At 44.7% G+C, this 57671-nt stretch carries 51 protein-coding genes (2 of these 51 cut by a window edge); 40 read left to right on the forward strand and 11 right to left on the reverse strand.

Annotation, left to right across the window (positions count from 1 at the left end; genetic code table 11):
• The 18 genes from allD to ACLROL_RS01795 form a co-directional block, all read left to right on the forward strand.
• On the forward strand, window positions 1-71 hold the 3' portion of the coding sequence (allD, locus tag ACLROL_RS01710; RefSeq protein ID WP_413067258.1) for an ureidoglycolate dehydrogenase. 982 nt of this gene lie to the left of the window's left edge; only the last 71 of its 1053 coding nucleotides appear in the window; its start codon lies beyond the left edge, outside the window; it ends in the stop codon at window positions 69-71.
• 18 nt (window positions 72-89) lie between these two features.
• A complete protein-coding gene (gene fdrA / locus ACLROL_RS01715) occupies window positions 90-3095 on the forward strand; it encodes an acyl-CoA synthetase FdrA (protein ID WP_413067227.1) in 3006 nt (1001 codons plus the stop codon).
• Between the two features lie 27 nt (window positions 3096-3122).
• A complete protein-coding gene (arcC, locus tag ACLROL_RS01720) occupies window positions 3123-4058 on the forward strand; it encodes a carbamate kinase (protein ID WP_087202788.1) in 936 nt (311 codons plus the stop codon).
• Window positions 4059-4100: 42 nt separating this feature from the next.
• Complete coding sequence (locus ACLROL_RS01725) at window positions 4101-5711, forward strand: L-lactate permease (protein WP_087202719.1); 1611 nt, start codon at window positions 4101-4103, stop codon at window positions 5709-5711.
• Window positions 5711-5938, forward strand: coding sequence for a hypothetical protein (locus tag ACLROL_RS01730; protein WP_246599221.1), 228 nt, complete (start codon window positions 5711-5713; stop codon window positions 5936-5938). Before ACLROL_RS01725 ends, ACLROL_RS01730 begins: the two co-directional genes overlap by 1 nt.
• Before the next feature lie 42 nt (window positions 5939-5980).
• Entirely contained in the window at window positions 5981-7225 is a 1245-nt protein-coding gene (locus ACLROL_RS01735; RefSeq protein ID WP_087202717.1) for a M20 family metallo-hydrolase, read from the forward strand.
• Window positions 7226-7327: 102 nt separating this feature from the next.
• Window positions 7328-8992 (forward strand): PucR family transcriptional regulator, encoded by a 1665-nt coding sequence (locus ACLROL_RS01740; protein WP_087202715.1) that lies wholly within the window; start codon window positions 7328-7330, stop codon window positions 8990-8992.
• Between the two features lie 147 nt (window positions 8993-9139).
• On the forward strand, window positions 9140-10390 hold the full coding sequence (locus tag ACLROL_RS01745; protein WP_087202713.1) for a Zn-dependent hydrolase: 1251 nt from the start codon (window positions 9140-9142) through the stop codon (window positions 10388-10390).
• Between the two features lie 33 nt (window positions 10391-10423).
• Window positions 10424-11584, forward strand: coding sequence for an NAD(P)/FAD-dependent oxidoreductase (locus tag ACLROL_RS01750; protein WP_087202711.1), 1161 nt, complete (start codon window positions 10424-10426; stop codon window positions 11582-11584).
• A gap of 28 nt (window positions 11585-11612) precedes the next feature.
• Window positions 11613-12407, forward strand: coding sequence for an electron transfer flavoprotein subunit beta/FixA family protein (locus ACLROL_RS01755; RefSeq protein WP_087202709.1), 795 nt, complete (start codon window positions 11613-11615; stop codon window positions 12405-12407).
• Window positions 12407-13390, forward strand: coding sequence for an electron transfer flavoprotein subunit alpha/FixB family protein (locus ACLROL_RS01760; RefSeq protein WP_087211496.1), 984 nt, complete (start codon window positions 12407-12409; stop codon window positions 13388-13390). Before ACLROL_RS01755 ends, ACLROL_RS01760 begins: the two co-directional genes overlap by 1 nt.
• 38 nt (window positions 13391-13428) lie before the next feature.
• On the forward strand, window positions 13429-13953 hold the full coding sequence (locus ACLROL_RS01765) for a nitroreductase family protein (protein WP_087211499.1): 525 nt from the start codon (window positions 13429-13431) through the stop codon (window positions 13951-13953).
• 248 nt (window positions 13954-14201) lie between these two features.
• A complete protein-coding gene (locus ACLROL_RS01770) occupies window positions 14202-14795 on the forward strand; it encodes a hypothetical protein (protein ID WP_413067228.1) in 594 nt (197 codons plus the stop codon).
• Window positions 14773-15501: a LytR/AlgR family response regulator transcription factor gene (locus ACLROL_RS01775; protein ID WP_413067229.1), complete on the forward strand. Its 729-nt coding sequence runs from the start codon at window positions 14773-14775 to the stop codon at window positions 15499-15501. Before ACLROL_RS01770 ends, ACLROL_RS01775 begins: the two co-directional genes overlap by 23 nt.
• Window positions 15498-16823, forward strand: coding sequence for a sensor histidine kinase (locus ACLROL_RS01780; protein ID WP_413067230.1), 1326 nt, complete (start codon window positions 15498-15500; stop codon window positions 16821-16823). The genes ACLROL_RS01775 and ACLROL_RS01780 overlap by 4 nt, the downstream gene beginning before the upstream one ends.
• Before the next feature lie 126 nt (window positions 16824-16949).
• Window positions 16950-17156 (forward strand): hypothetical protein, encoded by a 207-nt coding sequence (locus ACLROL_RS01785; protein ID WP_413067231.1) that lies wholly within the window; start codon window positions 16950-16952, stop codon window positions 17154-17156.
• Between the two features lie 322 nt (window positions 17157-17478).
• Window positions 17479-18285, forward strand: coding sequence for a sensor histidine kinase (locus ACLROL_RS01790; protein ID WP_413067232.1), 807 nt, complete (start codon window positions 17479-17481; stop codon window positions 18283-18285).
• Between the two features lie 366 nt (window positions 18286-18651).
• Window positions 18652-19608, forward strand: a complete 957-nt coding sequence (locus ACLROL_RS01795) for a CPBP family intramembrane glutamic endopeptidase (protein ID WP_413067233.1) — start codon at window positions 18652-18654, stop codon at window positions 19606-19608.
• A 312-nt stretch (window positions 19609-19920) separates the two neighbouring features.
• Here ACLROL_RS01795 and ACLROL_RS01800 read toward each other — a convergent pair whose 3' ends face one another.
• On the reverse strand, window positions 19921-20262 hold the full coding sequence (locus ACLROL_RS01800; protein ID WP_405121544.1) for an ATP-binding protein: 342 nt from the start codon (window positions 20260-20262) through the stop codon (window positions 19921-19923).
• On the opposite strand from ACLROL_RS01800, the gene ACLROL_RS01805 reads away from it, so the two are divergent.
• From ACLROL_RS01805 to ACLROL_RS01865, 13 genes are all read left to right on the forward strand, one after another.
• Window positions 20256-20624, forward strand: coding sequence for a lanthionine synthetase LanC family protein (locus tag ACLROL_RS01805; protein ID WP_413067234.1), 369 nt, complete (start codon window positions 20256-20258; stop codon window positions 20622-20624). The genes ACLROL_RS01800 and ACLROL_RS01805 overlap by 7 nt on opposite strands.
• A gap of 190 nt (window positions 20625-20814) precedes the next feature.
• Complete coding sequence (locus tag ACLROL_RS01810; RefSeq protein WP_413067235.1) at window positions 20815-21417, forward strand: hypothetical protein; 603 nt, start codon at window positions 20815-20817, stop codon at window positions 21415-21417.
• 749 nt (window positions 21418-22166) lie between these two features.
• The gene (locus tag ACLROL_RS01815; protein ID WP_221919973.1) at window positions 22167-23132 is read left to right on the forward strand and encodes an ATP-binding cassette domain-containing protein; all 966 of its coding nucleotides are present in this window, start codon (window positions 22167-22169) and stop codon (window positions 23130-23132) included.
• Window positions 23132-23932 carry an ABC transporter permease gene (locus ACLROL_RS01820; protein ID WP_413067236.1) on the forward strand — a complete coding sequence of 267 codons (801 nt, stop codon included), beginning with the start codon at window positions 23132-23134 and terminating at the stop codon, window positions 23930-23932. The genes ACLROL_RS01815 and ACLROL_RS01820 overlap by 1 nt, the downstream gene beginning before the upstream one ends.
• 1 nt (window position 23933) lies before the next feature.
• Entirely contained in the window at window positions 23934-24731 is a 798-nt protein-coding gene (locus ACLROL_RS01825; RefSeq protein ID WP_287449973.1) for an ABC transporter permease, read from the forward strand.
• Entirely contained in the window at window positions 24731-26752 is a 2022-nt protein-coding gene (locus ACLROL_RS01830) for an FtsX-like permease family protein (protein ID WP_413067237.1), read from the forward strand. Before ACLROL_RS01825 ends, ACLROL_RS01830 begins: the two co-directional genes overlap by 1 nt.
• 194 nt (window positions 26753-26946) lie before the next feature.
• Window positions 26947-27435, forward strand: coding sequence for a hypothetical protein (locus ACLROL_RS01835; RefSeq protein ID WP_413067238.1), 489 nt, complete (start codon window positions 26947-26949; stop codon window positions 27433-27435).
• A gap of 8 nt (window positions 27436-27443) precedes the next feature.
• Window positions 27444-27713 (forward strand): helix-turn-helix domain-containing protein, encoded by a 270-nt coding sequence (locus ACLROL_RS01840; RefSeq protein ID WP_246599186.1) that lies wholly within the window; start codon window positions 27444-27446, stop codon window positions 27711-27713.
• A 44-nt stretch (window positions 27714-27757) separates the two neighbouring features.
• Entirely contained in the window at window positions 27758-30379 is a 2622-nt protein-coding gene (locus ACLROL_RS01845; protein ID WP_413067239.1) for an FtsX-like permease family protein, read from the forward strand.
• Window positions 30352-31149, forward strand: a complete 798-nt coding sequence (locus ACLROL_RS01850) for an ABC transporter ATP-binding protein (RefSeq protein ID WP_413067240.1) — start codon at window positions 30352-30354, stop codon at window positions 31147-31149. The genes ACLROL_RS01845 and ACLROL_RS01850 overlap by 28 nt, the downstream gene beginning before the upstream one ends.
• 157 nt (window positions 31150-31306) lie before the next feature.
• Entirely contained in the window at window positions 31307-31723 is a 417-nt protein-coding gene (locus ACLROL_RS01855) for a hypothetical protein (RefSeq protein ID WP_413067241.1), read from the forward strand.
• Window positions 31724-31749: 26 nt separating this feature from the next.
• Window positions 31750-33054, forward strand: coding sequence for a TrkH family potassium uptake protein (locus tag ACLROL_RS01860; protein ID WP_087203182.1), 1305 nt, complete (start codon window positions 31750-31752; stop codon window positions 33052-33054).
• 24 nt (window positions 33055-33078) lie between these two features.
• The gene (locus tag ACLROL_RS01865; RefSeq protein ID WP_413067242.1) at window positions 33079-33753 is read left to right on the forward strand and encodes a potassium channel family protein; all 675 of its coding nucleotides are present in this window, start codon (window positions 33079-33081) and stop codon (window positions 33751-33753) included.
• Between the two features lie 68 nt (window positions 33754-33821).
• On the opposite strand, the gene ACLROL_RS01870 is transcribed toward ACLROL_RS01865, so the two are convergent.
• Window positions 33822-34970 carry an alanine:cation symporter family protein gene (locus ACLROL_RS01870; RefSeq protein WP_087203183.1) on the reverse strand — a complete coding sequence of 383 codons (1149 nt, stop codon included), beginning with the start codon at window positions 34968-34970 and terminating at the stop codon, window positions 33822-33824.
• A 794-nt stretch (window positions 34971-35764) separates the two neighbouring features.
• Window positions 35765-37522 (reverse strand): ABC transporter ATP-binding protein, encoded by a 1758-nt coding sequence (locus ACLROL_RS01875; RefSeq protein WP_087203185.1) that lies wholly within the window; start codon window positions 37520-37522, stop codon window positions 35765-35767.
• 167 nt (window positions 37523-37689) lie between these two features.
• Here ACLROL_RS01875 and ACLROL_RS01880 point away from each other — a divergent pair, with 167 nt between their 5' ends.
• Window positions 37690-38388, forward strand: coding sequence for a response regulator transcription factor (locus tag ACLROL_RS01880; RefSeq protein WP_087203186.1), 699 nt, complete (start codon window positions 37690-37692; stop codon window positions 38386-38388).
• 13 nt (window positions 38389-38401) lie between these two features.
• Window positions 38402-41008, forward strand: coding sequence for a sensor histidine kinase (locus ACLROL_RS01885; RefSeq protein WP_413067243.1), 2607 nt, complete (start codon window positions 38402-38404; stop codon window positions 41006-41008).
• A 75-nt stretch (window positions 41009-41083) separates the two neighbouring features.
• Here the strand turns inward: ACLROL_RS01885 and ACLROL_RS01890 are convergent, their stop codons facing one another.
• From ACLROL_RS01890 to ACLROL_RS01905, 4 genes are all read right to left on the reverse strand, one after another.
• Window positions 41084-41317 carry a thioredoxin family protein gene (locus ACLROL_RS01890; protein WP_413067244.1) on the reverse strand — a complete coding sequence of 78 codons (234 nt, stop codon included), beginning with the start codon at window positions 41315-41317 and terminating at the stop codon, window positions 41084-41086.
• 10 nt (window positions 41318-41327) lie between these two features.
• Window positions 41328-42269 (reverse strand): CobW family GTP-binding protein, encoded by a 942-nt coding sequence (locus ACLROL_RS01895; protein ID WP_413067245.1) that lies wholly within the window; start codon window positions 42267-42269, stop codon window positions 41328-41330.
• Window positions 42259-42612 (reverse strand): ArsR/SmtB family transcription factor, encoded by a 354-nt coding sequence (locus tag ACLROL_RS01900; RefSeq protein WP_087203190.1) that lies wholly within the window; start codon window positions 42610-42612, stop codon window positions 42259-42261. The genes ACLROL_RS01895 and ACLROL_RS01900 overlap by 11 nt, the downstream gene beginning before the upstream one ends.
• A gap of 104 nt (window positions 42613-42716) precedes the next feature.
• A complete protein-coding gene (locus tag ACLROL_RS01905; RefSeq protein WP_413067246.1) occupies window positions 42717-43730 on the reverse strand; it encodes a permease in 1014 nt (337 codons plus the stop codon).
• A 178-nt stretch (window positions 43731-43908) separates the two neighbouring features.
• On the opposite strand from ACLROL_RS01905, the gene ACLROL_RS01910 reads away from it, so the two are divergent.
• Both ACLROL_RS01910 and ACLROL_RS01915 read left to right on the forward strand, forming a co-directional pair.
• Window positions 43909-45045 (forward strand): class I SAM-dependent methyltransferase, encoded by a 1137-nt coding sequence (locus tag ACLROL_RS01910; RefSeq protein ID WP_087203192.1) that lies wholly within the window; start codon window positions 43909-43911, stop codon window positions 45043-45045.
• Between the two features lie 20 nt (window positions 45046-45065).
• On the forward strand, window positions 45066-47570 hold the full coding sequence (locus ACLROL_RS01915) for a hypothetical protein (RefSeq protein WP_413067247.1): 2505 nt from the start codon (window positions 45066-45068) through the stop codon (window positions 47568-47570).
• Between the two features lie 4 nt (window positions 47571-47574).
• On the opposite strand, the gene ACLROL_RS01920 is transcribed toward ACLROL_RS01915, so the two are convergent.
• The gene (locus ACLROL_RS01920; RefSeq protein WP_413067248.1) at window positions 47575-48672 is read right to left on the reverse strand and encodes an SLC13 family permease; all 1098 of its coding nucleotides are present in this window, start codon (window positions 48670-48672) and stop codon (window positions 47575-47577) included.
• A 167-nt stretch (window positions 48673-48839) separates the two neighbouring features.
• Here ACLROL_RS01920 and asnS point away from each other — a divergent pair, with 167 nt between their 5' ends.
• From asnS to ACLROL_RS01945, 5 genes are read left to right on the forward strand one after another with little or no spacing between them, the layout of a single operon-like run.
• Entirely contained in the window at window positions 48840-50231 is a 1392-nt protein-coding gene (asnS, locus tag ACLROL_RS01925) for an asparagine--tRNA ligase (protein WP_087202909.1), read from the forward strand.
• Between the two features lie 31 nt (window positions 50232-50262).
• A complete protein-coding gene (gene vanR, locus ACLROL_RS01930; protein ID WP_087202908.1) occupies window positions 50263-50955 on the forward strand; it encodes a VanR-ABDEGLN family response regulator transcription factor in 693 nt (230 codons plus the stop codon).
• 40 nt (window positions 50956-50995) lie between these two features.
• Window positions 50996-52102, forward strand: a complete 1107-nt coding sequence (locus ACLROL_RS01935; RefSeq protein ID WP_413067249.1) for a sensor histidine kinase — start codon at window positions 50996-50998, stop codon at window positions 52100-52102.
• A 1-nt stretch (window position 52103) separates the two neighbouring features.
• Window positions 52104-53162, forward strand: a complete 1059-nt coding sequence (locus tag ACLROL_RS01940; protein ID WP_087202907.1) for a metallophosphoesterase family protein — start codon at window positions 52104-52106, stop codon at window positions 53160-53162.
• Window positions 53163-53175: 13 nt separating this feature from the next.
• Window positions 53176-54663, forward strand: coding sequence for an ATP-binding protein (locus ACLROL_RS01945; RefSeq protein WP_087202906.1), 1488 nt, complete (start codon window positions 53176-53178; stop codon window positions 54661-54663).
• Here ACLROL_RS01945 and ACLROL_RS01950 read toward each other — a convergent pair.
• The 3 genes in view from ACLROL_RS01950 to ACLROL_RS01960 are tightly spaced (at most 20 nt apart) and all read right to left on the reverse strand, a layout consistent with a single transcriptional unit that may run on beyond the window.
• Window positions 54660-55844 (reverse strand): ribose-phosphate pyrophosphokinase, encoded by a 1185-nt coding sequence (locus ACLROL_RS01950; protein WP_087202905.1) that lies wholly within the window; start codon window positions 55842-55844, stop codon window positions 54660-54662. The two genes, ACLROL_RS01945 and ACLROL_RS01950, sit on opposite strands and share 4 nt — an antisense overlap.
• 20 nt (window positions 55845-55864) lie before the next feature.
• The gene (locus ACLROL_RS01955) at window positions 55865-56848 is read right to left on the reverse strand and encodes an ATP-binding protein (RefSeq protein ID WP_413067250.1); all 984 of its coding nucleotides are present in this window, start codon (window positions 56846-56848) and stop codon (window positions 55865-55867) included.
• 16 nt (window positions 56849-56864) lie between these two features.
• Window positions 56865-57671, reverse strand: partial view of a DnaD domain protein gene (locus ACLROL_RS01960; RefSeq protein ID WP_087212997.1) — the 3' portion only. Its footprint extends 318 nt past the window's final position; 807 of the gene's 1125 nt are visible here — the last part of the coding sequence; its start codon lies off the right edge, out of view; the stop codon is at window positions 56865-56867.

The raw sequence follows: 57671 nt of genomic DNA on the forward strand, positions 1-57671 counted from the left end.
TTTACGAGTATCTCATCAGCGACGATATCCATTACAACAGATATGACCACAAAAACAGATTTGCCGAATAGTGAAGGAGAGAATAAAAGATGTTAAAAACAGTAGTAAAAAAAGGCAGTTATCATGATTCTGTCGTGCTTATGCTTTTGACGAATCAGATTTCTACGATAGAAGGAGTAAAGAAAGTATCTATCATGATGGCGACGCCGGCCAACAAAGATATTTTCAAACAGAGCGGCCTGGATACGGAAGAATTGATGGCGTCCACAGCAAACGATATGGTAGTTGTTGCGGACATTGACGATGACAGCCTTCTGGATACGATCATGAAGGAGATAGACGAATTCTTTAAAAAGCAGTCCGCATCCAGCGAAGGGAAAAAAGGGGCCGAAAGTGTGAAATCATGGGATAAGGCTCTGAAGAAACTTCCGGATGCCAATCTGGCTGTGATCTCTATCCCGGGAGCCTATGCAGCTCTGGAAGCAGACCGGGCGCTGGACGAAGGAATGAATGTCTTCATGTTCAGCGATAATGTGACGATTGAAGATGAGAAGAAGTTAAAAGAAAAAGCACATGAGAAGGGTCTTGCTGTCATGGGACCGGACTGCGGTACAGGCATCATCCAGGGAGTGCCGGTGGCATTCACAAACAGTGTGACACCGGGGGCGATCGGGATCATCGGAGCTTCCGGAACCGGAATTCAGGAGCTTACTACGATCATTGACCGTCTCGGAGAAGGAGTTAAAAACGCCATCGGTACAGGCGGAAGAGATCTGTCCACAGAGGTAGGAGGCATTACCATGATGGATATGATCGACGCGATGGAAGATGACGACACTGTCAAAGTACTGATCGTGATTTCCAAACCACCGGCAAAAGAAGTGAGGGAAAAAATCTCTGCAAGACTGAGCGTCTGCAAAAAACCGGTTATCACTCTTTTCCTGGGAGAAAAGCCGGAATATCATGAAGAAAACTTCTATCATACATATACGCTCGACGAGGCGGCACGTCTGGCAGTAAGCCTTGTGCGAGGCACAAAAGCGGAAGAAGGGGAAGTCCATACAGACAGATCCGAATTTTATCCGGCTGATGCCAAGAAGACGATCAAGGCATACTATTCCGGAGGAACACTTGCTGGGGAAGCTGCAATGCTCATCAAGGACGCGTTAAAGCTTGCTATTCCGCCGGAAAAAGCGGAAGGATTCATGCTGAAGACAGACGGGCACATTGTGGTAGATCTTGGAGATGACGTGTATACACAGGGCAAACCGCATCCAATGATCGATCCTGCAAAACGGATCGAATGTATGCAGGAGGCGGTAGATGATGAATCTACAGGTGTGATCCTTTTCGATATCATGCTTGGATACGGTTCCCACGAAGATATGGCAGGAGCACTTCTCCCGACGATCAAAGATCTCCAGAAAAAGGCAGAAGCAGAGGGAAGGAAAGTATTCTTCGTCTCCACAGTATGCGGGACAAGAAGAGATTATCAGGGATATGACGAGGCGGTAAACAAGCTGAAAGAAGCCGGTGTTATCGTCTGCGAGACAAATAAACTTGCTGTTCGCACGGCGATCCAGGCGATCGGACTTGACTTTGACGAACCGGAAAAGGAGATCCGTCCAAGACAGACATCCGATGTCGTTCCGCAAAAGGCATCCGAAAAGCTGCTCCAGATGCTGTCCGAGAAGCCGAAGATCATCAATCTCGGACTGAAAAGCTTTGCAGAAGTGGCAGAACAGTTTGGCTGCGAAGTCGTGCAGTATGACTGGATGCCGCCGGCAGGAGGAAATGTGGAACTTATCAAGATCCTGAATTTCCTCAGACACTACGATGGTCTGGACATCGATGAAGCAAACCGTGAAGTCATCGCAAAAGTGGTGGCAAGCCAGCCGGTCATCAAGGATAACGTGCGGGCAAAAGAAGTGATTCCGGAGATGCGGGAAGGAAAAGTGATCCTTCATGCAGGTCCGCCGGTAGCTTACGAAAACATGCCGGATCCGATGCAGGGTTCCTGTGTGGGAGCAGTTCTTTTTGAAGAATGGGCAGATAATGAAGCAGATGCACGCAAGCTTCTGGAGTCCGGAGAGATCCGGTTCATTCCGTGTCATCATGTGAAAGCAGTCGGACCGATGGGAGGAATCACATCTCCGAACATGGCAGTATTTGTTGTGGAAAATACAACGGACGGAAATGAAGCGTACTGTACGATGAATGAAGGAATCGGAAAGGTACTTCGTTTCGGGGCATATTCCGAAGAGGTTGTGGAAAGGCTTCGCTGGATGAGAGATGTTCTTGGTCCAACTCTTGGAAGAGCCATCCGGGAACTTGGAGGCATCGATGTAAATCCGCTTATCGCAAAGGCTATCGCTATGGGCGATGAATTCCATCAGAGAAATATCGCGGCTTCTCTTGCATTCTTAAAAGAGGTAGCTCCGACTATCACAAAAATGGATATGGATGACAAGGATCGCTATGATGTCATCAAATTCCTTTCCGATACGGATCAGTTCTTCCTGAATATCATGATGGCGACAGGAAAAGCCGTTATGGATGCAGCAAGGACAATAGAAAGAGGTACGATCGTAACTGCGATGTGCAGAAACGGATACGAATTCGGTATCCGGATCGCCGGCATGGGAGACGAATGGTTTACAGGTCCGGTCAATACGCCGCAGGGACTTTACTTTACAGGATATGACGGAGAAGATGCGTGTCCGGATATGGGAGACAGCGCCATTACAGAAACGGTAGGAGTCGGCGGTATGGCAATGATCGCAGCCCCGGCTGTGACAAGATTTGTCGGCGCAGGCGGATATGAGGATGCTCTGCGCACAAGCACAGAGATGACGGAGATTACCATCGACCGCAATCCAAATTTTATCATCCCGAACTGGAATTTCCAGGGAGCCTGCCTTGGAATCGATGCGAGACTTGTAGTAGAGAAAGGCATCACTCCGGTAATCAATACGGGAATCGCGCATAAGATCGCCGGATACGGACAGATCGGCGCAGGAACTGTGCATCCGCCGATCGAGTGCTTCGAAAAAGCGATCGCTGCGTATGCCAAAAAACTCGGCTTTACTTCATAGACGAAGAAAGCAGAAAGGAAGATGGCTGTGGAGAAGAAGAAAATTGTGATAGCCCTGGGCGGAAACGCCCTGGGCAAAGATATAGAAGAGCAAAAAGAGGCTGTCGCAAAGACAGCAAAAGTGATCGTAGATTTGGCGCAGGAAGGATACAGCCTTATCGTGACCCATGGAAACGGGCCGCAAGTGGGCATGATCCAGGACGCCATGGACAGTCTGCGGGCGGAAAATAAAAACTATAAAAAGGTCCCGCTCCCGACTTGTGTTGCCATGAGCCAGGGATATATCGGGATCGATCTGCAAAATGCCATCAAATACGAATTGTTTAAGCGCGAGATAGACGGGAAGGTCTCCACCATCCTTTCCCAGGTCGAGGTAGATGAAAATGATGAAGCATTTGAAAACCCGACCAAACCTATCGGCGGCTTTCTCACGAAAGAAGAGGCGCTGGAACTGGAAGAGACAGGGGTGCACTGCATGGAAGACGCGGGAAGAGGATACCGTGTCGTGGTGCCTTCCCCGATGCCAAAGAGGATCCGGGAATTAAAGACTATCGAGACATTGCTGGAAGCAGGACATATTGTCATCACATGCGGAGGCGGCGGGATTCCGGTCATCAACAAGGGCGGGAAATTAACCGGGGTCAATGCGGTTATAGATAAAGACAATGTGAGCAGTCTTCTGGCAGCTCAGATCGGGGCAGATTTCCTTGTCATTCTTACAGCGGTAGAGAAAGTGGCCATCAATTTCGGAAAAGAAAATCAGGAATGGCTGTCTGACATCACGGTGGAACAGGCAGAAGAATACATTCGGCAGGATCAGTTTGCAAAAGGATCCATGCTCCCGAAGATCGAAGCGGCTCTTCGCTTCGCAAGATCCGGGCAGGGAAGAAAGACACTTATTACCCTTCTGGATAAAGCGGCGGACGGAATCGCGGGAAAGACCGGGACTGTGATCCATGAATAGAAATCCGGCAGCGTCCTGTCAATACGACTTAGGAGAGAGAATATGAACATACCAATTAATTTTTTCATGTGGGGACTGGCATGTCTGCCCATTATCGTACTGCTCGTACTGATGATCAAATTCCAGTGGGGAGCTACAGAAGCAGCTCCGGTGGGACTTGTCATCACAGTGATAACAGGACTTGTATTTTACAAGGCAGATATCCGCCTGATCGTATCGGAGGGGGCAAAAGGCATATGGAATGCCCTTACGATCCTTCTGATCGTTTGGACAGCGGTCCTGATGTATCAGGTGGGAAGCGAAGCGAAAGCATTTTCCGTTATCCGGGATGGCATGAGGAAACTGCTTCCAAACGAACTTCTGCTTGTACTGACCATGGGATGGATATTCGAAAGCTTTCTTCAGGGTATTACAGGGTTTGGAGTGCCGGTGGCGGTAGGAGCGCCGCTTCTGATCGGTATCGGAGTCAAACCGATGTGGGCGGTTATCATCCCGCTTCTCGGGCAGTCCTGGGGAAATACGTTCGGGACGCTTGGTGCAGCGTGGGACGCCCTGGCTATGAGCGCAGGACTCACGGTAGGAAGCAAGGAATACCTGGCTACCGCCTTTTGTACAGCGGCCTTTATCTGGTTCTGGAATATCATAGATGGGATGGTCATCTGCTGGTTTTACGGCAAAGGGAAAGCCATCAAAAAAGGAATTCTGCCGGTTATGTTTATCTCTTTGATCCAGGGAGGAGGAGAACTTCTCCTAACTCAGGTCAACACGACGATCGCATGTTTTGTTCCGGCATGTATTTCCCTTGTGGCAGTCCTTCTTCTTGGCCAGCTGAAACCTTATAAAAAAGATTGGTGCGTGGAGGAAAGCCAGATCATGGATCGGACATTTGCCGGGCAGAGCGCAGATGATAAGCCGGAGGGAATGACCCTCATCCATGCATTTGTACCGTATTTTCTTTTGTCGGCCATTACGCTTATTGTTCTGGTCGTAAAACCGGTCAATACATTTTTGTCCCAGTTCCAGATCGGACTTGCCTTTCCGGAGACGCAGACAGGATACGGATATGTCAATGAGGCCACAGAATGCTTCTCGCCTCTGTCGCCGTTTACGCACGCCAGCATGTTCCTTTTGCTGTCTTCTCTTATCGGACTTGTCTATTACAAAAAGAAAGGCTGGATCAAAAATGGCGGAGTAAAGGGTGTATTTGTCCGCTCGGTATCTATGACGATGCCGTCGGGTATCGCCGTGATCGGACTTGTCATCATGTCAAAAGTTATGGCGGGAACCGGACAGACGGTAGTGCTGGCAAATGGGATCGCCAATGTACTTGGAAAAGTCTACGTGGTACTTTCCCCGTTCGTGGGACTTCTCGGATCTTTTATGACCGGAAGCAATATGAGTTCCAACATCCTCTTTGGAGGATTCCAGACGACGACGGCAGGTCTGCTGGAGGTAGATCCTTCTGTGATACTGGGAGCACAGTCTTCCGGAGGATCCATAGGAAGTGCAGTCAGCCCGAGTAATATCATCCTCGGAACGACGACGGCAGACATTCTCGGAAACGAAGGAAAGGTACTCAAGAAGATCATTGTGATCACAGTGCCGGTTGCTATCGCTATTGGAGTGCTGGCGTTTGCGGCAGTCAGCCTATAATGACAGAGAGAGAGGGAGTTTCAGTGGAAGAAAAGAGTTTTTTTCAGACCCGGGCAGGAGGACTTACCATCGCATTTCTTGTGATCATGGCAGCATTTGCCGTGATCATGGCAGGGCTTTCCGGAGGAAATGACGGGTTGTGTACGGCAGGTTTTATCATGATCGGAGCAGCGATGCTGTATTCTCCGGTCAAGGTGCATCTTTACGACCGATTGAAAAAGAAATAAAAATATTCATATACACAATAAAAAGGAAAGTGAGGACAAAAAATGGGTATTGAAGAAGTAACAGGCAGAATTGCGCAGGATCTGGAACATTTGAAACAGTTCACAGCAACTCCGGGAGAAGGATGTACAAGACTTCCGTTTACAAAGGAAGCAAGAGAAGCCGTCGATTTCCTGAGAAAGACAATGGAAGAGGCGGGATTGGAAGTACATGAGGATGCAGCGGGAAACGTCTTCGGGACAATGAAAGGCGAAAATCCGGATCTTCCGTGCGTCATGATGGGATCCCACTATGATTCCGTAGTAAACGGCGGAAACTATGACGGGATCGCCGGAGTCGTATGCGCCATCGAGGTGGCAAGACTTCTGAAAGAAAAAGGAATCGTTCCGAAACGTAACTTTGTAGTTGTAGGTTTCTGCGACGAAGAAGGAATGAGATTCGGAACAGGATATTTTGGATCCGGGGCAATGCTTGGAAACAGGGATCCGGAATACTGCAAAAAATTCACAGATAAAAACGGTGTATCCATCTATGAGGCCATGAAAGAGTACAATCTGGATCCGGAAAAAGTGCAGGATGCAAAATGGCCGGACGGATCCATCGGATATTTCCTGGAAGCACATATTGAACAGGGACCAGTCCTGGACGCAGAAAATATTGAAATCGGACTTGTGGACTGCATCGTCGGTATCCAGAGATATATGATCACGGTAAACGGAAGATCCGACCATGCAGGTACGACACCGATGGATATGAGAATGGATGCAGTAGATGCAGCTACAAAAGTCATTTCCAAGATCGCAGACTGGGCGAGAGAAAAAGCGGACGGAAGCGTTTCCACAGTCGGATATATCAACACGATCCCAGGCGGAATGAATATCGTTGCAGAAAAATGTGAATTTACGGTAGATATCCGTTCTAAGAACAATGACAACATCAACGATATCGCAAACCGTATCCGCGCAGCTCTCGACAGAGAAGTGAAAGCTATGGGCGGAAGCTACGACATCCAGAATAAGCTGACCATCACGCCGGTCAACCTGTCCATGGATATGCTCCGGGAAATGGAAGAAAGCTGTAAAGAACACGGATACAGCTACAAGTATCTTCCAAGCGGAGCCGGACACGACTCCCTTGAGATCGGACAGGTCATCCCGACAGCGATGCTGTTTGTTCCGAGCAAAGACGGAAGAAGCCATTGTCCGGTAGAGTTCACAAAATACAGCGATTTTGCAAAGGCATCTGTTATCATGGCAGAACTTGCGGAAAAGCTCATTACATCCTGTTAATAAACGGTTCGAAAAGCGCCGCAGGAAAAATCCTGTGGCGTTTTTTTGCAATCGTGTGTTATACTGTTTATATGCGGAAAATATAGCGATGAAGGTGAAAATATGGGGTTTACAGTTGCAGAATTGCTGCGCACAGAAAATCTGGCAAAGATGAAGCTGTTGTGTGGGAAAAAAGGGATACAAAAAGAAATCAAAGGTGTGACCATTATTGAAGCACCTGATATCGTGAAATTTATCAACGGCGGAGAACTGCTTTTGACAGGGCTTTATGCATTCAAATACTGCAGCACCGCCGAGTTTGCCGAGTATATCGAGGAAATCCAGAAAAAGCAGATCAGCGGACTGATCATCAAACGAGGACGTAAGGTAGAGGAAGCGGAAAAGAAGATAGGGCTTTTGCAGGAGTTTGCGGACCGATATGATATCCCGCTTGTGGAAGTGCCTTTTGAGATTTCTTTCCAAAAGATCATGTGTTTTGTCATGGAGAATATTTTCAATGAGGAAGTCACGAAACTCAAATATTTCAAGACAACGCATGATAATTTTACAGCATTGTCCCTGTCCCAGGGCCACAAAAAAAATCCGGTAGGGGATATTCTGGATATGCTGAATAAACTGATCCGCAATCCGGTGGCTCTTTACAACCAGAACATGACATGTTACGCTGCGGCAAACGATCAGATAATTGATTTCCAGTTGTCGGAAGATGCCAAGGAATATGATCCTGGCACGATCACGAACTACCGGTATATGAGACAGGAAGGAGAGAACGTCCAGTATATCGTGCAGATCCGGCTCAATGTCGGAGTACAGATGTATCTTGTCATCACAGAGAGAGATTCCATTTTTAATATGATGGACTGCATTGCCGTGGAAAATGCGATCGTAGCTTTCCAGTACGAATTCTCAAGAAAGTTTGCGGTGTCGGAGCTGGAAAAGAAATATCAGAATGACATCCTCAATAATCTTTTGAACGGAAAGGTAACATCTTCCGGGGAGCTGAAAAAAAGTACGGCTCTGCTTGGCATGGATCCGGACGGTTTTTACAGGGTCATCGTGTTCGGTGTGGCAAATGAGGGAAGAAAGCAGAAAAATATAAATGAAAAACTGTATCATTTAAACTACCTGGAAGAGGCGGTAAAGCAGCACATGACAGGGGCAAAGATCCACAGGGATATGGAGAAGCTCGTCGTGATCATGACGGCTGATCCGGATCAGGCACAGGTAGAATGCAGGAAGGAATTAAAAGAAATCCGAAATCTTATACAGGACGCAGTCACGCGGCAGAATAAAAAACTGAAAGTAAAGGCCGGCGTGGGAAAGATGGTGGAAGGAATCATTCATCTGCAGGAATCTTATAAGGAGGCGGACGATGCGTTCTCATTTATTGATATCGCGGGAGATATTTCTGAGGAAGGAACATCATATCTGATGATGTTTTCTGATCTTGGGATCTTCAAACTTTTGTGTCAGCTGAACGATCCGGCGCTCCTCCTCGAGTACGTGCCGGAATCGCTGCAGAAACTTTACAATTATAAAAAACCACAGCAGGAAGATCTTGTGGCCACGTTAAAGACGTATCTCAATTACAACCAGAATCTTTCCAAGACAGCACAGGATCTGTATGTTCACTATAAGACGGCGGCATACCGGATCGAAAAGATTGCCAAGATCACAGGAATGGACTTCAACAATGCAAACGAGATGCTGGCGGTCCGTATCGGTCTTGTAGTCTATAAAATGATCGAGGATTACAATAAAAAATAGAGAAAAAATAAACAAAGCAACAGAACGGCAGTTTATCTAATTTGGATAAACTGCCGAATTATTTTTATCTGGATGCACCGATGTAAGCTGTTAAAAAATTATCTATACTATGAAATATGAAATGACAACGAAGCGAGGAGGGATAAGGTGGAAGTCGATGCAAAGAAAGTAACGGAACGTCTGGAAGAGCTGTACGCCTGCGGTGCGCAGGAAGACGGTACCCACACAAGGATGGCGTATTCCGACGAAGACGTAAAAGCCCGTGAAATATTCCAGGGTTACTTCAGAGAAATCGGTATCCCGGTACGGATGGACGAGGCGGGAAACCTGATCGCACGTCTGGAGGGGGAAGAACCTGATCTTCCGGCTATCATGATGGGATCCCATCTTGACACAGTGCCGGACGGAGGAAAATACGATGGTGTGGTAGGCTGTATGGCAGGACTTGGAGTCTGCGAAGCCCTTGTCAAAGCAGGGAAGAGGCTTAGACATCCGCTGGAAGTCATCGTATTTACTGATGAGGAAGGTTTCCGTTTTGGAAGCGGACTTCTGGGAAGCGGTGCGATCTGCGGGGAAGATCTGGGGATCTCAGAAAATGACCTGGATATGTATGGACAAACGAGAAAAAAAGTATTCAAAAATTATGGAATCACGGTAGAAAATGTGGCGAAAGCCAAGATCGATCCGGCATCTGTCCATTGTTTTATCGAACTCCACGTGGAGCAGGGAGGAACACTTTACAAAAACCGGATACCGGTTGGGATCGTGTCATCCATAGCCGGTGTAAGCCGCTACGAAGTGCAGATCCAAGGACAGGCAAACCATGCAGGAAGCACAATGATGGAAGACCGGAAAGACGCCCTTGTGACAGCGGCCAGATTTATTTCTGAAGTGCCAAATGTCGTAAAGCGGCTCGGAGGGCAGTACACAGTAGCCACTGTAGGAACGATCAAAGTCGCACCAAATTCCGTCAATGTCATCCCTGGCAGCTGTACCTTCCATCTGGAGATCCGGGATCAGAGCGCCGATGTGATGAAGAAAATAGAAGAGGAACTTTACACATACGTCAAAAAGCTGTGCGACGAGGCACAGGAAACACTGAGCTGGGAACATATTTCTTACCATGAACCGGCTCCGATGGCGGAAGAAGTAAAAAGCGCCATCGAAAAAGCAGTAAAGAAGCTGGATGTGGACTACACTGTCTTGCCAAGCGGGGCATTCCATGATTCCCTGCTGATGACGAGAGTATTTCCGACAGGCATGATCTTTGTCCCAAGCGAAGAGGGTATCAGCCATTCCAGATATGAATTTACGAAAGAAGAAGATATCCGGCGCGGATGCGACGTCCTGCTTGAGACAGTGCTCTTGCTGGACAACATGGAAATCGAGCACAAATAAATAAAAAAATATAAAAGAAAAGGAGACACTCATATGGAAAAGAAGAAAATTGGTATTATCGGCGGAGGTATTTCCGGAACATGTTTAGGCTATCATTTAAGCCTTTATGACAATGCAGAAGTGATCGTGTTTGAAAAAGATACGATCGGCGGAGCATCTACAGCAAAATCAGCCGGAACAGTATGTCTGTTCGACGACTCATTAAAGAACAGATACTGGGATGTCAGATTATACGGATTTGAATCTTACCTGAAAATGGAAGCAGAAGAAAAAGGTTCTGCAGGATTTGACAAGACAGGTACCCTTGTTGTCGCAACAAACGAACAGGTAGAAGCGACGATCAAGACAGGTATCGCTCTTGCAAAGGCAGCAGGATACTCAGGAGAATATATCACAGATAAAGACCGCATCAAAGAGATCCTTCCGGATATCTCCACAGACAACATCCTTGGAGCAGGATACACAGCAGACGACGGATACTTTGACGGAACGATGATCTCAAATACATATGCAAAGAAAATGCAGAAAAACGGCGGAGTCATCAAGACAGGCGTCAAAGTGACAGAAGTTGTTGTAAAAGATAACAAAGTGACAGGACTTAAGACAAGCGAAGGCGAAGAGTACGAATTCGACTATGTAGTAGACTGTACAGGACCTTGGAGCAAGTTCACAGGAGAAATGGTAGGAGTGGATGTACCGATCTGGCATACAAAAGCCGAAGCATTCTTCCTCTGCCCTCCGGGAAAGAAACTCAACTACACATTCCCGGTACTCAAATACCCGGAATTCTACGGACTGAGAGCAGGAGACAACATCTTTATCTGTAAATCACACCTGTCCATGGATCTGAATAACCCGATGCATGCAGGACAGTGGGATCCGGACAAACTTCCGGCAACAGGCGGAACAGACGATTACTTCATCGACTTCCTGCTTGATCAGCTGGAAGTAAAAGTACCTGGCATCGTGGACAGCGGTCTTGTTTCATCCTGGCTTTCCTACCGCGCAGAACCAAAAGACTTCCTTCCGATCCTTGGAGAAACTCCGGTAGAAGGATACATCCTCGCTACAGGTTACGGCGGAAATGGTGTCATCGAAGCGCCGGCAGCAAGCAGAGACCTTGCAAAACTGATCATGCGCGGAGAATCCACGCCATTACTGGAAGACTGGGCATTCAAACGTCTGCTTGGCTAATTCGTAATCAAGATTTCAGGAGGAAAAAATGGATATAGCGGTTCTTATCAAACAGGTACCTGTTTCAAACAATGTTTCAGTAGATCCGGAGACACATGCTCTGATCCGCGCCAGCGCAGAGGGCATGATCAATCCGGCAGACTTAAATGCGATAGAAGAAGCAATGGTGCTGAAAGAACAGACCGGCGGAAAAGTAGTCGTATTTACGATGGGACCGCCGGATGCCGAAAAAGCACTGAGAGAGGCGATGGCACATGGCTGCGACGAAAGCTGTCTGATCACAGACCGCGCAGTTGCCGGCGGAGATACCATTGCGACAGCAAAGGTACTGGCAGAAGCCATCAAAAAATATGGAAAATTTGACCTGATCTTAAGCGGTGCGCTGTCAGCAGACGGCGCCACCGGACAGGTAGGCGCGATGGTTGCAGAATGCCTGGGAATCCCGCATGTTGCGGAAATCCAGAGCATTCAGTATGACGAGGCAGTTCCAGACAAAATCGACGCAGTGAAGAAAGTATATGGAGAACGGTTCCATGTGCGCTGTGCTCTTCCGGCAGTTCTTTCTGTGAACTTCGGATCCAACGTGCCGCGTCTGGCGACGCTTCGAAGCACGAGAGCGGCAAAAAATAAACCGCTTGCAACATACACGAATGCGGACCTGAAGCTGCCGGCCGATCAGGTAGGTATCCCGGGATCCCCGACAGCAGTCATCGACTCCTTCGAGCCGACAGGAGGAAGGATGGCAGAAATGCTGGAAGGAACACCGGAAGAACTGGCTGTGAAGCTGAAGAATATGATTGATGAGGAGAAAGGAAAATTATAATGGCGAATGGAATTTGTATTTTTGCAGAAAATTATAATGGGAAATTAGAGCCGGCATCCGCAGAACTTGTCTCCGCAGCACGTCTGATCCAGGAAACGACAAAAGAAGAGATCAGCGCAATCGTAGCAGCCAAAGACTGTGACACTGTAGTGGAAGAGTTAAAAGGACTCGGTGTGGAAAAAATCTATGTCGTAAAGACGAGCAGGGATATCCTGCTTCAGGACGATGCGGCAAGCGAGGTCATCGCGGAGATGCTGCGCAAGATCGATCCGTCATCCGTGCTGATTCCGGCTACCCCGACAGGACGCTCCATCTTCTCAAGAGTAGCTATGAAGCTTAACTGCGGACTCACAGCAGACTGTACCGAACTGCTTGTGGGAACAAGAGAAGACGGCTCTTATTACATCAAACAGAATAAACCATCTTTCGGAGAGAATGTTTTTGTGACGATCATCACAAGAGAAGGATACTATCCGCAGATGATGACAGTAAGACCGGGCGTGTACACTGCACCGGAGGCGTCATCCGAAAACAGCGCGGAAGTTGTATATATGGATGATATCGCTGTACCGGATTCACAGATCGAAGTCGTAGAGGTACTTCCAACAGAAGATACGACGGACAGCATTCTCTCATCCGAGATCGTAGTTGTAGGAGGAAGAGGAGTACTGGAAGACGACAATTTTGCCCTCGTAAAAGAATTTGCCGACAAGATCGGCGCGGCTATCGGCGGCACAAGGCCGATGGTCGACACAGAGACGATCCCGTTCGAGCATCAGATCGGACAGACAGGATGTACGATCCGTCCAAAGATCTGCATCTCTCTCGGAGTATCCGGGGCGATCCAGCACACGGAAGGAATCAAGGATACAAAACTCTTTGTGGCTGTCAATACAGATCCGAACGCAGCGATCTTCAAAGTGGCAGACTATGGAATGACAGCAGATCTGAGAGCGGTTCTGGAAAATTATCTGAAACTGTAGTACAATAGGATAAGTAAAATACATACGAGGTGAGACGAATGGAATTATTAGAACTTATGCGAACAAGACGCAGTATCAGAAGTTACAAAGATGAGAAGGTATCCGAAGAAGATATCACGAAGATCGTGCAGGCAGGGATCCTCTCCGCATCCGGAAAAGCGATTCGCCCGTGGGAATTCATTGTCGTGACAGACAAAGACGTTCTTCTCAAAATGGCAGACTGCCGTGCAGGATCCGTAAAGATGCTCAAAGAAGCTCCGTGCGCCATCGTGGTAGTGGGAAATGAAGATGCATCCGACGTCTGGACAGAAGACTGCTCCGCAGCTATGAGCAACATGCATCTGATGGCACATGCCCTGGGACTTGGAAGCTGCTGGGTGCAGGGAAGACTCAGAAAAGCGGAAGACGGAAGAGATACGGAAGCATTTGTAAGAGATATCCTGGGATACCCGGAAAACTACAAACTTCAGGCCATCCTGACAGTGGGAGTGCCAAATGAAGAAAAAGCTCCGTATGAGCTTGATAAACTTCCAATGGAAAAGGTACACAAAGAAAAGTTTTAATCTCATAAAACCCTCATAAAGAGACCTCCGGCAAAATGCGCTGCCGGGGGTCTTTTTTAGAGGAAAAATCTTCGGTTGATTTTGCGGATGGAATTGTAATAAACTGTTGGCAGGAAAATGTGAATTCAAGGACAAAAAAGTACGATTCGAGGACAGGGGAATGAAAAATCTGATCAAATATAGTACAATAAAGAACGGAATGAGAAGATGTCTGTCAACAAAAAGGACAGAAGGAAGAAGGTGGGATAATGGAGTGCAGTCGCGTGGAAATCGAAGGGATCAAACTTGCGATGGCAAAGTTTCGACAGACGGACAGCCAGGATAAAAGAGACGTGTTGCTCGAGAGTATCGGATGGCTGAAAGAAAGGTATGAACGGCTGGGGGAAAAAGAAGACCTGGAGCGGATACTCTGCCATATCTGCGCATATGCAGAACTTGGATTTCCATATGAAGATGTGGAAGGATTACTCGGGCAAGTGCTGGAGTACCTGAACATGGGAAAGGAAGAAAAAGAGAAGTTTCGGACAATTTTTTTCCCAAAGGTGCCTCTGAACAAAACGAGTATAAACCGACTGTTGGGGCGCTGGTCTCCGACAAGACAATCCATGAAGATACAGGACGCCGTCAATGACATCATTCAGAAAACTGCTGACAATGAAGAAGGAGAATATGTCTATCACTGCGGGAAAATACTGGCCCAAGATGGAGAGGACACTTTGTGGGAACACACTTTCCGTCTCAAGATCGAGAATGGGGAAGCTATATTCCATAAGGTCAACGAGAACGAATATTACAGGCTGATCAAGGGAGAAAAAACCAATGATAAAAATAGTGGTAATTGATGATGACAAATGCATGCGAAGGATCATCCATGACAAGATAGCAGAGACTGCAAAAATATTTGGAAAGACAGAAATAAAAATATTTTCATCTGCAGAGAGCTTCCTGGAATATGCTGAACAGGCAGAAAAAGGAGAGGAAGGGGATATCTTCTTTGTGGATATTGAACTTGCCGGAATGTCCGGACTGGAATTCGGAAAGATCCTGCGAAGAGAGTTCCCGGGAAGGGCGCTTGTCTTCCTTACATCTCATTCTGAGTTTGCGCTGGAAAGCTATGAGATAGAAGCGGATCAGTATATACTGAAGGAACGGATGGATGAAAGACTTCCCGCAGTGCTGGAAAAGCTGATGTGCCGCATGGGAGCGGAAAAGCAGCAATTCCGGATCCTGGGAGATGGTCAGGAAAAAAAGAAAGTATATTGCCGGGACATCATCTGTATCCATAAGAAAAAGATGGGAAAATATGCGGAATATGTTACCTTCCAGGGCGAGTTCCGGGAGCGCATCTCTCTGGAACAGCTTTTAAAAGAGCTGGGACACACAGAATTCATGCTGGCAGACCGAAGCAATATTGTAAATCTCAGAAATATTACAAGGATCAAAGGAAATGTCCTCTGTATGGAACTTGGTCGGGAGCTGGAGCTCAACCGGAGCCGGATCAGCGAGGCCAAAAGAAGGATTGAGGAATACTGGGAGGAATCAAGATGAGATGGGATATCCATACAGTAATTTTGATATTGCTTTCCATGTTCGAAATGTGGATGTGCTGGCAGGTTTTGTACTGGACGGTATTGGAAAAGCAGGATCTCAAAAACTGGCGCAAGGTCATGATATGGGGGAATATCATCGGACTTGGCATTTTGCTGGGGATCAATCGGGAGATAATTTATTTTTCGAATATTATGTTTATTTTCAGTGTGCTTGTAACGGTGCTTTGTGTATTTCTTATCAAAAAAAAGCAGTTTCTATTTATTATTGAAACTACGATTTGGTATTTGGCGGGGATTGCTTTTCTCGACTTTTTCTTTGCCTTCATTAGTATGACCATTTTTGAAACCGATTTTTATCAGTTTATATATTATACGCCTTCTAAACCGGGCGCCCAAATAATACTGCTGCTATTTTCCCGAGGATCTGTCTTCATTGTATTCAGAAAGATATGGAAGAGACAAAGGATAAATCTGGAAGAGTGGAAATCATGGCTGGCAGTTGGATGCATATTACTTTGCGTTTTGCTAAGGGGATATCAGTTCTTATTATATGATATGGCAACTGGAATAAAAGATATGCATGGGTGGAGTGCAGCAGTTTCCATGCTGGGAATTTTTATAATAACAGGGGGTATCTGGGGAGTCATATATCGTTTTAAGATGATGGAAAAAGAAAACCAGACACTGTTAGTCAAAGAAGAAATGATGAGACAAAACCAGATGGAAATGAAAGCGCTAATGGATCAAAATCAGATATTAATTCACGATATCAAGAATTATCTTTTGACATTGCGCTGTTATGCAAAAGAAAAAGACTGGGAAAAACTGAATCGTTATTTAGATGAACTGTGTGAAGAATTTAGGACAAATAAAATAGTTTCATGGACGCATATTCAAATGTTGGATATGCTTTTAGCCCAAAAAAAGCAGGAAGCGGAAAAAGAACAAATTGAAGTTTATATCGAAGAAACGGTATTAGGAAATCTACCGTTTATGGAGAGAGAAATTTGTTCTATGTTTGGAAATCTGCTGGACAATGCTATCGAAGCTTGTCGAAAAGTTCAAGGTAAAAAACGTTGGATAAAAATCAGAACGAACAAGCAGAAGAATATGTTGTGCATTGTGATAGAAAACAGTATAGACAAGAAACCAATAGAGAAGAATGGGGAGCTGATTTCCGAAAAAGAAGATAAAAGAATTCATGGATATGGCTTGAAAAGTGTAAAGCGGATTGTAGAAAAGTATAGAGGAACATTTCAATACGAAATACAGGAGGATTTTTTTAACATAAAAATTATTTTTTTTGATATAACTGCTTAGGTCATTGCGAGATAAGTTGATTATCTCCACGTATTGTTCCAGGATGAACTTCGAGAGCGGATTTTCTGAAGGTGCTGAAACTCAACCGGAATAGGGTAATCGAGATTCGAAGAATGATAGAGCAAATTGGGAGGAGATAACTATGGAAATACATACAGTAATTTTGATATTGCTTTCCATGTTCGAAATGTGGATGTGCTGGCAGGTTTTGTACTGGACAGTATTGGAAAAGCAGGATCTCAAAAACTGGCGCAAGGTCATAATATGGGGGAATATCATCGGACTTGGCATTTTGCTTGGAATCAATCGGAGTATGATTTATTTTTCGCATAATATGTTTTTGCTTTGGATAATGTTGACTGCAATAACGATTTTGTTGTTGTGTGCTAAGAGAAAATGGCTGGTCTTGAGTATGACAGTGATTTTTGAGGCATTTCTTTCGATTTTGGATTTTTTCTTCGCTTTTTGTGGAATGATAGCGCTGGATGATTTTTACGATATGATTTATGTGTATGGGAACTCTCCTTGGAAGTGCCTGCTATTTGTCATGTCGCGGATAGGCATCTTTTGTGTATTGCTATGTATGAAAAAGTATAAATGGGAAAAAGAAATCTTTCAACAATCCTCATTTTTCTTTATAGCAGCAAGTGTTCTATTGGTTATTATATTGAGAATCTATCAACATATTATCGTAAATATGATTGAAGGAGTTTGGAATATCAAGTGGTGGGGTGCGGCCGGCTCATTGGCAGGTATCGTTATCATCACAGCTTTTTGTACGGGTGTGTGGTGGAAGAACCAAAATCTGAAAAAAGAGTATCAAATTTTGGAAATCAAAAGGACGTCTGAGGAAGAAAAGTATCGAGAAATGGCGCAAGCCTTAGAGAAAAACCGTATTCAGATACATGATATAAAAAACCATCTCCTGCTTCTGAGAGAGTTTGCCGTAAAGGAAAATTATGATGAACTCAAACAGTATCTGAATGAAGTGTGGGGAGAGTATACAGCAACGAAAGGAAAAATGTGGACGCAAAATGAAGTGCTGGATACGTTCTTAGATAAGAAAATGCAGGAAGCCGAAATGGAAGGAATGGAGTTCCAGATTGAGGCGGATGTGTTGAGAAGAGTTCCTTTGACCAAAACAGAACTTTGTGTTCTCTTTGGGAACCTGTTGGATAACGCCATAGAAGCATGCAGGAAAATCCAGGTTGGCAAGAAAAAGATATCCGTAAAGATCAGCCGAAAAAAGAATTTTCTGTTTATCTTTATTGCAAATACGATACAGGAGCGGCCCAGAGAGAAAAAAGGAGAATTGGTTTCCGACAAAAAGAATGCTGAGTTACACGGGTACGGGTTGAAGAGTGTGAAGCAAATTGTGGAAAAGTATGGCGGAACTTTTCAATATGAGATTAAAGACAATCAGTTTGAAGTTCATATCGCTTTTTTAGGAGATGAAAGGTAAGAGAGACATATTTATTTGAACGGATTTACCAATATACAAATTAAAAAATTATGAATGATACAACTAAATAGTAGAATCAAAAAACGGGGATTCGTTTGAGGATGTAGAGAAAATTATAAAGATAGAGTCTGGACTATCAGATTTGTACAACGAGGAGCGACAAGTTTTGCTGAGGGTCGGTACAGATTGTGAGATTTTTCTTTTACAGAAAATGAAAAGAAATTAAAGATTAGCAAAAGTCTGTAAATAACAAAATAGAAAAAATATGGACAGAAAAATGCCACTCATGGACAATATATTGAAAATAATATAATTAATTAGTAGTATACATGTAAAAGAATATATACAAAATACTAGGAGGGAAAAATGAAAAAAAGTTATATTGTTTTTGCTATTTTTACAGCATTCACGCAGGCTGTTTTTGCCGTATTGCTATTTTTAGAAAAATTTGGCGTTCTGCATTTTTACGACCAGATTGTGGGAGTCGCCATATGTGTAGTGCCAGCCGTAGGAGCAGCGCTGACGAAAAGCTGTGATGAAGAATACGAAGAAATCCAAAGATTATTTTATGTTTTGTTTGGCTGTAATTGCCTGGTCCTTGTTTTGGATATCTTGGGGATTCTCAGTTCCGGAATTGCGAATGTAATAGCCAGTGCAGCAATGACGATAGGAAGTTTTAGATTGTTGTGGCTGTACAATTATGGAAAGAAGAAAAGCAATACCTTTGATGGATTTCGGGAAATACGTAAAGAGATCATTTTGTTTACCCTGATCTTATTGGGCAGAAATATTTTTGCAGTTTTCGCCTATTCAGATGAATACATAGCAATCCTTTCCAATTTGCGTGCACTTGTGCAGGCGGCAGGATTGATGTTCGTGGGAGCAGCTCAGTATTGGGGGGAAGAATATGCATGGAGAGGCTTCTTGCAGAAACCGCTGCAGGAGAAGTTTGGAAAGCGGTGGGGGATCGTTGTGCTCGGCATCATATGGGAAACCTACCATTTCCCGCTATGGTTTACTATCTATGACCTTGCCATCTGGCAAGTCGGACTGCGGTATTTGATCACGGTAGCACTTACATTTGTGCTTGGATATTTCTATATGAAGACAGACAATATCTGGACTCCGATTTGTGGACATGCGATCTATAATGCGATGTCGGCGGGTGTACTCCCTATAGAAGCGGCGGTCAATATGGGAAAGACAGGAACGATTATTTATACACTTTTAGCGGTAGTGTGCTTTTCCCTTTTCGCATTGAAAAAGGAATACAGAAAAAAGTGTAAGGTACGGGTAAAAACAAAGGGAGTGGGAACGTGTTAGTCAAAATCGTCATAAAAAGTTTTAAGAGGGTGTCGCAAAATCGTCAAATTAGATGATTGAGCGGCACCTTCGCTCTGTTTATGGAAAAATCAGGGATCATCAAAGTTTAAGAGGGTTTTCCAAAGTTTAGGTGGGGGCTTCGTGATGGTCTGGTAAAAAATAACCTCAAAGTTGCAAATGTCAAGCACTTTTTTACATTGTTAGGTAAGATGTTTTTTACACCGTATGGTAAGGAGTTTTTTACATACCCTGGTAAGCAGATTTTTACATCGTAAGGTAAGCACTTTCTTACTTTATCCGGTAAGAAGATTTTTACATCCCTGCGTCTCCCTGTGGGTACAGGTCAGGGTGCTTCAGCCGGTAGGATTCTCCGCGGAAAGAGTAACACTTGGCATGATGCAGGATCCGGTCCAGCATTGCAGTGGTAAGTACTGGATCCCCCATCATCTCAGCCCAATCAACGATCTCTTTATTGGTGGTAAAGATGATGGAACTGGTTTCATAGGTGTCACTGATAAATGTGAAAAAGCGGTTGGCCTGTCCGCGGCTGATCGGTGTATAGCCGATCTCGTCAATGATGACAAGCTGTGCAGGTAAAAAAGGGAATCGGGTGGAACGTGGAAAGTCAAAGGAATCCCATGGGAGGTATGGCACATGGAAACGCCGGCATTCTTATGCCAGTCCTTTATTTGTGGGAGCTTACTAAGAAAAAGGAGTATGAAATACTTGCAGAACAGATCTGGAAGTATGAGGATTCCTTATATCAGGAACGGACTGGGAACTGGATCGATGTTAGAGCAAAAGGAGGAACAGAAGAAGATGCGGTGGCATGGTGCCATGGGGCCGCTGGAATCTTGTTATCCACGGTATGGTGTTATGAGCGAGTTACTGATAAGAAGTGGAAAAACCGATTGAGAACAGACGCGGAAAATTCTTCCGCAGGAAAGAATGAATCCTGGTTTTATGGCGGGGTATGGAGGAATATTGTTTTATTTGCTAGAAAGACGAGAAATTGACCTCAAATAAAAGTCTGTAAATAGTAAAATTAGAAACTTATGGACGAAAAATAACTATTAATGGACAAAATATTGAAAATATAATAAAAATATGATATAAATTAAACAAAAACAATTTTGGATTGATAAGTAGGGTCGCGCGTTCTACATAATATCAAGGAATGATTTTAATATTTAAAGAGGGATTACTATGTTAAGAAAAAAGAAATTTAAAATATTGTCAGCATTTTTGATAATGGCACTATATGGAACTTGCTTTTCCGGTTATACTATCGTAAATGCAGCGCAAACTTCGGATGTTCTCAATGAAACGGTTGAAGAAAAAGAAATTTCTCTTTCTGAATACAAGGACATCTTAATTCAAGACGAAAAATTTACGCCGGAAGAAGCTGATAAAAAAATTGAGAATCTTATCCAAAGAAGAGGGCCGGTAGATAGATTATACAGGGTTGTTAAAACTAAAACGGAAACTATCAAAAATAATTTTAAATTAGAATGTCGTGTAACCGTGTATGTATACAGAGATCAAATGTACGGGAATGTTGAAATTGACCATGCCACCGCGCCAACGATAGGATTGATTGGGCCTGTGATTAACAGTAGTTATTCTGGCAATCAAGAGGCAACAAACACACCAACTAAACTGACGGTGGATTACAATGGTCATCTATATTTTACAGTTACAGTAGGAGTAAGTGTTGGATTTGGCACCGTTTCCGCATCTACATCTACAACAGAATCATATAGTTATGGAGTAAGCGGACAATTTATCTGGAACTTATCAGAAATATAAAAATGGAAAAAAGTCAGGGGGGAATGGAATTATGAAAAAGAAGTATGCTCTATACAAAATTTGGATCCCTATAGGTATAATTTGTATTTTTTATTATATATATTTGATGATTAATAAGTATATTAATCATCTTATAGCAAAGACGGATGGGGATTTGGAGTCTTTAGAAGCTGTTCTGCAGGCAAAGAATACAATCTTTGATATCATTATAATCCTTGCTCCAATTCTCTGTATCATTATTCTCTGGGGATTTATACAATTGATAATAGATTCTAAATCGTAAAAAAAGATGTACATAATTGAAAATGTCACAGTTTAGAAGAAGTATTTGGAGCTATTGCAAAAGCAGAAAGTAGTCTGCCGGAACAATAGCTCCATTTTTACATTGTAGTATAATTCATTAATACAAAGCAGGACGGCTTCAAACAATAGAGGGAAAATTTTTACCATACAATCTACCTTATCTAAGATATTTTCCATGATAGTAGTTTTTGCGGCTGGCGGATTAGCAGATATTTTTACAGTAAGAGCTTCGATACTAATGTCAGGATGCATTACAATAGCCATTGCATTATTTAGTTTTAGAGTTTTACATAAAAGTCTGGAGAATGTGAAACATACAAAATGATGGACTCAAGAATATAGCCATATAATAGCCCTAAAAGGCGTATTCATGGCCAGCATATTGAAAGTGCAATAACCGAATGGTAATATATTTGTACAAAATATACACATGAGAGAGCAGAGTTATGATAAAAGTAGAAAATTTGACAAAAGAGTATGTAATACCCAAAAAAGAGTACAAAAAAAATATTGTGACAATCCTGAATCCGCCAAAAGAGAAAATTTATGGACTGAAGAACATTTCGTTTGAGATCAAAGAAGGGGAATTTGTAGGTCTTGTAGGACTGAATGGGGCCGGAAAAACAACGCTGGTAAAAACATTGTCCGGTATTTTGACACCAACACAAGGAAATGTGGAAGTGCTTGGATATCATCCGGCTTTGCAGAGAAAAGCATATACAAAGCATATCAGTGTCATCATGGGGCAGAAATCATCGCTGATCTATGATTTGCCGGTTATAGAGTCTTTTAAATTTTACAAAGACGTTTATCAGGTAGATCAGAGACAGTTCAAAGAAAAAATAGACATGTTGTCGGAATATCTTGGGATTGACAGGTTGCTCCATATTCCGGTGCGGAAGCTGTCTCTTGGACAGAGGATGAAGTGTGAGATCGGCGTTTCTTTTCTGCACGAACCTGAGATTATTTTTCTGGATGAGCCGACACTGGGGCTTGATATCCTCTCCAAAAGATCTATTTTGAAATTGTTGTCTGAATTAAACAGGAAGTTTGGGACAACCATGATTTTGACGACGCATGATATTGAGGATATCAGCAGTATGTGTGAGAGAATGATACTGCTGGAGCATGGAAACATCCTCTATGATGGACGTACAAGTGAATTTTGCGAACGCAAGAGATACAAACTTCTGGAGATAGATTACATCAGACCTCTGGATGTAGACGGTATAGAAGGGTACATATGTGAGGCAAAGCAGGAGGACGAGCATCATGTCGTCTGGAAGATAGAGGCAGAATATTTGCTTGAGGTAATTGGCCATCTTATGGAACAGAAAGAATCTATCAGCGATGTCAATATCAACACAGTCAGTCTCACGGAAACGATATATGAACTTTATGAGGGAAAATAATGAGGAGTATGTCTGGATTTTTTAACATAATCAGGAGATTTGCCATCATAAGTGTAAAAAAGGTCAGCGCATACCAGTTTGAATTATGGATGACACTGATACAGCTATTATTTAATCTCAGCTTTACGGTCATCTTCTGGTATACGCTGCTTCAGTTTATCCCTGCTTTTGCAGGGTGGGAAATCGATGAATTGCTGCTTTATACGTCCATGTTGTTTTTGGGCGAGGGGATTTCAGGAATATTTTTTGGATTCAGGGATATGCCGGAACGTATCCTTCAGGGAGAACTGGACAAATTTCTGACTCGGCCTGTCAATGTGATGGCGGCTATGCTTTTTGAAAATGTTTCAGTATTGTATTTTATAGAACAGATATGCGTAAGTGTGCTGATGGTAGGAGTGATCATGTGGAAATACCGGATTGCCATCCTGGTTTCACATCTGCCGATCGCCCTCCTGAATCTCATTCTCGGGGTTATAACGACCCAGTTGATCATCGGTGTGCTGACATTTCTATCTTTCTGGTTTGGGAGAATTGAAAATCTCCGGAATTTGTTTCTGGGTGTTTTGGAGGTAAAGGAATACCCCATCACGATTTTTCCACGACCGATCCGAAGAGTACTTACATATACAATTCCTGTATATTTTGCGGCGTATTATCCATGCGCATTGCTGATCGGAAAAGAGAAAGTGGATATAGGTCTGGAGGCAGTCTTATGTTTGCAGACGGTATTCTGGGTCTGGCTGTTTGGAAAGGTATGGAAAATGGGACTTCGCCGGTATGAGGCCAATGGAGGATAACATGAGAAAATATATTCGTACAATGTATATTGTCTTCAGACGTCTGAAAGAGTTTTTGGTAAATTTTATCGGACAGATGATGTATTTCCCGATAAAGTTTGCCATTCTCTATTTTATCTGGAGTTATATATATGGTAATAGCGCTGTGGACGCGTCGTATTCTTTTGAGGAAATGCTCGGGTATTATTTTATCCTGGCCATTGTACAGACTTGTATTATGCCTTGCGGGCTGGCTGCTTATGAAGAGTGGGAAACGATCAACAGTGGGAAGATGAATCTGTATCTGACAAAGCCGATCAGCTATCCAATTTATATGTATGCGGAAAAGATGGGAAGTTTTCTTATCTACATGGCAACAGGCCTTCTCTTCATCTATGTTACGGTATTTGTAATGCAATTTTTTGGCGTGGAACTAGTCGTACGGCATACGGGCTGGTTTTGCATCTCGCTGTTTATGGGATTTACCATTATGGTAAATTTATTTACGATCATCGGACACATTACATTTTGGGTAGAAAATGTCTTGTCACTTCGGGATAATCTGTGGAATATTATAAAAATATTTTCAGGAGAGATCTTCCCAATCGCCATGTATCCGCTGTTCCTGCAGAAGATTTGCGGATTTCTGCCATTTCAGTATATCTATTTCCAGCCCATTTCTATATTGCAGGGGAAAATACCTGTGGACAAGATAGTACAGAATCTGACGGTTCAGGCGGGATGGTGCCTTTTGCTTATTGTGGTAAATGCAATTGTCTGGAAGAAAGGAAACATCAGATATGTATCTCAGGGAGGATAATGAGGATTCGTACAGGTAAAAACGGGAGAGAGTTCAGAAAAGTGTTAGTAAAAATCATTATAAAAAGCTTTAAGAATAATATTAAAAAATATATTCTCTTTTTTACAAGCAATATCATTGCCGTAGCCGAACTGTTTCTGTTCTGGGGACTCAATGATATTGTACAGGAAGCGGTTCGGGATGAACTGACAGCAGAAACTCTTACAGCGGATTTCCGGGTTATGTCGAAAGTGATCGTTTTCATTGCGGTTACGCTCATCATTTATTCCTTGCAGTATTATGTCCGGCTGCGGATGAAAGATTATACGACGTTTATTGTACTTGGGATGAAAAAGAAAACATCCGTCCTGCTCTTGCTGACTGAATACAGTTTGGGGTGTGCAGGATCGCTTGTTGCGGGTCTTCTGCTGGGAAATGCCCTTCTTTATGGAGTGCAGGAAGCCATGTTCCGGCTAAAGCCGGATTTCATCACTGTGACAAGGGCCGGATTCGATGTATATAAAGAAGTGGTGCTTGTAAGTTTGGGCGTGATGGTGGTCGTGTTCGTTGGCCTGATGGTCTGGATGGAAGAGCAGGATCTGGGAAAACTGATGATAAAAGGAGAGCGAAATGAAAAACGACCGGTCAAAAAATGGTGGATAGGGATCGTTTTTCTGGGAGCAGCATTGACAGCAGTCGGAGCAGCGTTGTATAAAACTCTTGAGGATGGGTATGTCGTGGCGCCGGTTATATGGATCATCAGCCTGTTTCTTATAGTATATTTCGGCCTTGCCTTACTGCTGGAGGGGTTGAGAAAACGGCGCAAATTTTATTCCAGGCATATGATGCATCTGAATCAGCTGTACAGCCGATACCAGAATAATATGCTGGTTCTGCTGATCCTGCTGGCTGTGTATTTTTATGCAATGACGTATCCGGTATCTGATATTACGGCTGCGATTCTGTCTCAGCCAGATCGGGGAAATTATCCGTATGATGCAGTCTGGTATGCGCAGGAAAAAGACAAAGAATTTTCAGAGCAGCTGACTGAAAAATACGATGGACAGGTATCTTATTATCCTATGATAAGAATGTCCACTCGGTGGGGCAAGGAGCAGGTAGGAGTTTCCGCTTCTACATATAAAGACTTAACCGGGAAACAGGTAGAACTGGAAGGGCAGCAGATACTGGTTGGTGTGGAAACTCAGAAATCTGATGAAGGGAAACCCATTACGAATAAAACGTATCAGAAACTGTATCATTTTTTGTTTGTCGGAAAATTTGACGAAGAGGGAAAAGGTGCGTTTGAAGTCAATGAACGGGATTCAAAGCGGAACTATGAAATACAGGATATCATTAACCAAAACGTGCTGGGACAATATTTTCCGGATATGGGATCGGAAAATATGATTGTCATGTCGGACGAATATTTTGAAAGCCAATGGAAAGTGATCCAGGATAATCCGGAGGAATCATCCATGTTGACGCTCCTTTGTTTCCCGGAAGAGAAGCGGACAGAGGCTGCGGGCGAACTGAAAGCCTATGCAGAGAAATATGGGGTAAAGACGAACCTGAAGCCCCATATGCTCATGGAACAAACATTGTATGTGACGGATGATTTTCTCCACGATGAGGGGATAAGGCTGTTGTTTATGTCGATGTGCAGATTATTTATCTTGTCTGTTTTGTTTATAAGTACCTTTTTTGTCACAGGTCTTCGTTCCCTTTCCGAACAGGAATTTTACAAAAAACGGTACGATTTTCTGGAAAGCATGGGAATGAAACGCCGTAACCAGAGGAGACTTATCCGATTTGAAACGGGGATGCTGTCGTATATTGCGGCCATTGCTTCTTTTGGGATGGCATGTGTCTATATGGTCGTGCTCCTGAGTATGGAAAAAGAAGCCGGAGGAACTACGGGCTGGGAAATCTGGAAAGTGTGGGGCATGCTGGTTGTCCTGTTTATCGCTGTAAACCTGCTGGTTCAGTGGCTGTTTGCGCAGTATATGATAAAGAGGCTTGGGAAAGGGGGAAGACAATAATACATGTATTATAAAATGGAGTGATAACCTGAAAAAAAGTTATTGCTCCTTTTTTGTGAACCTCAGTTTCGTGAAAGATAGCCAATATAATGAATATCGAAATAAATATAATGATAAACATTAAATATTACTTGAGAATCATTATAAACTCTGATATTATAAAGACATAGAAAAAATTAGTAGGAGGGATTCTCATGAAAAACGATTTTTCCGTTGACACAAGCAAACAGGTAAAAAACGATTTTTTGAAAAAGATCAGGGTACCGCTGGGTATTGCATTGCTTCTTACTGGCATAGAAGTTGCGGCTGGAATATGGATGATAGTTCGCGGGATGATGATTCCGCAGTGGGATGACATAAGTATATATGAAATAGGTGTGAGAGGTTTGCATTACCTGTGTGTGATTTGTATTTTTGTATCTCTGATCAAGGTCATTTATGATGAAAAACCATTTTCACATACACTGGTGTTATGCGCCCGCATTATATGTGGCTTATATCTTCTTGGCTCGATTTTGCTTCCAAGGCTTTCTGGTTTTGAAACGAACTATGAAATTTTCAGTTTCGGCAGCTTTACATTAATCGACGGAAATTTTTTGATCAGAGCGCTGTTGCTGTATGTTTTCAGTGAGATCATTTATGAGGGATTTTCAATGCAAAAAGACATTGAAGAGATTTTGTAGGAGGAATTATGGCTATTATATTACGACTGGACAGAGTAATGGCTGATCGGAAGATTACACTCAACGAATTGTCAGCTAAAGTAGGGATATCTACGGTCAATCTGTCGAATTTAAAGACAGGAAAAGTGAAAGCAATCCGTTTTTCAACACTTGACGCCATTTGTGATGTTTTGGATTGTCAGCCCGGAGATATTTTGGAATATCAAAGAGTTCATACAGCAATAGAAGACGATGGGGCAATTCATGGCCATAATATTGAAAAAGAAATACCCGAGTGATAATATGTTTGTATAAAATGCATATATAAGCGAGGGGGATCTGTATGGAGCGTGAGGAGAGAATCAGGAAGCGTATCAGGATGATACAGATGGTCAATGGGATCATATTGACCTTGCCGATTTTTATTATGAAATTTCATATTGCAGGGGAAAATCTGTTTTTCTGGAGCGTCATTTGGAAGCTGATAAGGGAGAGAACCTTTCATCCGGATTATATCATTTTCTTCTGTGTCATGATTTTTACATTTTTGTATTTGTTCCGGACGATATGGCTGAAAAAGGGAAAAAGTGGAGAGTGGTGTTTTTATCTTCCGAAGATTACACTTTTGGTGTCGTGTCTGGCGATACCTGTTTTTTCACAGATGATGAATCCCCTTCCTTATCTGAGTTTTCCGCTTTACTATATTGTGTTTTCCTTACTGGAATGTATGATCGTTCTTTATCTGGAGCAGAAAGATGAAATAGAAGAAGAGTATCAGAAATCCAAAGTACAGGAGAAAGAAGAAAAAGAACATCTGAAACGTGCCAATTACTTTCCAGGAAAGTATTCCAGGAACTTCTACCAGGTTATCCGGAAAAACTTCCGGTATCACTGGAAAGAGCAGGGCGTTTTAACGCTGGCGGCGATACTGTCTGCGGTCTGCCTCTACATTGTGCTGGCCGTGTACCAGATGACGGAGCAGATCTACGGAGGCAAGGGAGATCAGAGTCTTTTGATGGGCGAGGGTCTCTACCGTCTGTTCCGTGATCTTGGCATGATCGTCATGGTACTTAGCATCCTCATGATGACCATCATCATATCCTGGTATATCAAGGAACAGAAAAAGGAGTTCCGGCTCATGGTCATCCTTGGGATGAGACGGCATACATCTTACCGGATTTTTTTGGTAGAGTATATTTTAAATAGTCTGCTTGCGCTTTTTATAGGTATACCGATCGGTATGGGAGGAGCCGCGCTTTTGAGAAATCAGCTGGAACAAGGGTATCAGGGAAATATATCTCTTCCTCCGGCGGTCAGTCTGAAACAGTTTGGGATAGGGGTGCTGGCCTATGTGATCCTGATGATCCTGGGGCTGGCTTTCAACCAGGATAACTTTTTATCTTTAGGACGATCTACCGACCGAAATGAGGAGATCCGAAAAGAGAAACGTCTGAGGGAAAGACTTGGGCGATGGATGGCAGGCGGCCTCTTCCTTTACCTTGTAAGTATGGTATGGTTTGGAGTACGTGGATGGACAGAGACGATGGGGATCTATCTGCTTCCGATCCTTGGGACATTCTTTTTGCTGGCAGGCGGCCTGGGGTTTTGGCTCAAGAGAAGGGAAAAGAAAGAAACTTATTACCGGCAGCTTTTGACGACGGTTCCGTTTTATCATCGGTTCTGGAGAAACACAGGCGTGCTGTTCTATATGGCGGCGCTGCAGTTTTTTATCCTGGCGGTTTTTTCCACTCCGTTTTTAAGTTCTGCCATGAGGCAGGACATCGACGGGATGTATCCTTATGATATCGTTTGTCTTTCTTATGAGGCGGATATGGAGGAAATCCAAGCGGTGGCAGAGAAATACGGCGGCAATGCAGCTGTGTATCCTATGGTGCGGATGACTTCCATTTATGGAAGTGACAAACTTTACGCATGGGGAGGAACGCGGCCGGTTCAGTGGCCGCAGGGGCAGCATATCGCCATATCGGAATCGTCCTACCTTTCCCTGAAGGAGAAGGCAGGGTACGACGTGGAACCGCTGAGGCTTACGGGGGAAGAAATGCATGTGGTCTACCAGCAGGATCTGTCGGTAAAGACGCATACCATTGACTGGGATACCAGCCGGCTGAAAAAACATCTGAGATTTGGGCAGCCGTTGTCGTATTATAACACGGGGGATTATCGGAATATCTATCCGGAAAGAAAGATTAAAAGTGAAGAGCGTGCAAGTCTTATCGGAAGTTTCCACCAGGGAATGCAGGAAAATCTGATCGTGCTGTCGGATACGTATTTTGACACAGTGTGGAAGGAAATGACGAAGTACAACCGCGATCACTGGGAGGAAAGGGAAAGTGCGGATGTCAAAGAATGGAGGATGTACCCGTATGCAGAAGAAAAGAACATGACTGAAGGGCCGACGATGCTTGTGTGTATGGAACTTCCAGAAGGGAAGAGCAGGCAGGCGGCAGAGGATCTGGGCTATCTGAGGGAGAAATATGTCTTTGATCAGATGTGGGACCGGACAATCCAGCCGTTTTATGAAAAGACCCAGATGATGAGTAATACAGAGTCGGAGATCTGGTTTACCCGGACAGCGTACGGTTTCATACTGATACTTCTGACTGTCATGGCAGTCTTCCAGTATACAGTTAAGATAAAGGAAGAAGAGAATGTCTGGAGATGGGAGAATGCATTTCTGAAGCAGATGGGGATGAAAGAGAAGGAAAGAAAGCAGAGGATCCTGTGGCAGATGAAAGTATATCTGCTGATACCATTGATTGCAGGCAGTGTGGGAGGAGTGATCTTTACCGCCTTGACAGTGAGGGCAAGGTTGTTTACCGTGAGAGAAGTTTTACAGTATATGGGAACGGCTGGGATCTTTTGTGCGGCATATGGGCTGCTGTGGCTGCTTTTGTATCTTCTGCACAAAAGGAATGTATGGCGATATGTGGAAAAAGAGAAATAGAAAGAGAGGAAGAAAAAATGCATGTGCTGGAAGTAAAAGATCTGATCCGAAACTATCAGAAAATAGCGGGCAAGAAGAGTGAGGAAGATATCAAGGTCCTGAAAGGTCTGGATTTTTCTGTGGAGGAAGGAGAATTCGTAGGAATCATGGGGAAATCCGGCTGCGGGAAAACGACCCTTCTTAAGGTGCTTGGGATGATCGACAGACAGACAGCAGGTACGGTTCGCTTTATGGAGAAGGATACGAGCGATCTGTATGGGGATGAGCTGGCAGATATCCGCAGGACCCAGATCGGATTTATTTTCCAGGACTTCTACCTGATGGATAGTCTGTCAGTGGAAGAAAACATCATGCTGCCGATGATTCTGGGAAAAGAGAACGTGGAAGTCATGACAAAGGCAGTGGCAAAGTATGCAGAACAGTTCCAGATCTCGCACTTGCTTAAGAAGAACCCATATGAGCTGTCAGGCGGGGAGAAGCAGAGGGTGGCCATCTGCCGCGCGCTGATCAATGATCCGGACCTGATCCTGGCGGACGAACCGACAGGGAACCTGGATTCGAAATCCGGAAAAATCGTGATCGATGCACTGACACGGATCAATCAGGAGTTTAAAAAGACGATCGTCATGGTAACGCACGATCCGCAGATGGCAAGCTACTGCGGCAGGATTATTTTGCTGAAAGACGGCCTGATCCTGGATAATCTGAAGAGAGGGAGAAGTCAGGAGGCATTCTATCAGGAAATCATCGGGCGGATGGCAGATCTGTAAGAATTCATTAAGAATAATTTTGCTGTATTGACAAAGAATAGAGTTAGTGATATGTTGGTCATGATGAAATGAACCAGCCTTAACAGGCTGAATGAAGAGATATATGCGCGAGGGCCTTACGCAGGCTTTGGCGCATATATTTAGGGAGAAGAATACGATGATTTCCAAAGGGAAGAAATGGATCGCAGTGTGGACATTGGTCGTGTTTTGCTGTAGTTTCCTGGGCATGGCTGCTGGAAATATTTGCAGCGGCGCGGGTGCCAGCAGGTGCGATTATTCGAAGGACGCACTGGATGTCATGAAAAATGGGCAGAATGATGGACTTCATTTTTCAAAAGATATGCAGACAGATCTACAAACAAAATATGGGATATATAGTACACGACCGGGCTCCGCGAAGAACCGGGCTCTTTTTTTTGTACCGCTTTTTTCTATGATAATTGTGATTGTCGATCGGTGTAAAGGGATTTTTCGGCGGTATCATCTTCGGGTTTTTTATTCAGAACGGTTTTTGAAGCTGCTGTTTGTGCAGAAAGACAAGGATGGAAAGAAAAGAGAGTGCCCGATATTCTAAACATTTGAAATAAGGCAGGAGGAGTTATGACACATTTAAAAAGAGTTGTAAAGAGGCAGTTGCCTGGGAGAATCATCACAACAGGATTTGCGCTTGTGATTTTGTTGGGAGCGTTCCTGCTCCTTCTTCCGTGTTCCGTGAAGCCGGGGGCGGAGGTAACGTTTGTGGATGCGTTGTTTACTTCTACGAGCGCTGTCTGTGTGACGGGTCTCATTGCCATCGATACGGCAGATCATTTTACTGCGTTTGGACAGGGCGTGGTCGCTCTTTTGATCCAGATCGGCGGTCTGGGCGTGACTTCCCTTGGAGTCGGCTTGATGATCGCGGCGGGGAAAAGGGTAAGCATCCGCAGCAGACTGCTGGTAAAAGAAGCGTTGAACATAGACAATTATAAAGGGATCGTGAAGCTTGTAAAAGCAGTACTCATCATGACGCTGTGCTTTGAGGCGGTGGGTGCGTTTTTGAGCTTCCTTGTTTTTGTGCAGGATTACAGTCCGGTGCGTGCGCTTGGGATCAGTATTTTCCATTCGATCGCAGCGTTTAATAATTCCGGATTTGATATTCTTGGAGGATTGAGAAATCTGATTCCATATCAGGACAATATTCTGCTGAATATGACGACCTGTTTTCTTATCATCTTCGGAGGGATCGGTTTCCTTGTGATTCTCGACATATTAAAGATGAGGAATTTCCGCAAGTTATCCCTGCATTCAAAAGCCGTGATCACGACGAGCGCTATATTGATCGTGGCAGGAACACTGCTTTTGAAAGCGACGGAAAATATTTCCTGGATGGGTGCGTTTTTTCATAGTGTGTCCGCCCGGACGGCGGGATTTTCCACCTATTCCATTGGAGAATTTACAAATGCAGGACTTTTCGTCCTCTGTATCCTGATGTTTATCGGGGCGTCTCCGGGATCTACGGGAGGCGGAATCAAGACCAGTACATTTTTTGTGCTGGTGCAGTATACAAAGAGTATGTTTACAAAAGAGGATGCAAATGCATTTAAGAGGAGTATTCCTAAACAGAGTATTACAAAGGCATTTGGTATTACGATACTGTCAGGTGCAGTCATCTGCCTGGTCGTATTTCTCATGTGCATTTTGGAGCCAAAATTTGATTTTATGCAGATCTTTTTTGAGGTGATTTCCGCGTTTGGCACAGTAGGATTGTCTACAGGCATTACTCCGTATTTAAGTGATGCAGGAAAACTTGTTATTATACTGATGATGTTTGTAGGAAGACTGGGGGCCGTGACGTTGATCTCCATGTGGATAGACCGTCAGCAGCCAAATGTCAGATATACGGAAGAGACAGTTGTAATTGGATAAATGCAGGAAGAAAGGAAAACTAAAATGAAGAAAAATAAAAAAGCAGAGTCATTTGGAGTGATCGGACTTGGAAGGTTTGGAACAGCCCTTGCCATCACGCTGGCAAAGTCCGGGAGAGAAGTGATCGTATTAGATGAAAATGAGAGCAAAGTAAAAGAGTTACGGCAATATACAGACTACGCTTTTGTGACGAAAGATCTGGGGATCGAGACACTGCGGGAAGCCGGCATCCAGAACTGTGATGTCGTCATCGTCTGTATCGGACAAAAGATGGATGTGGGAATCCTCACGACCATGTGCGTGATCGAGATGGGTGTTCCTCGTGTGATTTCCAAAGCTCTCAGCACAGAGCAGGGTGCGGTACTGAAAAAGATCGGAGCGGAGGTTGTTTATCCGGAGAAGGATATGGCATCCCGTCTTGGGAAAAGGCTGTTGTCCAATCATAATTTCCTGGACTGCATCGATCTTGACAACAGTATCGAGATCCGTCAGGTAAACCTTCCGGAACGCCTCGAGGGACGGTCTATCGAGGAAGTCCAGCTCCGCAGAAAATACCGGATGAACATCATAGCCATCGGAAATGAAAGCGGAACAACGATTGAGATTCTTCCGGAATACCGCCTGCAAAAAGGGGATGTCATCGTCGTGATCGGAAAAGTAGAAGATATCGACGCCTTTGAAGAGGCATTCGGAGAGTAATAAAGGGGCAGATAAGAAAACAAAAAAGTACCCAGACAGCACGTTTATATGGCCGCCTGGGTATTTTTTTATGCTTGTCTGCGGCGTTTGCTCAGGAGATCGCTGATATTCTTTTTGATCATAAAGAGTATAAGGACAGCGCCCACATAGCCGTTTAAAACATAGATGATATTTACAAGTGTACGGAACGGAAGGAAGAGCCCTACAAGCAGTCCCACAACCGCCAGGATGACGGTAAGAATCTTAAACCTCGGTGTCCCTTCTTTTGCAAACCTGGATGCAGGATTGTAAAGAAGAGGAACTGCGGTCGTGTAAATACCTCCGAAGATTACGACTGCAAAGATAGCGGAAAATGGTTCCCAGATTTTCATGGCCAGAATCAGATCCGGGATATCCGCATTCCAGACAAAGGTGTTGTCCGTGCCCGAAAGAGGAGTATTGATGTTGGCAATCTGTCCGAAGGAGATGAACCCGATGGCAAGACAGACAGTCAGCGTACCGGCGATAATTCCGATATTGAGTTCTTTTTTCTTGTTTTTGGAGCCCAGGGCAGCTGTGAAGCTTGCAAACCAAAGCAGAGTAAATCCGGCATAGGATAGACCGGATACAAGCCAGTTCGGGCCGGCATTTTTGATGGTTTCATCCGCGGTTGCCCCTGCGTAAGCACCAGTACGTATGATTTCAAGTCCTTCGGCAATATGGCTTCCATCATTGATGCAAGTGATCACTCCGATCAGGATACAGACGATGACGATGATCGGGCCCACGGCTCCGATGGCATCTACGAGGGAGTTAAGTCCTCCGGCTACGGTAACAGCAGCCAGTACGGTAAGGATGACAGCTCCTGCCCACGGCGGAAGATGGTACTGCTGGTTCAAAGTGGACGCAGCGCCGCCGACCATGACCCAAAAAGACATATAACAGAATATAGTAGAGTAGTAGTCGCAAAATGTTCCCACATATTTCCCGCAGAAATACCGGTATACGTCATTTCCATGCTCAAATTTTTGTTCTGCTCCTGCTTTCGCAAAATTGAGGCAGTAGTAGAGAAAAGCCACGGCGAAGACGAGGATGACGAGAATATTTTTATCTCCGTAAGCGGTGTAATACTGGATGATCTCCTGTCCGGTTGCAAATCCGGAGCCGATGATAAACGCAATGACGGCACCGGCAAGAATCAACGTTCGTTTCCAATTTATTTTATTTTCCATGTTCATAATCTCCTTCATAAGTAATGTAAGTACTTTTTGCGCGCGATCATACACGCCGCTATTTTTCAGAGCGGAGATACAGAACTTTTTTCTTTCCATCTTTGCTTTTTTGGGAATTTAAATCGCACAGAAATCGTGCCAGGTAATATGCATGCCATCGATAATGCAGGAAAGGAAATTTTCTCTTGCACATGGATAAGAAGTAAAGGACGGCACAGAAAATAAAGACCAGAAACAGCGCCATGTTGCGAAGCACATTCTGATTCAGAGTATATATGATATGCTTGACATCCTGTTCATTCCGTATAGAGTCAAAAGTGTGTACAGAGTCGTCGGAGCTCTTAATGACAACGACGGGTAAATTGTCATCTTCAGTCTGATCCTGCCAGGATCGAGCCGGGTTTTTGTCGGAAGACGTTTCTAGTAAGAATAAACCGGATGAAGAAAAAAGCAGTATGAAAACACATGCCAAAAGAACAAATATCTTGATTACATGGTTCATTTTGATCGCCTCCCGCCTCATTATAATACTATTTAAAAATACCATTTGACGGCATATATGTCAACGAAAAACACAAACCCGCTGGCTTTTACACCAGCGGGTTCGTGTTTTATAGTTATCTAAAGGAATGAGAGTAAAGTGTCGCACTTCGGTTCCCCGAAGTGCTTACTTTATGAGGGGGGAGATAGTGAGTGTTAATCAACTATCTGGTACTTAGTATAACCAATAAATATGTCTAAAATGTGTTAAATTTATAAAAGAAATCGAAATTTTATTAAGAAGTCATTAATGTAAAGGGTTATTCCATAACCCCGTCAGTCTCCAATCCCTCAAACTGCATCTTGTAATAATGCGCATAAATGCCGTCTTTCTCCAGAAGTTCGGTGTGGGATCCACGCTCTGCGATTCCCTTTTCCGTGATGACAATGATTTCGTCTGCATTGCGGATCGTCGAGAGACGATGTGCGATCGTGATCGTTGTCCGGTTTTTAGCCAGTGCCTCCAGACTTTTCTGGATATGGCGTTCGCTCTCATTATCCAGGGCGCTGGTAGCCTCATCGAGGATTAGGATCGGAGGATTTTTCAGGAATACGCGGGCAATAGAGATCCGCTGCTTTTGTCCGCCGGAAAGTCTTGTTCCGCGTTCGCCCACAAAGGTGTCATAGCCGTCCGGAAGTTCCTCGATGAAATCGTGGATGTTGGCTTTCTTGGCTGCATCTATGATTTCTTCCATAGTGGCGCCCGGCTTTCCGTAGGCGATATTTTCCTTGATCGTTCCGCAGAAGAGATACACATCCTGCTGTACAATACCGATATTATTTCGGAGAGATTTTAATTTCAAATCCCGGACATCCTGCCCGTCAATTGTTATCCGTCCGCCTGTGACGTCATAAAAACGCGGCAGAAGGTTGCAGATGGTTGTCTTTCCCCCTCCGGATGGACCCACCAGTGCGATGGAGCGTCCTGCCGGAATCTGGAAGGAGACATTGGAAAGGACAGGCGTGTCATCGTCTGCATAGCAAAAGGAGATGTTTTCGTAAGAGACAAGCCCCTTTACATTGTGCAGATCTTTTGCGTTTTCGGAGTCTTTGATATCTGGCTTCGTATCCATGACTTCCAGGAAACGGCGGAATCCGGAAAGACCTTTCTGCATCATTTCGGTCAATTCTACAAGAATCTGGATTGGGCTGATAAAGATTCCGATGTACAGTGCGTACATGGCAAGATCGCCTGGATCCATCTGGCCTTTGGCGATGAGATAGCCGCCGAAGACAAGAGTCACGAGGTACATCATTCCCTGGAAGAAAAGATTCCATCCCATGAAGCTTCCCATGCAGTTGTAGTTAGCCCCTTTGGAGAGAAGAAATCCGTGGTTGCTCTTTCTGAATTTTTTTCGCTCTATGTCTTCATTTGCAAAAGACTGAACGACACGGATACCGGCCAGAGTGTCCTGCAGGCTGGCATTGACGTCCCCGATCTTTTTGCGGTTATCCAGGAAGGTTGCCTGCATCCGTTTGTTCTGGCTCATGGAAAAGACGAACATGAAGACGACAAGTATAGCCAGAGGAATCGCCAGTCTCCAGTTGATCAGGAACAGGAAGACGAAAGAACCGATGATCTTGATCAGGGAGATGAAGAGATTCTCCGGGCCGTGGTGTGCGAATTCCGCAATGTCAAAAAGGTCGGATACGAGCTTGCTCATCATCTGGCCGGAGTTATGTGTATTGTAATAAGAAAAAGAAAGTTTTTCATAGTGGTCAAAAAGCTGTTGGCGCATGTCGCGCTCCATATATGCACCCATCATATGGCCCTGGTAGCTGACATAGTATTTGCACAGACTCTGGATGATGTACATGATGAGAAGCCCGAGTGCCAGCGGCAGCAAAGCGCGCAGGATGACCGAGCTTTCCTTTGTAAACAATGTGTTGACAGAAGTTCTCAGGATTTGCGGGTAGGCAAGATCAACGAGACTTATTACCGTAGCGCAGATCAAATCCAGGAAAAAGACAGTGCGGTACGGCTTATAGTAATGTATGAAACGCTTTAAAGTATCCATAAAGTCCTCCTTTGGTGTAAAAATAGTTTCCCTGAAATACTGTAACATAATTCCGCAAAAGCCGCAATGAAACGGGATGGATATCTTTAAGAACAATTAAGAATTTTCTTTTTAGACTCTTAAAAAATATATGTTAATCTTGTATACTATATGGAGAGGTGAAGAACATGTATAGAATTTTAGTTTGTGACGATGACAAGGAGATTGTGGACGCGATTGAAATCTACCTTGTGCAGGAAGGATATGAAATTTTAAAAGCTTATGACGGAGAGCAGGCGCTGAAAATTCTGGAAGAGGAGAAGGTGGATCTTCTTATTATCGATGTGATGATGCCGAGGCTTGACGGGATTCGCGCGACATTGAAGATTCGTGAGAAGATGAGTCTTCCTATCATTATTTTGTCCGCCAAGTCCGAGGATGCGGATAAGATACTGGGACTTAATATCGGGGCAGACGATTATGTGACGAAACCGTTCAACCCGCTGGAGCTGGTGGCCCGCGCGAAGTCGCAGATCAGAAGGTACACAAAGCTTGGAAGTACAGTAAGCGCCGACAGCCAGGAGGCAGTCTATTCTGTGGCCGGGCTGTCTATCAATGATGACTTAAAAGAAGTGACCGTGGACGGCGAGATTGTAAAACTCACGCCGACGGAATATGATATTCTTCTGCTGCTCGTGAAAAATCAGGGTAAAGTCTTTTCTATAGATCAGATTTACGAGAATATCTGGAATGAAGAGGCGATCGGAGCAGACAATACGGTGGCAGTACATATCCGCCATATCAGGGAGAAGATCGAGATCAACCCAAAAGATCCGCGGTATTTAAAAGTAGTCTGGGGCGTCGGCTACAAAATAGAAAAACTTTAGGAAGGATTTGTGTATGAGAAAATGGTACTGTTCGCCTACATGTAAAGGCTTTTTGCTGATTTTGGCCCATATCTGTGTAATCTTAAGCGCGGTCAGCTTTGCGTGGATCGGGATGACGGCAGGTATGCGCTACATGCTTCCCTTTGAGAAGGCGCCGAGTCAATATGAGCAGACAGCAGGGTTCGAAGAACAGATGGAGGAGATGTCCCGGCATGTGCTCAATCAGCTCTCTGTCAAAGGGCGGTTTGAGACGGACGGGAAGTACAATCCCGATAAGCTCATCGATGTGGCTCGTTACGCATCCGGCAGTGTAAAACAGGACGGGACAAACAAGACAGGGATCGCATACAAGCTGAGAGATCTGGAGCGATGGAGCAAGTCCTACACGAATGCAATGGAGCAGGAGGAGAAGGAAGATCAGTTCCTGAACGATTATGGGACGACTGTTGTCGTCTGTCTTCAGAACGACGGCAATTATCATTATTATTATGGCGATGATTTCCGTAATCGAATGCTTTCCGGAGAACTCACATTTTCCTCAAACGGGGAGTATGTATCCAATGAGGAGAAACTAAATGCCCTGATCAATGAAAATACAAATTCCATCGGATTTGGGCAAGTCCTTGACCAAAACGGAGAGATCCTATATACAGACTGCTGGAATCTCGGCCTTGGGTATGAGGTTATAAAAGAGCCATATTCGCTGGATGGTGCGCAAAATCTTGTGGAACTGGCCAATACAGACAGCCGGTGGAACGGAAGACTGGCAGATGCTTACCATGCACTGACAGCCACATTGCAGACGATCGGGACGGATTTGGCATCTTACCGGGAAGCTCCGCGCGGCTGGGAAGAAGGAAATACAAATTATACGTATATTTATGCAAATTATGACACGCAGCAGATCTATTCCAACAGACAGGAATATCAAGATATCAAAAGTGTTGACGAATATAAAGATGCAGTCAAGAAACTGGGTGCATACGTGATTGTCACGCCGAAGCTTGCCGGATTTGAGTCGACTTTCGAAAATCCTGCAGAGCGGGCTCAGGAGTGGAAGAACAATGTCGTGGAGGTACAGGCCAATATCACAAACGATACCAATTACGTGTTTATGGCTGCTGTCGATACCACTTATCCGGTCCCGGATGAGTTCGAAAACCGAAAAGATATCTATGAGAAGATCATACCGTACGTGGATACAGCTGTGGATGTGGCATGGGGAGGCCTGATCTCGTTTTTCATGATTCTCATCTGGCTTACGATCATATCCGGAAGAAGCTGGAAATCCGAAGGAGATACGGTCGTCCTTGCCGGATTCGACAAGTGGAAAACAGAGATCGCTGCGATTACGGTAGGAGGTCTCTGGACGCTGGCTATATATATCTGTAGCAACTGGATTTCCAATTATGTGTCAGCGTATGAATACTACTATGAAGAATCGAACTGGAGTAGGGAGAGTATCGTCTCTGTGTATGCAGTTCTGATGGTCGGGATCATCGCCCTGATCAGTTGCGTATTCTTTTTCTGGGCTTATCTGAGCCTTGTAAGACGGATCAAGGCAAAAACTCTCTGGAAGAACAGTATTTTAAAAGGTGTGTGCGATACAGTTAAGCTAGGATGGACAAATCGCAGCAGCATGTTCCAGACAATGATACTTTATGTTTTATTCCTTATCGTGGAATTGATTACCTGGGGAAATACGCCGCTCCTTCTTATTGGGATCGCCGTCAATATTGGGGTGGCGATCGGCCTTATCCGGTATGTGTCGGCGAGACAGAAGATCAAGAAAGGTATTACAGAGATTGCCAAGGGAAATGTAAATTACAAGATCCCGCTGGACGGCCTCAAAGGAGAATCACTGGAGATCGCTCAGACCGTCAATAAACTCGGGGAAGGGCTCAACAAGGCGTTGGAAAAAAGTGTGCAGGATGAGCGCTTAAAGACAGACCTGATCACAAATGTCTCCCACGATATCAAGACGCCGCTCACATCCATTATCAACTATGTGGCGATCCTTAAGAGGGAGAACTTCCAGGATCCGAAGATCCGGAACTATCTCGATATTTTGGAGACAAAAGCGGAGCGCTTAAAAACTCTGACAGAAGATGTCGTGGAAGCTTCAAAAGTCAGCAGCGGCAATATCAAGCTGGAGCTTATGACACTCAACATGGTAGAGATGATCTACCAGGTAGAGGCAGAATATGAAGAAAAATTTGAGGCAAGAGATCTGAAAGTCGTCTTTAATATGCCGGACGAACCGGCACTGATCCGCGTAGACGGAAGACGCCTGTGGAGAGTCTTTGCCAATGTGTTCAACAATGCGGCCAAATACGCCATGGAAGGGACGCGGGTTTATGCAGACCTGATCATACAGCCGGGAACGGTTAAATTCGTCCTGAAAAATGTGTCAGACCAGCAGCTCAATTTCTCAGCAGATGAGCTGACAGAACGGTTTATCCGCGGCGATGTCTCAAGAAGCACGGAAGGAAGCGGACTTGGTTTGTCCATTGCAAAAAATCTCACGACGCTCCAGGGAGGCACCTTCGATCTCTATCTGGACGGAGACCTTTTTAAGGTAATTATTTCATTCCCGCGAGTGCGGAAAACGAACACATGATGACAAAGATAAAAAGGCCGTGGTGTGAAAAGGAAGGAATACTTTTCACATCACGGCCTGCTTTAGTAGTGCGCGCTAATCCTCTAAATATTTTCTGATTTCATTTGGTTTTAAAACTCTTCCTGGTGCGATCAGTTTGCCGTCAATCATGAGGGAAGGGGAAGACATTACTCCAAGTTTTACAATCTCAATTAAATCCTCGACTTTTTCAATATCAGCCTCGATTTTCATATCTTTGACAGTTTCAACTACATTGTGATATAGCTTGTCGCATTTTTCGCAGCCTGTTCCAATTACTTTGATGTTCATACAGTTCCTCCTAATTTCGCAGTTTCATTTCTGATCCAACCGTTTCTTCCCAGGCAGAATAAATCTTTCGTATGATAGCCGGGCCGATCTTTGAGATAAATACAAGCTGGGATTTTTCATAAATGTTTGATTTTTTAAAATCAATTTTCGATCCAACTACATCGACCTGATTCCACCCTTCGCCTTTCAGATGAAAAAACCCTTTTATACGGTATACATCCGGAATCAGATTTGTGAGAAAAGAGATCAGCTTTTGCTTCTCGATTTCTCCATCAAAATCCATAAATAATGTCTTAGGCTTTGTTTCTTCGGAATTTGTGGTTTCTTCGCCCTCAGCCCATTGATACAGCAAAAGATCTTCTTCAAGAAAATGGAAGTCCAATTCGCCTAAAATACTGGTTTCTATTTTGCAAACAGGGTTGATTTCCCGTATTTTCTTTATCAGATGTTCAATCTGTTGGCTGTTTACCAGGTCTTTTTTCGTGATCACTGCCAAATGGCAATGTTTCAGTTGGCGGTATACAGTCTCCAGATCTTCCAACTGTTCTGCAAAGTTTACCGCATCGACAAGACAGATCACACCTTTAAAATCATATTCCTTTCCGGACATTACCTTTGTTGCTTCTAATATTTCTTCGATATTAGAAGGGTCGCTCAATCCGGAACTTTCTACAAAAAGATATTCTAAGTCCTGTGCAGCCATCTCGCTTAATGCCTGAACAAAGTTGAGTTTTAGGCAAGAACAAAAAATAGAACCTCTGTTGATTTCCACCATTTGAATATCGTCATTTCGCAGGATTGTTCCATCGATTCCGAGCTTCCCAAATTCATTTTGAATAATTCCTACTCGATGTCCCTTCAATCTCTCTAAAATTTTTAACATGACCGTTGTTTTTCCCGATCCCAGAAATCCTGTCAGCACATATAGTTTTGCTGTGTTATTATCTTCCATCGCCGTCTCCTTTCGTATCGGTTTTCTTCTTTTCACAATTACAATCCAAAACACCTTGGAAATCTTCAGGTATGATGAGTTTTCCCAATGTTTTATATACATCGTTTAGTTTTTCTAAATTTAGTGAATAGTGTGTCCATTTCCCCTCTTTTCTGGGAAGTACGAGTCCGGCATCACATAAAAGCTTCATGTCATGTGATAAAGTGGGCTGACTGATCTGAAAGGCTTCCTGTATTTTACAGGCACACAATTCGCCTTCCGATAACATATCGATTATCTTAAGGCGTTTCGGGTCGGAAAAGACTTTAAATATTTTTGCGTATTCCATATAATTAATTTTCATCTTTTATCGCCTACCTTACTTACATAGATTTTCTTCGATATGTTTATCATACATCTTATATAGAAAAAAGTCAATTTGTTTAAGGGGGCCGACATCTTCTGATTTTAGACAATGAAATATTGTATTGAATTGAAGAAATAGCCTACAACAATAATGCCAATCGTACATATTGCAATAAAAATGCCAAGCAGTTTTGGCTTGACTGCCTTGCGGAGCATAATAATGGAAGGCAGAGAAAGTGTAGTAACCCCCATCATAAAGGACAGGACAACGCCGAGCAAAGCGCCTTTTGATAACAACGCTTCCGCGATAGGAATTGTGCCAAAAATGTCCGCATACATTGGGATACCTGCAAGTGTAGCAAGAATGACACCAAACGGGTTATTGCTGCCAAGAACTTTTACAATCCAATCTTCTGGAATCCAGTTGTGAATAATGGCGCCGATACCTACGCCTATCAGAATATACGGTATAACCTTTTTTGCAGTCGCGATTACCTGTTCCCACGCGTAGCTTATACGGTCATGGAAATGAAGTTCTTCTTGGGCAACATCGATCGAGTGGCTAATACGGATGTATTCTTCCACTTGATTTTCCAGGTGCAGTTTTTCGATCAGCGTTCCTCCCATAACAGCCACAACTAAGCCTAATATTACATATAAAACAGCAACTTTCCAGCCGAAAATACTCATCAGCAAAACAAGACTTCCGAGATCGACCATAGGCGATGAGATCAAAAAAGAAAACGTAACGCCGAGGGGTAAGCCAGCACTTGTAAACCCGATAAACAAAGGGATAGAGGAACAAGAACAAAATGGCGTCACTGTACCGAGCAAAGCAGCAATCACATTTGCCCAGATACCGTGAAATCTGCCAAGTATCTTTCTAGTCCTTTCAGGAGGAAAGTAACTTTGAATATAAGAAATCACTAAAATCAAGATACCCAGCAGCAATATGATTTTGATCGTATCGTAGAGAAAAAACTGGATGCTGCCGCCGATTCTGCCTGAAGTGTCGACACCACAGGCGTTCAAAATCGTTCCGATGAACCGATTTAACCAACTCATACCGAGGACTTCGTTTTGAAAAATGTTCCACGCTGTTTTTAATGTTTCCATAAGCATCTCCATTCATATAGTTATATTGAAATATATCTATGTGATAGTGTATGCCATATATAGAAAAAAGTCAATATGTATTTGCAAATGAAGAAAAATTACCTGTAATCCTTCCTTGCGTTTTGCATAAATACGCATTACAATAATGTATCATAGAAAGAGAAAGGAATGCCGAAAAATGACAGAATTAAGAGAGTGTCTTAAAGAGGTGTTTTGCATAAAGCTTTTGGCGGCGGTCTTAAGCAATCCGAGGACGGCCGGCGAGACGAAAAAAGTAAAGATCAGACCTGTACTCAGACAGGATGTTCTCTGCTTCCAGTTTGAGGAACACAGAGGAAAGCAGGTCTTTCACGAAAACCTGGAGGCCGAGGAAGCCATAGAGCGGACCATGGAATGGATGGAGTTCTTTCGCCAGATGCAGATCGATATGGAGCAGCAGTCTGTCACGATCCTTGTGAGCAAAAAAGGAAAAGTGACTATACGAAAAAAGCAGGTAAAAAGACCGGAGAGTGTGAAGGCGGATCTGTCGCACAATAGGGAGAAGCGGTACATTCTCAAGGAGGGAATGGATATTCCATTTCTCAGAGATCTTGGGGTTATGACACAGGAGGGGAAGATCGTCCGCTCCAGATTTGACAAGTTCCGGCAGATCAACCGTTATCTGGAATTCATCGAAGATATTCTGCCGAAGCTTCAGAAAGACGGAGAGATCACAATCCTTGATTTTGGGTGTGGGAAGTCTTATCTGACATTTGCTCTCTATCATTATCTCCACGAGATGAAAAAGTATGATATTCGGATCGTGGGACTGGATCTGAAGGAAGATGTGATCCGCCACTGCAACGAACTTGCACAAAAGTACAGGTATGAGAAACTGCGCTTTCTTACAGGAGATATTGCACAGTACGACGGCATGACAGAGGTCGATATGGTTGTCACACTTCACGCATGTGATACAGCTACGGACTATGCACTCGAGAAAGCTGTGCGGTGGAACGCAAAGGTCATCTTGTCAGTCCCGTGCTGCCAGCACGAGCTGAACAGGCAGATACACAATGATATATTAGAGCCGATCTTGTCATACGGTCTGATAAAGGAACGAATGGCAGCGCTTGTGACGGACGCGCTTCGTGCGGAATACCTGAAAAAAGCGGGGTATGATGCGCAGATACTGGAATTTATCGACATGGAGCATACTCCGAAAAATATTTTGATACGTGCGGTAAAAACAGGAAGAAAGGCGCAGAATCAGGATAAAATAAAAGCGTGTGAAGAGTTTTTACATGTTAAGCCTGCCATTGGCAGACTTCTTTAAGAAGAAAAGGGGAGTAATGAATGAAAACAAAAGTCATACATGCAGGAGTGCTTGCGGGTGTGTTCATCCTGGCAATCCTCGTGTTCAGCTATATCACAAATAAAGATAATGAAGATCTGACATCAGATATCGGCAGTGCGACACTTCCGAGGGTTTCCTTTGTCTATGGGGACTATGAGATCAATGGGCAGAACGGGTATGTAAGTGATATGGATCTTGCCACTATGAGAGGCGCAGTAACACCGGTGGAAAATGGAACTGTAAAGATGCGGATCCAGGATACAGACAAGAAACCCCAGTCTGCAGAATACGAGATCTTTTCCATAGACGGGCGCAAGAATCTGTACTCTGGAAAGATCAAGTCACTGGAAGATACGGTCGAGATCACGGTTCCGCAGAAAGTATTGGCAGATGGGGAAAGATTTCTGAGGGTAACACTGCATTTCGAAGGAGAAGAGCGAGCTTACTACTATACGAGAATTGACGACTCTTCGGACTGGAACATGGACAAATGTATGAGCTATGTGAAAAATTTCCACGAAAAAGAGATGGACGCCGAAGCGGCACAGGAGCTCAAAGCTGACCTGGAACCGAGCAGCGAAGGCGACAACTCCACCTTCCAGACGGTAAACATCCACTCTGATTTTGATCACATCACATGGAGCGGGCTTTCGCCGGAAATCGTGGGGGATGTACAGTGGGAGGTTATGGAGGCCAATTCTCAGTACATGTCCATTCTTCTGAGCTATCAGGTTAACTGTAAAGGGGAAATCAATGAGACAGACAGGTACAATATAAAGGAATTTTTCCGGGTTCGTTACTCAGAAAACCGACAGATGTATCTGCTGGATTACGAAAGAACAATGAACCAGCTTTTTGACGGCAACAAGCAAAATCTCACAGAAGACGGAATCTTGCTTGGGGTAACGGATCCGGATGTGGACTATCTGGTTAACAAAGAGGGAACAGTCGTCTCCTTTGTACAGGAGCGGGAGCTCTGGAACTATAACAAAGAGGAAGATCATCTTTCTTGTGTATTCAGCTATGCCAACGCGGAAAATCAGGATGTGAGAAACAGCCTGGATCATCACAGTATCCAGCTTGTGTCTATGGATCAGGATGGAAGCACCACCTTTACTGTGACCGGATACGTGAACAGAGGACCTCAGGAAGGAAAGGTTGGGGTCGCGGTTTACTATTATGATATCAACAAAAACTCAGTGGAGGAGATTGTGTTTATACCGAGCACGAAATCTCATGAAGTGCTGGGGAGTGATCCGGGCAAACTTGTATATTACAGCAATACAAGCGGAAAACTTTATGTTATGCAGGACGGAACGCTCTATGAGCTGGATCTGATCCATGATACGCGAAAAACCCTTGTGAAGAGTCTCGACCAGGGACAGTATGTAAGTTCACAGGAGGGACATTTGCTGGCATATCAGAAAAAAGGAGAGATCAACAGTGCCACAGAGATCGAAGTGCTCAATCTTGCTACAGGAAAAGGCTATAAAGTCACGGCAGGAGAAAACGAGAGTATAAGGCCGCTTGGATTTATCCGGAATGACTTTGTCTATGGAACAGCAAAGCAGGGAGATCTGGGAGTGACGGCCTCGGGCGAGACCGTTGTCCCGATGTATAAACTGGAAATCCGAAATCAGAGAAATGAGACGGTCAAAACATACCAGGAGAACAATGTCTTTGTGCTGGAAGTTGTCTTTGAAGACGATATGGCGACTCTGAAGCGGGCCGTAAAGAGTGGAAACACATACAACTATGTGGCCGCGGACTATATTACGAACAACGAAGAAAGAGAAGAGAGCAATATTTATCTGGATTCTTATACAAGCGAAACCAGAGGGACGCAGATAAGACTTGCCTATGAGGATGGGATTGAGGACACATCGCCGAAGATTCTGCAGCCGAAGTTTTCTATGACGGAGGGACAAATGACCTTGTCATTTGACTCCGCGGAAAAGAAGGGGACGTACTATGTCTACGCATTTGGAAAGCTTCAAGGGATCTACCAGAATGCGGGATATGCGGTAAAAAAGGCGGATGATATGGACGGAGTGGCCGTTACATCCAGACTGGCCTACGTATATGAACGCGGCAATAAGCCGGTTTCCTATCAGATCTCAGAACTGGGGGACACAGCCGTAAAAGAAGGGGAGAATGCTCTGGAGACATGCATGAGGATCATCATGCAACTTCAGAAATTAAATGTGGAATTTCAGGATATAAAAGACGGAGAGTCTGTCATTGACCATATCAACAGTACAGTAGCAGGCGAAGCGCTGGAACTTTCCGACTGCACAGCAGAACAGATAACGTATCTTGTCGGACAAGGGATTCCGGTGGCCGCTCTGACCGGAAATGGAAATGCAGTTCTGCTGACAGGCTATGACAAGGCGACCGTGACCTACTTTGATGTGGCATCTCAATCTGAGAAGACCGTTACTCTGGAAAGGATGGATGAGATGACAAAACCGGCAGGAAATACCTATATCGGATATACAAAGTAGAATTTTAGATCAGAAGCAAAACTCCGAGAAATATGACATTGACAATCGTAAATGTGAGAAGATATTGCTTCTTCTGCTTCGGATAGCGTGCAGCTATCTGGCGGTATGATATCAGACTTGCCATCGATGCGATAAGCGTTCCAAGACCGCCGATATTTGTACCGATGATCAGTTCCTGGATCTGATCCGTATATCCGGATAGGAGCATGGCGGCAGGAACATTGCTGATGACCTGGCTGGCAGCGATGGAGAACATCCTTTCATGACCAGCCAGAATATTTAAAAGTGCCTGATGCAGCCATTCCAGGTGCTTCAAATTTCCAACAAAAATAAAGAAGAAAATGAAGGTAAGAAGCAGCGTATAGTCAATTCTCCGAAACAGATTCCGTTTCTTATAAAAAATGCAGCAGCATGTGACGGCAAGCAGAATTATATGAGGTATCAGTTTCGCTACGGTAAGGATGCAAAGTGCAAACAGGAAAAGGTACAAGGGGATTTTATGAAAATCGATCGTTCCTGTTGTTTTTAATTTCAGTTTTGTCTTCGTCTGACGGAAGCCGAGAAAGACAAACAAAATAAGAAGTCCGGCAGCAGCCAACGTATATGGCAGCATCAAGGAAAAAAAGCTCTTTAAATCCATCCCTGACAGGGAGAACAGATAGAGATTTTGAGGATTCCCGATGGGGGTAAACATGCTGCCAAGGTTTGCAGCAACAGTCATCAAAGTTACGGTAAGGCAGACGGAGGCCTGCATCCCGGAAGCTCCAAGAAGCATGAGGCCAAATGGCACAAAGGTAATCGACGCCACGTCATTTGTGATAATCATACTGCTGATAAAACAAAAAAACACAAGGGAAAAGACAAGCCCTTTTGTGGTGCTTACAACGGAAAGAATCCGGTTCCCGGTATATTGAAAAAAGGATTCTTCGTTCAGCCCTTCGATAACCAGCATCAGACAAAAGAGCAGGATGAGGGTATGGAAATCGATATATTTCAGGTAGTCAGGCCCCGGAGGCGAAACAAAGCAAGAGAAAATGGCAAGGCACATGGAGATAGACAAAACAATATCTTTTTTTAAAAAATTGGTTATTTTCTGAATCATAGTATGCTCCTTGTATTCTTATTTTTCCACTGAGAATTATAACAGAACAGGCAGGGTGCGTCATTGTTTTTTTGAGAAATTAACTGATGTAATCTTTGATAAAGCATGATATAATAGGTAGATGATAAAAATGGCCGAAGATTTGGCAGACTCTGGAGGGAAGGAAAATGGATTTGATAACAGTCAGAGAATTATACAAAGACACTCAGACATATCTGGATCAGAAAGTGACAATCGGCGGATGGGTAAGAAGCATCCGTGATTCCAAAGCGTTTGGATTTATTGTGATAAATGATGGATCTTACTTTGAGACGATCCAGGTAGTTTACCACGATACGATGGAGAATTTTAAAGAGATCTCCAAATTAAACGTAGGGGCAGCTTTGATCGTCAAGGGAACACTTGTGGCAACACCACAGGCAAAGCAGCCTTTTGAGATTCAGGCAGAAGAGATCGTTGTGGAAGGTGCATCTGCGCCGGATTACCCGCTTCAGAAGAAGCGCCATACACTGGAATATCTTAGGACAATGACACATCTGCGGCAGAGGACAAACACATTCCAGGCAGTGTTCCGGGTACGTTCTCTGATCGCATACGCTATCCACCAGTTCTTTCAGGACAGAGGATTTGTATATGTGCACACGCCGCTGATCACAGGAAGTGACTGCGAAGGTGCGGGAGAGATGTTCCAGGTTACAACGCTGGATTTGGAGAATCCGCCGAAGAACGAAGATGGAACGATCGATTACACCAAAGATTTCTTTGGAAAACACACAAGCCTTACAGTAAGCGGACAGCTCAACGCAGAGACATATGCCCAGGCATTCCGTGATGTATATACATTTGGACCGACATTCCGGGCAGAGAATTCCAATACGACCCGCCACGCAGCCGAATTCTGGATGGTGGAGCCGGAGATGGCGTTTGCAGACCTGGAAGACACGATGGATCTCGGGGAAGCAATGCTGAAATATATCATCAACTATGTGCTTGAGAACGCTCCGGAAGAGATGAAATTTTTCAATTCGTTCATCGACAAAGGATTGCTTGACCGACTTCACAATGTAGCTGAATCCGATTTCGCAAAAGTGACGTACACGGAAGCGGTAGATATCCTGAAAAAGAACAATGATAAGTTTGAGTATAAAGTGGAATGGGGCATTGATCTTCAGACAGAACATGAACGCTATCTTACAGAAGAAGTGTTCAAGCGTCCGGTCTTTGTCACAGACTATCCGAAGGACATCAAAGCCTTCTATATGAAGCTCAATGACGACGGAAAGACAGTGGCAGCAGTGGACTGCCTTGTACCTGGGATCGGAGAGATCATTGGCGGAAGCCAGAGGGAGGATGACTATGACAAGCTCTACAACAGAATGAAAGAGCTTGGAATGGACACGGATGAATATCAGTTCTATCTGGATCTGCGCAAATACGGTTCCACAAGGCATGCAGGGTTTGGTCTTGGATTTGAACGGTGCGTGATGTACCTTACAGGTATGTCAAACATCCGTGACGTGGTTCCGTTCCCAAGAACAGTAAACAACTGCGATCTGTAAATAAGGGGATAAAGTCAAGAAGGGGATGTATATGAATCATATTCTGGTTGTGGATGACGAAAAGGAAATAGCCGATGTTGTCGAGTTGTATCTGAAAAATGATCAGTATGAGGTTTTGAAATTCTATACAGGCGAGGAAGCGCTTGCCTGTATAGAGTCCACAAAGATTGATCTGGCGCTTCTGGATGTGATGCTGCCGGATATTGACGGATTTACGATTCTGAAAAAAATCAGAGAAAAGTACACATTTCCGGTTATCATGCTGACGGCAAAGACGGAATACATGGATAAGATCACAGGGCTTACCCTGGGGGCGGACGATTATATCGCCAAACCGTTCAATCCTCTGGAGATGGTGGCAAGGGTAAAGGCTCAGCTCAGACGGTATACAAAATACAATGAGGGGACAAGAGCGGAAAGCAATGTCATTGATTTTGCAGGTCTTTTCCTGGACCGGAATTCCCACGAATGTATTTACAATGAAAAGACGCTCACGCTTACACCCATTGAATTTGATATTCTCTGGCTTCTCTGCGAAAACAGAGGGAAAGTCATCAGTTCGGAAGAGCTGTTTGAAAATGTCTGGCATGAAAAGTATTATAAAAACAGCAATAATACAGTCATGGTACATATCCGGCATCTGCGGGAGAAGATGAGCGGCCCGACAGGAAAATCCGATTTTATCAAGACTGTCTGGGGAGTGGGGTATAAGGTTGAAGAATAGACCGGGCAGACTGAAAAAAAGTAAATACAGGAAACTGAAATTGAGCATTTTGCTGCAGACGGTGTTTGTTACAGCGCTTACGGTTCTTGTCGGAGGATTCCTTCTGGAGTATATCATCGATGGAGTATACAACGATGATTTCTCGGAGGTATTTATCGGCGTACTGAAATTTTTCCATGTCAAAGAGGAAGTTGCCATCAATCTGTACTGGAGAGTACTGGGCGACAATAAAAACTTCTTTATGATACTGGGATTTCTCGGACTGTTTGCGCTTTTTTTCTATATTGCTCTGTCAAAAATGATGAAGTATCTCGAACAGGTGGAGGACGGTATTGAAAACATTGTCTCGGAATCCAGCGATCCGATCCATCTGATCACGGAGCTCCAGCCCATCGAAAAGAAACTCAACAGTATCAAATATACGCTTGAGAGGCAGGAGCGTGAGATGCAGGAGGCGGAACGGAAGAAAAATGAGCTGGTCGTCTTTCTTGCCCATGATCTGAAGACGCCGCTTACAAGTATTGTGGCATATCTGACCATGCTGGAATCCCATCCGGAGATGCCAGTGGAAGAACGCTGCAAGTACACGAAGATTTCCCTGGAAAAGGCAATGCGGCTAGGAGAGCTGATCGGAGAATTCTTTGAGATCACGCGGTTTAACGCGCAGGATATTATTCTTGAGAAGACGGAGCTGAATCTCAGCAGGATGCTGGAGCAGATCGCAGACGAGCTGTATGGTGTGCTCCAGGGCAGAAATCTCGTGTGCGAGGTGGATTTTGACGAAGACATTATTGTAAAGGCGGATCCGGACAAGATGGCCAGAGTATTTGACAACTTGCTTCGAAATGCTATTTCCTACTGCAGGAGAGGGACGGTAATACGTATCTGGCTGTCCCAGGACGAAAAGGATGCAAGGATCGTCTTTGCCAACGAAGGAGAACGGATACCGGAGGAGAAGCTTTCTCACATTTTCGAAAAATTTTTCCGGGCGGACGAATCCCGATCCAGCCAGACAGGCGGAGCGGGGCTTGGACTTGCTATCGCAAAAGAAATCGTGGAACTTCACGGCGGTACGATCCATGCAAAAAGTGATGACAGAGAGACGCGGTTTACCGTGACGCTTCCAATCCACGGGAAGGAGGAATAAAGTGAAATTCATACACACGGCGGACGTTCACTTGGGAGTGAAGCCGGACGCAGGCAGGGCATATACGAAAAACAGACCGGAAGAAATCTGGAAAAGTTTTGAAAAACTGATCAGACTGTGCGAACGGGAAAAGACCGATCTCCTTGTGATTGCGGGGGACTTGTTTCACAGACAGCCTCTTCTCAGGGAGATGAAGGAAGTCAACGCTCTTTTTGCCCGCCTGACTCACACGAAAGTCGTGCTGGTAGCGGGAAATCATGATTTTGTCAAGCAGGATTCCTATTACCGGAGTTTTCGGTGGGCGCGCAATGTGTTTCCTCTTCTTGGAAAAGAGATGCAAAAGATCGAATTCCCGGAACTTGGGACGGCCGTGTCCGGATTCAGCTACTGGGACAGAGAATACAGAGAGGGAATCCGAGATTCCTGGAAATGCCGAAGAACCCAGGATACGGAAATTCTTATCCTGCACGGAGGAGATGAAAAGCACCTGCCGTTCCGGAAAAGGGAAACAGAGCTTTTGGGTTACGATTATGTAGCCCTGGGACATATTCACAAACCAGACCAGAAAGAGCAGCAAAGCTCCTACTGCGGGGCATTGGAGCCGACAGATCCCAATGACACGGGAGACCATGGATTCATTCTGGGAGCCGCCGCAAATGGACTTGTAAAGACAAGATTCGTGCCGTTTGCTTCGAGAAAATACATCCATCTGGATATCCAGGCGGATGAAAAGATGACGGGGAGCTTGCTGCGGGACACGATCCGGGAGAAGATCGAAGAACAGGGTATCGAAAATATGTACCGGGTAGAGATTACCGGCTTTCGGGATCCGGACATCGAATTTGCCGCCGCGAGTATGGATCCGTATGGGAACGTTATCGATGTGCTGGACTTTACAAATCCGTCTTACGACTTCGGGAAACTTTCTGCAGTTAACAAAGGAAATCTTCTGGGAAGGTTTATACAGAGTTTTGAGAAAGAAGGGGAGGATGGACTCCTCGAAGAGATGGCGCTTTATGAAGGGGTAAAGGCGCTTTTGGAAACAAAAAGGGGATCATAAAGGGAGTACCAAGATGAAGATAAAGCGATTGGAGATCAGCGGATTCGGAAAATTTCATGATCGGAATATCGAGGTTGGGGATGGCATCAACGTATTTGCGGGGGAAAACGAGGCCGGAAAAACAACCATTTACGCATTTTTGAAAAGCATGTTGTTCGACATTGAGCGAGGGCGCGGAAGGGCGGCAGCCGGAGATATGTTCCACAGGTATGAACCGTGGGATAAGCCTTGGCAATATGGAGGAATGATACAGTTTGAGAGCGGAGGGCGAACGTTTCAGATTGAAAGGGATTTTACAAAGAACGGAAAAAAAACACGTTTTTTTTGCCTGGATGACGGGGAAGAACTTTCGGTGGATGACGGAGATCTGCAGGCGGTTCTGTCGGATCTTGACAGGGCGACTTTTGAGAATACGGTAGCCATCGGACAGCTGGCAGCTGCGCCAGGAGAAACGCTCCAGACTGCGGTACAGAATTATGCTGCCAATTATTATCACTCCGGCAGCAGTGACATGGATCTGGAAGCATCTCTTTCTTACCTCAGAGAGCGCGCGCGGGAACTCTCCAGAAATGTGCGGGAAGCGGAGGAAAAAAGGCTGAAGAAGCGGGAACTTGGCGAGCAGGAAGGGGCTTATGTCGAACGGGAATTGACACGGCTCAGGAAAGAGTACGAGGTAATGCGTGAAAGGGTTCAGGATCTTGACAGGCAGGAAGAAACTGTGGAAAAGAAAGGGAGACGCTTTCTTGTGCCGGCGCTCATTATGATCCTTTTTTTATCCGCGGCGGGCATTTTTCTCTTTGTTCCGCGGCCTCTTGACTATCTTTTGATCGCAGCGGTATTGATCGCGGAGATCCTCTTTTTCTGGAACAAAGTCAAGATGGAAAAAGTCGTGCAGCCCGAACACCAGGATCCGGCCATGACGAGGGAGAAACTGGAGTGGAGACGGGAGAGATTCAAAGAAGAGATCAGGGAAAAACAAACAGCTCTCGCAAATATCCGGGAACAGATTGATGAGACGTACGAGATAGGAGAAGAGGAGAAGCTTCTGAAAATGAGAAAAGCAGCCCTCGAACTTGCGGCGAAACGTCTTCTGGAAGTGTCAAAAGATGTATACCAGGATATCGGGGAAAGGATCAATAGCCGTGCGTCCCGGATTCTTAAGGAAATTACTGAGGGATGCTATGACCGGATCTACCTGGAGGAGAAGGCGAATATCAGTGTCTATTCAGGGAATCGGAAGATACCGGCAGAGAGGCTCAGCAGAGGAACACTCGAACAGATTTACTTTGCGGTGCGGATGGCAGCATCAGAAATGTTGTGTGAAGAAGAATTCCCGGTCATTTTGGATGATACCTTCTCTTACTATGACGAAAAAAGGATGAGGGCAGCTCTTCGGTGGCTTGCGGAAAATAAAAAACAAGTGCTCCTGTTTTCCTGCCATAAGCGGGAAAAAGAAGCACTTGAAGAGATGCATATCACATACCGTGACGGATGGAGTTAGATTTCCTCTCCGTTGCGGTATTTGTTTACTACGTGTTGGATCCGTTCGCTCGGACTTAAGATGCTGCTGATGGAACCGTCGTGATTCAATGTGTCGATGAGAAGAGCGATATACTTGCTCATATCACAGTTGATATAGTACGGACGGCTTAAAAGTTCCGGTGTCTGATAGATAAGGTTTGTTGTGAGAATGTTCGTGATGATGCCTTCCTCGTAAGCTTTGTCGAATTTCTCCAGACCATTTGTGAACAGGCCGAATGTGGCTGCCGCAAAGATTCTTCTTGCCTTTCTTGCTTTCAGCTGCTTTGCTACATCGATGATACTGTCCCCGGAAGAGATCATGTCGTCCAGGATGATCACATCTTTTCCTTCTACAGAATCGCCAAGGAATTCATGAGCGACGATCGGATTGCGCCCGTCTACGATACGGGTGTAATCACGGCGTTTGTAGAACATTCCCATGTCAAGTCCCAGCACGTTTGCAAGGTAGATAGCACGTCCAGTAGCGCCTTCATCCGGGCTGATAGCCATCATATGGCGGCTGTCGATCTCCAGATCCTTTACGTTGCGGAGCAGCCCTTTTACAAACTGGTATGTCGGGCGGACTGTCTCAAATCCGCTCAACGGGATTGCGTTCTGCACACGCGGGTCGTGAGCATCGAAAGTGATAATGTTGTCCACGCCCATTTTTACGAGTTCCTGAAGTGCCAGAGCACAGTCAAGAGATTCCCGGCTGCTTCTCTTGTGCTGGCGGCTTTCGTAGAGGAATGGCATGATGACATTGATACGCCGTGCCTTTCCGCCGATAGCGGCAATGACTCTTTTCAGATTCTGGAAATGGTCGTCCGGCGACATATGGTTGATCTGTCCATTCAGAGAGTATGTCAGACTGTAGTTACATACATCTACCATAAGATAGATGTCTTTTCCACGGATGGATTCAGAAATAACGCCTTTAGCTTCCCCAGAACCAAAACGAGGGGTTTTGGCATCTATCAGGTAATTGTCTTTTTCATATCCGGTAAACACAACGTCGTCTTTAAAGATATGTCCGTCCTCTTTACGCCATTTGACAATGTAGTCATTTACCTTCTGTCCCATTTGTTCACAACCCGTGAGTGCAATGATCCCAAGGGCTCCTACCGGAATATTATCCAGAGTTCTTTCTGTACGATGCAGCATTCGTTTGCCTCCTGTTTGTGTTATTTCATTAGTTTCTTCTTTATTCGGATATCATCCCCCACAAGTTTCAGCAGGCGGAAATTGCTGCTGATGCGGGAGAAGGTCCTCTCACTGTAAATAGATTTTATCTCATTTAGCGACAAATTGGTAGAGATAATTGTCGATTTTTTTTGTATGATCCGGTCGTTCAGGCAGATGAAAAGCTGAGAGACCGTAAATGAATTTGTAAGTTCCGTGCCTAGATCGTCGATAATGAGCAGATCGCAGCTTTCCAACAGAGAACCGGTATGGATGTCTTCAGTGCGCTGCCCGAATTCCCTGTTCCCAAGAAGTTCAAAAAGCTGGGATGCAGTCACATAAATGACGGAATGGATCCGGTCAATGAGTTCCCTGGCGATGCAGTGGGTAAGAAAAGTTTTGCCAACTCCGGTATTTCCATAGATCAAAAGATTCTGGAAGCTGTCGGAAAAAGAATTGACAAAGGAACGGCACACATCCAATGCGTCTTTTGCCATCTCCAGCGAAGATCTGCGGCTGACCGGGTCGATGTAATCCGATGAGTAGTAATCCAGACGAAAAGAACGGAAATTTTCAGCATTCAGGACGTCCTGAAGATTGGACTGCGTGTATAGAAGGTCGATTTCGGCCTTCTGAAAGCAGCGGCATTTTTTCCCGTCTATGTACCCGGTATCACAGCAGTCGCTGCATTCGTAAGATGGCTCCAGATAATCCTCCGGGTATCCGTACGCCAAAAGCAGCGTCTTCTTTTCTTCGGACAGAAGTGCGACCTGACGCCGGAAATCATCTATGGATTGGTCCCCGCCCTCAAGGAGCGCTTTTGCCTTTTCTACTCCGGCATGAGAGATCTTGCGGTCGATCTCAGCGATCCGCGGTATTTTTTCATATATTTCATGAAAATGCTCATTCAGCAGATCGTGCGAACGCAGCTGCTTCTTCTCATACATCCTCATGATCGCGTCGTACTGTGAATTTGTCAAAGCCATGAAAAAACTCCTTTACTTAGCTCTCGAGAAGCTGTCTTTCCAGATCTTCCATGTTATAGTTTCGTTCCTCAAAATTGTTGAATTTCGTTTTTTTAGCAGTCGGTGCAGGGGAGGAAGCCCTGGCGGACCGATGCTGCAGGTATGCCTGATCCAGCATAGCGACATCCTTTAGGTGGTGCACCCCTTTATTATGCCAATTGCTCAGGATTTTATCCGCATACTCGAAGCTTGGCTGATGGATGGCGGACACAGTCCGATTACATGCTTCGATGATGATATCCAGCGTAAAACCGAACTCGGAAGACCATTTCTTCACAAAATCTGTCTCCACGGAAGCAGCCATACGGCCCGTGATGCCGAATGCTTTCAGGACCGCAGAGCAGTCTTTGTTGTAGAAACTTGCAGATCTGCGTGCCTCTGAGACGCTGGAGATCCCGGCGTCTGCCCAGGCCAACGCCACCGATTTGATGTAGTGCATGCTTTTGTGTCCATTTTCCACGCAGTATTCCACAAGATATTCCACCAGATCTGCAGAGAACTGAAGGGTATCATAAAAATAAGACATCATCTCCACATCCGAAGGGGACAGTGGTCTGCCGATATATTTTTCTGTGATAAACAAAAGCTGTTTGAATTCCTTCCGGCTTTTGTATTGACCGATGTCACGGATCGGAGGTGCTGTTTCTTTTTTTGCGGAGCTGTCCGCATGCGCAGGTTCCTCTGTGTGTTCCGGAATGGCTCCCCAAGGCTCGTCCTCTTGCGGCGAGGATTCCGCTTCCGCAATCGGATCGGAACAGGAAAGGCTGTCCTGAGTTTTTGCGGT

It is taken from the genome of Sellimonas sp., from assembly GCF_047234585.1.
Lineage (GTDB): Bacteria > Bacillota > Clostridia > Lachnospirales > Lachnospiraceae > Sellimonas > Sellimonas caecigallum.

Excerpts from the sequence above, each read along its gene's own strand:
- ACLROL_RS01750 (WP_087202711.1), top strand. The coding sequence starts at position 10,424 with ATGGAAAAGAAGAAAATTGGTATTATCGGCGGAGGTATTTCCGGAACA.
- ACLROL_RS01950 (WP_087202905.1), bottom strand. The coding sequence starts at position 55,844 with ATGCTGCATCGTACAGAAAGAACTCTGGATAATATTCCGGTAGGAGCC.
- ACLROL_RS01770 (WP_413067228.1), top strand. The coding sequence starts at position 14,202 with ATGGAGTGCAGTCGCGTGGAAATCGAAGGGATCAAACTTGCGATGGCA.
- ACLROL_RS01845 (WP_413067239.1), top strand. The coding sequence starts at position 27,758 with ATGGAGCGTGAGGAGAGAATCAGGAAGCGTATCAGGATGATACAGATG.
- ACLROL_RS01885 (WP_413067243.1), top strand. The coding sequence starts at position 38,402 with ATGAGAAAATGGTACTGTTCGCCTACATGTAAAGGCTTTTTGCTGATT.
- ACLROL_RS01820 (WP_413067236.1), top strand. The coding sequence starts at position 23,132 with ATGAGGAGTATGTCTGGATTTTTTAACATAATCAGGAGATTTGCCATC.
- fdrA (WP_413067227.1), top strand. The coding sequence starts at position 90 with ATGTTAAAAACAGTAGTAAAAAAAGGCAGTTATCATGATTCTGTCGTG.
- ACLROL_RS01915 (WP_413067247.1), top strand. The coding sequence starts at position 45,066 with ATGAAAACAAAAGTCATACATGCAGGAGTGCTTGCGGGTGTGTTCATC.
- ACLROL_RS01780 (WP_413067230.1), top strand. The coding sequence starts at position 15,498 with ATGAGATGGGATATCCATACAGTAATTTTGATATTGCTTTCCATGTTC.
- ACLROL_RS01815 (WP_221919973.1), top strand. The coding sequence starts at position 22,167 with ATGATAAAAGTAGAAAATTTGACAAAAGAGTATGTAATACCCAAAAAA.
- ACLROL_RS01765 (WP_087211499.1), top strand. The coding sequence starts at position 13,429 with ATGGAATTATTAGAACTTATGCGAACAAGACGCAGTATCAGAAGTTAC.
- ACLROL_RS01910 (WP_087203192.1), top strand. The coding sequence starts at position 43,909 with ATGACAGAATTAAGAGAGTGTCTTAAAGAGGTGTTTTGCATAAAGCTT.
- ACLROL_RS01760 (WP_087211496.1), top strand. The coding sequence starts at position 12,407 with ATGGCGAATGGAATTTGTATTTTTGCAGAAAATTATAATGGGAAATTA.
- ACLROL_RS01830 (WP_413067237.1), top strand. The coding sequence starts at position 24,731 with ATGAGGATTCGTACAGGTAAAAACGGGAGAGAGTTCAGAAAAGTGTTA.
- ACLROL_RS01740 (WP_087202715.1), top strand. The coding sequence starts at position 7,328 with ATGGGGTTTACAGTTGCAGAATTGCTGCGCACAGAAAATCTGGCAAAG.
- ACLROL_RS01905 (WP_413067246.1), bottom strand. The coding sequence starts at position 43,730 with ATGGAAACATTAAAAACAGCGTGGAACATTTTTCAAAACGAAGTCCTC.
- vanR (WP_087202908.1), top strand. The coding sequence starts at position 50,263 with ATGAATCATATTCTGGTTGTGGATGACGAAAAGGAAATAGCCGATGTT.
- ACLROL_RS01880 (WP_087203186.1), top strand. The coding sequence starts at position 37,690 with ATGTATAGAATTTTAGTTTGTGACGATGACAAGGAGATTGTGGACGCG.
- ACLROL_RS01900 (WP_087203190.1), bottom strand. The coding sequence starts at position 42,612 with ATGAAAATTAATTATATGGAATACGCAAAAATATTTAAAGTCTTTTCC.
- ACLROL_RS01735 (WP_087202717.1), top strand. The coding sequence starts at position 5,981 with ATGGGTATTGAAGAAGTAACAGGCAGAATTGCGCAGGATCTGGAACAT.
- ACLROL_RS01825 (WP_287449973.1), top strand. The coding sequence starts at position 23,934 with ATGAGAAAATATATTCGTACAATGTATATTGTCTTCAGACGTCTGAAA.
- ACLROL_RS01855 (WP_413067241.1), top strand. The coding sequence starts at position 31,307 with ATGATTTCCAAAGGGAAGAAATGGATCGCAGTGTGGACATTGGTCGTG.
- asnS (WP_087202909.1), top strand. The coding sequence starts at position 48,840 with ATGGATTTGATAACAGTCAGAGAATTATACAAAGACACTCAGACATAT.
- ACLROL_RS01865 (WP_413067242.1), top strand. The coding sequence starts at position 33,079 with ATGAAGAAAAATAAAAAAGCAGAGTCATTTGGAGTGATCGGACTTGGA.
- ACLROL_RS01840 (WP_246599186.1), top strand. The coding sequence starts at position 27,444 with ATGGCTATTATATTACGACTGGACAGAGTAATGGCTGATCGGAAGATT.
- ACLROL_RS01870 (WP_087203183.1), bottom strand. The coding sequence starts at position 34,970 with ATGAACATGGAAAATAAAATAAATTGGAAACGAACGTTGATTCTTGCC.
- ACLROL_RS01895 (WP_413067245.1), bottom strand. The coding sequence starts at position 42,269 with ATGGAAGATAATAACACAGCAAAACTATATGTGCTGACAGGATTTCTG.
- ACLROL_RS01860 (WP_087203182.1), top strand. The coding sequence starts at position 31,750 with ATGACACATTTAAAAAGAGTTGTAAAGAGGCAGTTGCCTGGGAGAATC.
- ACLROL_RS01875 (WP_087203185.1), bottom strand. The coding sequence starts at position 37,522 with ATGGATACTTTAAAGCGTTTCATACATTACTATAAGCCGTACCGCACT.
- ACLROL_RS01945 (WP_087202906.1), top strand. The coding sequence starts at position 53,176 with ATGAAGATAAAGCGATTGGAGATCAGCGGATTCGGAAAATTTCATGAT.
- ACLROL_RS01835 (WP_413067238.1), top strand. The coding sequence starts at position 26,947 with ATGAAAAACGATTTTTCCGTTGACACAAGCAAACAGGTAAAAAACGAT.
- ACLROL_RS01775 (WP_413067229.1), top strand. The coding sequence starts at position 14,773 with ATGATAAAAATAGTGGTAATTGATGATGACAAATGCATGCGAAGGATC.
- ACLROL_RS01850 (WP_413067240.1), top strand. The coding sequence starts at position 30,352 with ATGGCGATATGTGGAAAAAGAGAAATAGAAAGAGAGGAAGAAAAAATG.
- ACLROL_RS01805 (WP_413067234.1), top strand. The coding sequence starts at position 20,256 with ATGGCACATGGAAACGCCGGCATTCTTATGCCAGTCCTTTATTTGTGG.
- ACLROL_RS01955 (WP_413067250.1), bottom strand. The coding sequence starts at position 56,848 with ATGGCTTTGACAAATTCACAGTACGACGCGATCATGAGGATGTATGAG.
- ACLROL_RS01890 (WP_413067244.1), bottom strand. The coding sequence starts at position 41,317 with ATGAACATCAAAGTAATTGGAACAGGCTGCGAAAAATGCGACAAGCTA.
- ACLROL_RS01755 (WP_087202709.1), top strand. The coding sequence starts at position 11,613 with ATGGATATAGCGGTTCTTATCAAACAGGTACCTGTTTCAAACAATGTT.
- ACLROL_RS01730 (WP_246599221.1), top strand. The coding sequence starts at position 5,711 with ATGACAGAGAGAGAGGGAGTTTCAGTGGAAGAAAAGAGTTTTTTTCAG.
- ACLROL_RS01920 (WP_413067248.1), bottom strand. The coding sequence starts at position 48,672 with ATGATTCAGAAAATAACCAATTTTTTAAAAAAAGATATTGTTTTGTCT.
- ACLROL_RS01795 (WP_413067233.1), top strand. The coding sequence starts at position 18,652 with ATGAAAAAAAGTTATATTGTTTTTGCTATTTTTACAGCATTCACGCAG.
- ACLROL_RS01725 (WP_087202719.1), top strand. The coding sequence starts at position 4,101 with ATGAACATACCAATTAATTTTTTCATGTGGGGACTGGCATGTCTGCCC.
- ACLROL_RS01810 (WP_413067235.1), top strand. The coding sequence starts at position 20,815 with ATGTTAAGAAAAAAGAAATTTAAAATATTGTCAGCATTTTTGATAATG.